This is a genomic window from Rhodococcus sp. BP22 (genome assembly GCF_014281965.1).
Classification (GTDB): Bacteria; Actinomycetota; Actinomycetes; order Mycobacteriales; family Mycobacteriaceae; genus Rhodococcoides.
In genome coordinates, this window is record NZ_JACFTB010000010.1 from 57,672 (window position 1) to 115,342 (window position 57,671).

The 57,671-nt window shown below is 62.6% G+C and carries 49 protein-coding genes (2 of these 49 cut by a window edge); 29 read left to right on the forward strand and 20 right to left on the reverse strand.

All coding sequences use genetic code 11. The features are described 5' to 3' along the window. From H2510_RS19405 to H2510_RS19420, 4 genes are all read left to right on the forward strand, one after another. Positions 1-87 carry the 3' end of a MerR family transcriptional regulator gene (locus tag H2510_RS19405; RefSeq protein ID WP_397517392.1) on the forward strand. It extends 279 nt beyond the left edge of the window, so only the last 87 of its 366 coding nucleotides appear in the window; its start codon lies off the left edge, out of view; it ends in the stop codon at positions 85-87. Between the two features lie 518 nt (positions 88-605). After that, on the forward strand, positions 606-1,922 hold the full coding sequence (locus H2510_RS19410; RefSeq protein WP_186629926.1) for an NAD(P)/FAD-dependent oxidoreductase: 1,317 nt from the start codon (positions 606-608) through the stop codon (positions 1,920-1,922). Positions 1,923-2,144: 222 nt separating this feature from the next. After that, positions 2,145-2,810: a HEAT repeat domain-containing protein gene (locus H2510_RS19415; protein ID WP_186629990.1), complete on the forward strand. Its 666-nt coding sequence runs from the start codon at positions 2,145-2,147 to the stop codon at positions 2,808-2,810. A 15-nt stretch (positions 2,811-2,825) separates the two neighbouring features. After that, the gene (locus H2510_RS19420) at positions 2,826-3,809 is read left to right on the forward strand and encodes a MerR family transcriptional regulator (protein WP_186629927.1); all 984 of its coding nucleotides are present in this window, start codon (positions 2,826-2,828) and stop codon (positions 3,807-3,809) included. A gap of 41 nt (positions 3,810-3,850) precedes the next feature. Here H2510_RS19420 and H2510_RS19425 read toward each other — a convergent pair whose 3' ends face one another. Beyond that, positions 3,851-4,930, reverse strand: coding sequence for a sulfite oxidase (locus tag H2510_RS19425; protein ID WP_186629928.1), 1,080 nt, complete (start codon positions 4,928-4,930; stop codon positions 3,851-3,853). A 626-nt stretch (positions 4,931-5,556) separates the two neighbouring features. Between H2510_RS19425 and kdpF the strand changes: the two genes are divergently transcribed. The 7 genes from kdpF to H2510_RS19460 all read left to right on the forward strand — a co-directional run bounded on the left by kdpF (position 5,557) and on the right by H2510_RS19460 (position 14,844). Then, on the forward strand, positions 5,557-5,655 hold the full coding sequence (kdpF, locus tag H2510_RS21000) for a K(+)-transporting ATPase subunit F (RefSeq protein WP_125458724.1): 99 nt from the start codon (positions 5,557-5,559) through the stop codon (positions 5,653-5,655). Between the two features lie 4 nt (positions 5,656-5,659). After that, positions 5,660-7,441, forward strand: coding sequence for a potassium-transporting ATPase subunit KdpA (gene kdpA / locus H2510_RS19435; RefSeq protein ID WP_186629929.1), 1,782 nt, complete (start codon positions 5,660-5,662; stop codon positions 7,439-7,441). Beyond that, entirely contained in the window at positions 7,438-9,534 is a 2,097-nt protein-coding gene (gene kdpB, locus H2510_RS19440; protein ID WP_186629930.1) for a potassium-transporting ATPase subunit KdpB, read from the forward strand. The genes kdpA and kdpB overlap by 4 nt, the downstream gene beginning before the upstream one ends. 1 nt (position 9,535) lies before the next feature. Further along, positions 9,536-10,174 (forward strand): potassium-transporting ATPase subunit C, encoded by a 639-nt coding sequence (locus tag H2510_RS19445; RefSeq protein ID WP_186629931.1) that lies wholly within the window; start codon positions 9,536-9,538, stop codon positions 10,172-10,174. A 34-nt stretch (positions 10,175-10,208) separates the two neighbouring features. Then, complete coding sequence (locus H2510_RS19450) at positions 10,209-12,770, forward strand: sensor histidine kinase KdpD (protein ID WP_186629932.1); 2,562 nt, start codon at positions 10,209-10,211, stop codon at positions 12,768-12,770. Next, positions 12,751-13,461 carry a response regulator gene (locus H2510_RS19455; RefSeq protein ID WP_186629933.1) on the forward strand — a complete coding sequence of 237 codons (711 nt, stop codon included), beginning with the start codon at positions 12,751-12,753 and terminating at the stop codon, positions 13,459-13,461. Before H2510_RS19450 ends, H2510_RS19455 begins: the two co-directional genes overlap by 20 nt. A gap of 81 nt (positions 13,462-13,542) precedes the next feature. Beyond that, complete coding sequence (locus H2510_RS19460; RefSeq protein ID WP_186629934.1) at positions 13,543-14,844, forward strand: lipase family protein; 1,302 nt, start codon at positions 13,543-13,545, stop codon at positions 14,842-14,844. 36 nt (positions 14,845-14,880) lie between these two features. Here the strand turns inward: H2510_RS19460 and H2510_RS19465 are convergent, their stop codons facing one another. Both H2510_RS19465 and H2510_RS19470 read right to left on the reverse strand, forming a co-directional pair. After that, positions 14,881-16,245 (reverse strand): rhodanese-like domain-containing protein, encoded by a 1,365-nt coding sequence (locus H2510_RS19465; RefSeq protein ID WP_186629935.1) that lies wholly within the window; start codon positions 16,243-16,245, stop codon positions 14,881-14,883. Positions 16,246-16,303: 58 nt separating this feature from the next. Next, a complete protein-coding gene (locus H2510_RS19470) occupies positions 16,304-17,077 on the reverse strand; it encodes a sulfite exporter TauE/SafE family protein (RefSeq protein WP_186629936.1) in 774 nt (257 codons plus the stop codon). Positions 17,078-17,482: 405 nt separating this feature from the next. On the opposite strand from H2510_RS19470, the gene H2510_RS19475 reads away from it, so the two are divergent. The 5 genes from H2510_RS19475 to H2510_RS19495 all read left to right on the forward strand — a co-directional run bounded on the left by H2510_RS19475 (position 17,483) and on the right by H2510_RS19495 (position 22,224). Next, complete coding sequence (locus tag H2510_RS19475; RefSeq protein WP_186629937.1) at positions 17,483-17,944, forward strand: NUDIX domain-containing protein; 462 nt, start codon at positions 17,483-17,485, stop codon at positions 17,942-17,944. 89 nt (positions 17,945-18,033) lie between these two features. Beyond that, a complete protein-coding gene (locus H2510_RS19480) occupies positions 18,034-19,035 on the forward strand; it encodes a hypothetical protein (RefSeq protein ID WP_315901447.1) in 1,002 nt (333 codons plus the stop codon). Positions 19,036-19,256: 221 nt separating this feature from the next. Continuing rightward, on the forward strand, positions 19,257-20,468 hold the full coding sequence (locus H2510_RS19485; RefSeq protein WP_186629938.1) for an acyl-CoA dehydrogenase family protein: 1,212 nt from the start codon (positions 19,257-19,259) through the stop codon (positions 20,466-20,468). Beyond that, complete coding sequence (locus H2510_RS19490) at positions 20,465-21,487, forward strand: phosphotransferase family protein (protein WP_186629939.1); 1,023 nt, start codon at positions 20,465-20,467, stop codon at positions 21,485-21,487. Before H2510_RS19485 ends, H2510_RS19490 begins: the two co-directional genes overlap by 4 nt. Next, a complete protein-coding gene (locus tag H2510_RS19495) occupies positions 21,487-22,224 on the forward strand; it encodes an SDR family oxidoreductase (protein WP_186629940.1) in 738 nt (245 codons plus the stop codon). Before H2510_RS19490 ends, H2510_RS19495 begins: the two co-directional genes overlap by 1 nt. A 137-nt stretch (positions 22,225-22,361) precedes the next feature. Here H2510_RS19495 and H2510_RS19500 read toward each other — a convergent pair whose 3' ends face one another. After that, a complete protein-coding gene (locus H2510_RS19500; RefSeq protein WP_186629941.1) occupies positions 22,362-23,765 on the reverse strand; it encodes a PLP-dependent aminotransferase family protein in 1,404 nt (467 codons plus the stop codon). A gap of 47 nt (positions 23,766-23,812) precedes the next feature. On the opposite strand from H2510_RS19500, the gene H2510_RS19505 reads away from it, so the two are divergent. Then, a complete protein-coding gene (locus H2510_RS19505) occupies positions 23,813-24,268 on the forward strand; it encodes a carboxymuconolactone decarboxylase family protein (RefSeq protein WP_186629942.1) in 456 nt (151 codons plus the stop codon). A 14-nt stretch (positions 24,269-24,282) separates the two neighbouring features. On the opposite strand, the gene H2510_RS19510 is transcribed toward H2510_RS19505, so the two are convergent. The 4 genes from H2510_RS19510 to H2510_RS19525 form a co-directional block, all read right to left on the reverse strand. Then, positions 24,283-25,737, reverse strand: a complete 1,455-nt coding sequence (locus tag H2510_RS19510) for a YdiU family protein (RefSeq protein WP_186629943.1) — start codon at positions 25,735-25,737, stop codon at positions 24,283-24,285. Between the two features lie 30 nt (positions 25,738-25,767). Beyond that, complete coding sequence (locus tag H2510_RS19515) at positions 25,768-26,808, reverse strand: ABC transporter ATP-binding protein (RefSeq protein WP_186629944.1); 1,041 nt, start codon at positions 26,806-26,808, stop codon at positions 25,768-25,770. Next, positions 26,805-28,319, reverse strand: a complete 1,515-nt coding sequence (locus H2510_RS19520) for an iron ABC transporter permease (RefSeq protein ID WP_186629992.1) — start codon at positions 28,317-28,319, stop codon at positions 26,805-26,807. The genes H2510_RS19515 and H2510_RS19520 overlap by 4 nt, the downstream gene beginning before the upstream one ends. 71 nt (positions 28,320-28,390) lie before the next feature. Continuing rightward, entirely contained in the window at positions 28,391-29,431 is a 1,041-nt protein-coding gene (locus H2510_RS19525) for an iron ABC transporter substrate-binding protein (RefSeq protein ID WP_186629945.1), read from the reverse strand. A gap of 318 nt (positions 29,432-29,749) precedes the next feature. Between H2510_RS19525 and pdhA the strand changes: the two genes are divergently transcribed. From pdhA to H2510_RS19540, 3 genes are read left to right on the forward strand one after another with little or no spacing between them, the layout of a single operon-like run. Beyond that, entirely contained in the window at positions 29,750-30,844 is a 1,095-nt protein-coding gene (gene pdhA / locus H2510_RS19530) for a pyruvate dehydrogenase (acetyl-transferring) E1 component subunit alpha (protein ID WP_186629946.1), read from the forward strand. Next, positions 30,841-31,875, forward strand: a complete 1,035-nt coding sequence (locus tag H2510_RS19535; RefSeq protein WP_186629947.1) for an alpha-ketoacid dehydrogenase subunit beta — start codon at positions 30,841-30,843, stop codon at positions 31,873-31,875. The genes pdhA and H2510_RS19535 overlap by 4 nt, the downstream gene beginning before the upstream one ends. 1 nt (position 31,876) lies before the next feature. Continuing rightward, the gene (locus H2510_RS19540) at positions 31,877-33,118 is read left to right on the forward strand and encodes a dihydrolipoamide acetyltransferase family protein (RefSeq protein WP_186629993.1); all 1,242 of its coding nucleotides are present in this window, start codon (positions 31,877-31,879) and stop codon (positions 33,116-33,118) included. Positions 33,119-33,127: 9 nt separating this feature from the next. Here the strand turns inward: H2510_RS19540 and H2510_RS19545 are convergent, their stop codons facing one another. After that, positions 33,128-33,949, reverse strand: coding sequence for a pentapeptide repeat-containing protein (locus H2510_RS19545; RefSeq protein ID WP_186629948.1), 822 nt, complete (start codon positions 33,947-33,949; stop codon positions 33,128-33,130). Positions 33,950-34,080: 131 nt separating this feature from the next. Between H2510_RS19545 and H2510_RS19550 the strand changes: the two genes are divergently transcribed. From H2510_RS19550 to H2510_RS19560, 3 genes are all read left to right on the forward strand, one after another. After that, positions 34,081-35,205: a TDT family transporter gene (locus tag H2510_RS19550; protein WP_186629949.1), complete on the forward strand. Its 1,125-nt coding sequence runs from the start codon at positions 34,081-34,083 to the stop codon at positions 35,203-35,205. 81 nt (positions 35,206-35,286) lie between these two features. Then, a complete protein-coding gene (locus tag H2510_RS19555) occupies positions 35,287-36,084 on the forward strand; it encodes a putative protein N(5)-glutamine methyltransferase (protein WP_186629950.1) in 798 nt (265 codons plus the stop codon). 87 nt (positions 36,085-36,171) lie between these two features. Next, positions 36,172-38,049, forward strand: coding sequence for an ABC transporter ATP-binding protein (locus tag H2510_RS19560; RefSeq protein WP_186629951.1), 1,878 nt, complete (start codon positions 36,172-36,174; stop codon positions 38,047-38,049). A 49-nt stretch (positions 38,050-38,098) separates the two neighbouring features. Here H2510_RS19560 and H2510_RS19565 read toward each other — a convergent pair whose 3' ends face one another. Beyond that, positions 38,099-39,313, reverse strand: coding sequence for a lipase family protein (locus H2510_RS19565; protein ID WP_186629952.1), 1,215 nt, complete (start codon positions 39,311-39,313; stop codon positions 38,099-38,101). 176 nt (positions 39,314-39,489) lie between these two features. After that, positions 39,490-41,748, reverse strand: a complete 2,259-nt coding sequence (locus H2510_RS19570; RefSeq protein ID WP_186629953.1) for an ATP-dependent DNA ligase — start codon at positions 41,746-41,748, stop codon at positions 39,490-39,492. A 57-nt stretch (positions 41,749-41,805) separates the two neighbouring features. On the opposite strand from H2510_RS19570, the gene H2510_RS19575 reads away from it, so the two are divergent. Beyond that, a complete protein-coding gene (locus tag H2510_RS19575) occupies positions 41,806-42,237 on the forward strand; it encodes an SRPBCC family protein (RefSeq protein WP_186629954.1) in 432 nt (143 codons plus the stop codon). Here the strand turns inward: H2510_RS19575 and H2510_RS19580 are convergent. The 5 genes from H2510_RS19580 to H2510_RS19600 all read right to left on the reverse strand — a co-directional run bounded on the left by H2510_RS19580 (position 42,234) and on the right by H2510_RS19600 (position 47,917). Continuing rightward, positions 42,234-42,659, reverse strand: a complete 426-nt coding sequence (locus H2510_RS19580) for a hypothetical protein (RefSeq protein ID WP_186629955.1) — start codon at positions 42,657-42,659, stop codon at positions 42,234-42,236. The genes H2510_RS19575 and H2510_RS19580 overlap by 4 nt on opposite strands. Beyond that, positions 42,652-43,032, reverse strand: coding sequence for a hypothetical protein (locus H2510_RS19585; protein ID WP_186629956.1), 381 nt, complete (start codon positions 43,030-43,032; stop codon positions 42,652-42,654). The genes H2510_RS19580 and H2510_RS19585 overlap by 8 nt, the downstream gene beginning before the upstream one ends. A 64-nt stretch (positions 43,033-43,096) precedes the next feature. Then, positions 43,097-44,131: an adenylate/guanylate cyclase domain-containing protein gene (locus H2510_RS19590; RefSeq protein ID WP_186629957.1), complete on the reverse strand. Its 1,035-nt coding sequence runs from the start codon at positions 44,129-44,131 to the stop codon at positions 43,097-43,099. Continuing rightward, on the reverse strand, positions 44,124-45,551 hold the full coding sequence (locus H2510_RS19595) for an HAD-IB family hydrolase (RefSeq protein ID WP_186629958.1): 1,428 nt from the start codon (positions 45,549-45,551) through the stop codon (positions 44,124-44,126). Before H2510_RS19595 ends, H2510_RS19590 begins: the two co-directional genes overlap by 8 nt. Next, positions 45,551-47,917, reverse strand: coding sequence for a glycerol-3-phosphate 1-O-acyltransferase (locus tag H2510_RS19600; protein WP_186629959.1), 2,367 nt, complete (start codon positions 47,915-47,917; stop codon positions 45,551-45,553). Before H2510_RS19600 ends, H2510_RS19595 begins: the two co-directional genes overlap by 1 nt. A gap of 215 nt (positions 47,918-48,132) precedes the next feature. On the opposite strand from H2510_RS19600, the gene H2510_RS19605 reads away from it, so the two are divergent. Continuing rightward, positions 48,133-48,858, forward strand: coding sequence for a DUF6319 family protein (locus H2510_RS19605; protein WP_186629960.1), 726 nt, complete (start codon positions 48,133-48,135; stop codon positions 48,856-48,858). A 78-nt stretch (positions 48,859-48,936) separates the two neighbouring features. After that, positions 48,937-49,593, forward strand: coding sequence for a serine protease (locus tag H2510_RS19610; protein WP_186629961.1), 657 nt, complete (start codon positions 48,937-48,939; stop codon positions 49,591-49,593). Positions 49,594-49,825: 232 nt separating this feature from the next. Here the strand turns inward: H2510_RS19610 and ilvD are convergent, their stop codons facing one another. From ilvD to H2510_RS19625, 3 genes are read right to left on the reverse strand one after another with little or no spacing between them, the layout of a single operon-like run. After that, positions 49,826-51,562 carry a dihydroxy-acid dehydratase gene (gene ilvD, locus H2510_RS19615; protein ID WP_186629962.1) on the reverse strand — a complete coding sequence of 579 codons (1,737 nt, stop codon included), beginning with the start codon at positions 51,560-51,562 and terminating at the stop codon, positions 49,826-49,828. 46 nt (positions 51,563-51,608) lie between these two features. Further along, positions 51,609-53,069 carry an MFS transporter gene (locus H2510_RS19620; RefSeq protein WP_186629963.1) on the reverse strand — a complete coding sequence of 487 codons (1,461 nt, stop codon included), beginning with the start codon at positions 53,067-53,069 and terminating at the stop codon, positions 51,609-51,611. Between the two features lie 47 nt (positions 53,070-53,116). After that, positions 53,117-53,722 carry a hypothetical protein gene (locus H2510_RS19625; RefSeq protein ID WP_186629964.1) on the reverse strand — a complete coding sequence of 202 codons (606 nt, stop codon included), beginning with the start codon at positions 53,720-53,722 and terminating at the stop codon, positions 53,117-53,119. 132 nt (positions 53,723-53,854) lie between these two features. On the opposite strand from H2510_RS19625, the gene H2510_RS19630 reads away from it, so the two are divergent. The 3 genes from H2510_RS19630 to H2510_RS19640 all read left to right on the forward strand — a co-directional run bounded on the left by H2510_RS19630 (position 53,855) and on the right by H2510_RS19640 (position 56,858). Continuing rightward, positions 53,855-54,901 (forward strand): ATP-dependent DNA ligase, encoded by a 1,047-nt coding sequence (locus H2510_RS19630; RefSeq protein ID WP_186629965.1) that lies wholly within the window; start codon positions 53,855-53,857, stop codon positions 54,899-54,901. A 1-nt stretch (position 54,902) separates the two neighbouring features. After that, complete coding sequence (locus tag H2510_RS19635; RefSeq protein ID WP_186629966.1) at positions 54,903-55,985, forward strand: DNA polymerase domain-containing protein; 1,083 nt, start codon at positions 54,903-54,905, stop codon at positions 55,983-55,985. A 177-nt stretch (positions 55,986-56,162) separates the two neighbouring features. Next, complete coding sequence (locus H2510_RS19640) at positions 56,163-56,858, forward strand: GAF and ANTAR domain-containing protein (protein WP_084345058.1); 696 nt, start codon at positions 56,163-56,165, stop codon at positions 56,856-56,858. Between the two features lie 3 nt (positions 56,859-56,861). Here H2510_RS19640 and H2510_RS19645 read toward each other — a convergent pair whose 3' ends face one another. Beyond that, positions 56,862-57,671, reverse strand: partial view of an EAL domain-containing protein gene (locus H2510_RS19645; protein WP_186629967.1) — the 3' portion only. The gene runs 450 nt beyond the window's last position; 810 of the gene's 1,260 nt are visible here — the last part of the coding sequence; the start codon falls outside the window, past its right edge; its stop codon occupies positions 56,862-56,864.

The following is a 57,671-nucleotide window of genomic DNA, read 5'->3' on the forward strand; positions in this document are numbered from 1 at the left end:
GATCAGCTTGCGGCAGCTCACCGAACCAATGCCCATCTTCAGGAAGTCATCGACGGTTCGGAAGAATCATCCGACACCGAGATGTGAGTCACTTCCACCGCTGAGCACGCAAATCCGGAGTGTGCGCGAGCCTTCTTGGTGCTTGAAGACGAAGGGCCCCGGTGCACGATCGCACCGGGGCCCTGGTGGGGAATTACTACCATCTATTTCCACTTGCCTGATGACATTTGCGGTGTTCGCCCGAAGAACAAGACAGCGTGGGCGAACTGACGATGCAACTCCTCCCTTCTTCCAATTACCAACTAGCCCTGCTTGTACTGCACCTGCATCGGCGGTGTCGCAAAAAACTCGAACCGCCGGTCTTCTCGCGGGTAGTTCGTCCTCTCCCGCGCCTTTCGATCTCTTCTTTCGTGTACGAGAACTACTGTAAATCACCGAAGCCACAATGTCTACCCCAGCCACAATAGATTTTCTCGAGTGTCCGGTCTGCCCCCAGACTCCGGTCTATCTTCGATAACTGGACCGCCGAAAACTTCTCGAGGAGAACCAGCCATGTCTATGACGCCGTCTGCGCCCAAACCGGTTCGCCTCGGCGGTCACGCTTCATGACCGCGCAGGGTCGGCCTCGAGTTTTGATAGTCGGCGGCGGCTTCGGTGGTCTTTACGCCGCACGAGCACTACGTCGCAGTGACGTCGACGTCACCGTGCTGGAGCGCGGTACGTCTCATGTCTTTCAACCCCTGCTCTATCAGTGTGCGACCGGATTGGTGTCCGAAGGATCCATTTCGAGTCCACTCCGGCACCTGCTGCGAAGGCAGAAGAATGCTCACGTCGCACTCGGCGAGGCAACCACAGTCGATCCCGGGGCGCGAGTGGTGACCGCGAGCAGATTCGACGGTTCGACTTACGAGTTCGCTTACGACTATCTCGTGGTGGCTGCAGGTATGCAGCAGTCGTATCACGGGCACGACGAGTACATCCAGCACGCACCGGGCATGAAGACGCTCGACGACGCTTTGACCGTCCGCCGCAAGTTGATTGCAGCATTCGAGATGGCGGAAGCACTGCCCACGGCAGAGGAACGGCGGCCTTGGCTGACGTTCGCAGTCGCGGGCGGAGGGCCGACGGGCGTGGAATTGGCTGGACAGATCCGCGAACTGGCAACCAGGTCGTTGGCTCACGAGTTCAGGTCCATCGACCCGGGTGAGGCGCGGGTGCTGCTACTCCATGGTGGTGATCGAGTCCTGCCCTCGTTCGACAAGAAGTTGTCCGCTGCGGCGCAGAAGACCCTCGATACCGTCGGCGTCGAAACGCACTTGGGTGTGCACGTCACCGATGTCACCGGCACCGACGTCGAAACCACGTCGAAGGCGGAGCCGAAGACGGTCACTCGTTACGACACTCGAACCGTGCTGTGGACGGCGGGCGTCGAGGCAGTTCCGTTTGCTCGGCAACTTGCGGAGGCTCTCGGTGTGGAACAGGACCGATCAGGGCGAATTGCCGTCGAGTCGGATCTGTCGGTACCGGGACATCGCAACATCTGGGTCGTCGGCGACTTGATGTCCTATCGAGATCTGGCGGGTGTCGCCGAGGTCGCCATGCAGGGTGGGCGCCACGTCGGTTTGCTCATCGCCACTGATCGGAGCGACCCGACTGCCTCACGACAGGCGTTCCGATACCGAGACTTCGGCACCGCGGCCTACATCTCCCGTGGGCACGCGCTCGTCCAGGCCGGACCGCTGCGGATGTCCGGGTTCCTCGGATGGGTGTCCTGGGGAGTCATCCATATCGCGTTTCTCTCGGGCGCCCGCAATCGCGTCGGCACGCTGATCAACTGGGCCGCAACTCTGGCGACCGGTTCTCGCCGCGAGCGGGCAATCACCTTCGGAGACCCGGAAACGGCACGCAGGCCCTACCGCTAGCGGGGCGAGAGCGAGGAGTAGTACTCCGCCTGGGCAGGGTAGTAGTCGTCGAAACTCGGCAGTGGCTCCTCGTTTCGAGAGTTGAACAGCCAGTCGGGACGACGCCTCGCAGGCATCGATGCGCATCTCGGACCAGGGTGCGCCTTTCCCGGAACTCATCCGAGTGACTTCGTCGCTTGACCCTGACACTGTGACAAGGAGTGGAGTAGTCGAGTGAAGGAGGTGGTTGTCGTGAACACAACCAACCCGGGCGAGCCGCATACTCGCCTGCTCGACGCTCTTGCCACTACCGATTCCTCGACGCGACTTCGCGCGGCCCTCTCGGCCGGAACGCTCGGTGATCCTGCCCTGGCTCAGGCTTTGCTGGCGCGGTGTGCCGTCGAACCAGACTTCTTCGTTCGGGACATGCTGACGTGGGCATTGTGCCGACTTCCGCCGGAGATCACAGTACCGAGGTTGCTAGAGGAGCTGTCCTCGGCCACGGCGCAGGCTCGTAGCCAAGCACTGCACACCCTTTCCAAGATCGGTGATCGGACAGCATGGCCGTCAGTATCGGCACTACTGCACGACGCGCACGACGAGGTTGCGCTCAGCGCATGGCGAGCCGCAGTGGTCCTCGTCCCGTCGGGCGCCGAGAGTGAGCTCGCGGCCAACTTGGCCAAGGCGCTCGGACGGGGTGACCATGACATGCAGCGAAGCCTGAGCCGCGCGTTGGCAGCGCTGGGGTCGGACGCGTCGCCGACTCTGGATGCCGCTGGAGCGAGCCGTGATCTACGCGTCCGGGCTCATGCTGCGGCGACGGAGAGACTGGTGGATGACCCCGAAAGTGGTTTCACCCTCTCAGTCGAGGTGGCAAAGCGCGTCGTGGTGACCGGTACCGGGATGTAGGAGAGAGGCGGAAAATTGTTGATCGGTGAGGTCTCGCGGCGTTCGGGAGTCAGCACTCGCATGCTGCGCCACTACGACGCCGTGGGGCTGGTGCAGCCGACGGGCCGCACGTCCGGTGGCTATCGCGAGTACTCGACCGACGATATTCGTCGCCTGTTCCAGGTCGAATCTCTCAGGACTCTAGGGATGTCGTTGAACGAAGCCAAGCGAGCGCTCGACGAACCGAACTTCGCGCCGGCAGAACTGGTGGGGGAGTTGATCGGTCATACGAAGGCGCGGATTGCCGCAGAGGAGGAGCTGCTCGCGAACCTCGAGCGCGTTGGAGCGGCCTCGCAGTGGGAGGACGTGATGGCCATCGTTTCGTTGCTCCGCGCTCTCGAATCGGAATCGGGTGCCCGCCGTCAGCAAGCGGTGCTGGCCCAGAACCAGGGAACACCACTGTCTGTCGAAGCGCTCGTCGAGGCGGCGCTGTCGGAGGGTGACCTCAATGTTGCTGGAGCGCTTCGATGGTCGCTGGCGAGAGGAGGCGGTGAGGGGTTGGCGGCGCTGGCCGTCGGACTGGCATCGGAGTCGGTCGAGGTTCGGCGCCGTGCGGCCGCCGCAATCGCGGAGATACCCACCACCGAAGCAACGATGCTGCTGAAGACTGCACTCACCGATTGTGATGTCGTCGTGCGAGACCGGGCTGCGTTGACCATCGGCATGCTGCGCGTCGCCGAGGCTGTTCCTGCCCTTCTCCGGATAGTGATCGAGGGACGGTCCGACGTCGAGGCTGCCGAGGTGCTGGGACTGTTGGCCGACGACCCGACCGTTTCCGAAGACATCATCCGAGCGATGCAGGACAAGCTCGACGCTACGGTCGATGCTTCGATCCGTTTGCGAATTACTCAGGCGCTCGCCGAGATTCCGGGCGCTGAGGCCCGTAACCTACTCGCCGAGTTGGCCCGCGACGGCGACCGGACTGTTGCCGGGACCGCGGCGGCGATCCTGAGTCTGTGAGACTTGTACAGAGGGTCAAATTCACATCACGTCTCAGTTGGTCATCGGCGATCGACGTAGATGACTCCGATGGCGTTGTTTCCGTAACCCAACCGGTTCCACCGCGGAACGTCGGGTTGTACGTTCCCGGCGGCGTCGGTCGCTCTGGCTCTCAGAGTGTGTCTACCGATTTTGTTCGAGTCCCAGGTAAAGCTCCAGTCCTGCCAGTGGTATCCACTCGAGGCTGGTTCCACCTGGGCCGGGAGCCAATCACCTTCTCCGGTCAGGCTGACATCGACGCGCGCGATGGGTCCTGTGCCCGACCATGCCTTTCCCCGGACGGTGTAGGGCCCGTGGCCGATGACCGAGCCCGGCGCCGGGTCTGTGATCCGGGCGCGTGGATGCATCAGGGTTACCGCTTCGTGAGGTCGGTCAGGCCACTCGTACATGTAGTGGCCGGTCTGAAATTCGCCGGTGTAGGGCTCGGTGATCACGTCGATCCGCTTCAGCCATTTCACCGACGCAACCGCGTACCAGTGGGGCACGATCAACCGAAAAGGTGCGCCGTGGTCGGAACCGAGCGGCTCACCGTTCATTTCATAGGCGATGAGGATTCCCGACGCCGGGTCGGTTGCAATCGAGAGTGGGAGGGACCGCATGAAGGTGAGGTCGTCCTGATCGGTGTCGGGCAGGATCGCATCGAGATGGTAAGGCCCGTGGTCGGCACCCTGGGCAAGAATTTCGACGCCCCGCGCCGATGGCTCGACCTTCGCCAATATCTCGTGAAGGAGCGCGCCAGTCCATCGTGCGGTGGAGACGGCGTAGTCACCCCATGGTTCACCGGTCGGTAGCGGCCTCATGTCCAGGCGGCCATTGCCTGCACATTCCAGAGTGACTGTGTGTTCGTGTGCCGGCATCGCGCGTAGATCGTCAAGGGTCAGGACGGTCGGATGGCCCACCGCGCCACCGATTTCCACAGTGCCGTCGTGAACGGGCAACGCGAAATTGCTTCGTACGTAGTGGAACTCGGCGGGAGTGATCTTGTCATTGAGCGCCGCTGGCGGCGCCTCGGCACTGTAGGGCGCGGGGTTGATCATCACCAACGCGGCGCGCGCCGCCTCGAGATCATGGGCTTCGGTCATGGCTCGGTCTCCTTGTGCGGTTCGAACGCGCGATCGTCTGCTCTATCGGCTGACCCTGGCCCAAGTGAACCGCGCGCTACACGGCCCGGACGGCAGTCGGAGAGTTGCGTGCGCTCTTGTCGGCGCCGCGCACGCCGCAACCGCCGAGGGGCACCGTCGTGTAGGACGGGCATCACAACCTCCCAGGGCACGCACTCGGTCCGACTGGATGGCGCGCGGATCGCGTCACCCGAAGGGACTACAGGGACTCTCCCACAATGTCCCATGTCAGAAACCTACGATCGGCCTTTTCAGCAGGTCAGGTGATCGTGTGGGCGTGGTACCGCTAGCGAGCTACGACACAGAACCGCGTGAGCTCGTCACTTTCGCGTCATGACTGTCGGTGGAGGCATAAAGGAACCGTAAGGATCTTCGGCGGGGTGGTTTTGTCGGCGTAGACATATCCATGAACGTCGGGCGATGTGCCCGTCGACCAGCGCGTATAAGCGTTGACCCCACTATGTCGAAGAGGCATGAACATCCATGGCTGATCTGGGCTATCTCGCCGTCACCGCCGTGGGATTCGGTGTATGTGCACTGATCCTGCGGTTGTTGGCGAACACTGCAACCTCGAAGGTGAAGACGAAGTGACCACCGACGGAATCATCAGCATCGTCCTGGTGGTCATCGCTGCTCTGACGGCGATCTACCTATTCGTCGCACTACTCGATCCAGAGAGGTTCTGATCATATGAATGCCGCTCTGGCTGCCGGACTTCAGATTGCCTTCGTCGTGGCTGTTCTGGCTATTGCCTATGTTCCACTCGGCGACTACATGGCGAAGATTTTCGCCACCGAACACGATACCGACGAGGAAGGTGCCGGCTCCGGCCACGCCGCAGGAGGTCGCACCGCGACTCTCCAGCGGACCCGCGGCGGCACGACCACGGCCTGGGCCGACCTCCGGGTCGAATCGTGGATCTACCGGATCTGCCGAATCGATCCCCGCTCACAGCAGACCTGGGTGGGCTACTCGCTGTCGCTGCTCGGTTTCTCTGCTGCGAGCGTCGTCTTTCTCTATACGCTGCAACGTATTCAGGGAGTGCTGCCGCTGAACGGCGGTTTGTCTGGAGTGAGCCCGTCGGTCGCATTCAACACCGCTGTCTCGTTCACCACGAACACCAACTGGCAGTCGTATACCCCCGAAACGACGCTGTCGAACCTGACCCAGCCGATGGGCCTGGCTGTACAGAACTTCGTTTCTGCCGCGGTCGGCATTTCCGTCGCCATCGCCGTCATTCGCGGATTCGTACGAGTTCGCACCGGTGGGGAGATCGGCAACTTCTGGGTCGATCTCGTTCGCGCTTCGCTTCGTATCCTGCTTCCACTGTCGTTCATCATTGCCCTGATCCTGTTGACGCAAGGCGCTATTCAATCCTTCAGCTCGGGATTCGCCTCGACCGGTCTCGACGGTGTGACAGTGAGCAATGCGTTGGCACCGGTTGCTTCACAGGAAGCGATCAAGGAACTCGGAACCAACGGTGGCGGAATCATGGCGGCCAACGCCGCGCACCCGTTCGAAAACCCGTCTCCCTTCTCCAACGTTGTCGAAATCATTGCGATCCTTCTCATCCCGGTCGCATTGACGCGCACCTTCGGAACGATGGTCGGCGATCGCAAGCAGGGTCTGACGCTGCTCGCAGTCATGGCTGCACTGTTCGCAACAATGCTCACCGTCATTGCGCTCGCTGAATCCGGTGCTCGCGGCGTTGCCGCTCAGGCCGCGGGTTCGATGATGGAGGGTAAGGAAGTTCGCTTCGGAATTCCCGGATCGACCCTGTTCGCGGTAGCGACTACCGGAACATCCACGGGTGCAGTCAACTCCGCGCACGACAGTATGTCTCCGCTCGGTGGTGGCGCCGCCATCCTGAATATGTTGTTCGGTGAGATCGCGCCCGGTGGCGTGGGTACCGGCCTGTACGGCCTGCTCGTGTTGGCGATCATCGCAGTGTTCGTCGGCGGACTTCTCGTCGGCCGCACCCCCGAGTTCCTCGGCAAGAAGATCGGTCAGCGTCAGATCACACTCGCTGCCTTGTCCGTTCTGGTCATGCCGGCCCTGGTGTTGGTGGGAACGTCCATCTCGGTGATTCTCTCGTCCACCACTGGCTACCAAGGCAATTCGGGCGACCCAGGAACCCCGAGCTCGATCCACGGGTTCAGCGAAGTGCTCTACGCCTACACCTCTGCCTCCAACAACAACGGCAGCGCATTCGGTGGCCTGACGGTGACCAGTGACTGGTTCCAGACTTCACTCGGCCTTGCCATGTTGCTCGGGCGATTCCTGCCGATCATCTTCGTTCTGGCGCTCGCCGGATCACTGGCTACATCGAAGCGAACCGCACCGAATACCGGCACGCTGCCGACCAACGGCCCGCTCTTCGGTGGACTGTTGCTCGGAACTGCCGTACTCGTTGCGGCACTTACCTTCTTCCCGGCCCTCGCTCTGGGCCCGATCGCAGAGGCATTGCAATGACCGTCACATCATCTCGACTGATAGACAACGAAGCCGACGTCGTCGACTCGCCGACACCGGTGAAGGCCGGTTACTTCAGCCCACGGCAGATGTGGACCTCGCTCCCCGCAGCCTTCGGCAAGCTCGACCCACGACACCTTGCCCGCAACCCGGTCATGTTCGTGGTACTCATCGGGTCGGTCATCACTACCGTTCTCGCAGTGAGCAACCCGTCGGTGTTCTCCTGGCTCGTCACAGCCTGGCTCTGGTTCACGCTGCTGTTCGCGAACCTGGCCGAATCCGTTGCGGAGGGTAGAGGTAAAGCACAGGCCGCGAGCCTGCGTGCCGTCAAACGCGACACCATCGCGCGCCGACGCACGTCTTCGGGAGCTATCGAAGAAGTACCGGGCACCGAATTGCGGATCGGCGACGAGGTCGTCGTCTCCGCCGGCGAGATAATCCCCGGCGACGGTGACGTCATCGAAGGCATTGCCACCGTTGACGAATCGGCGATCACCGGCGAATCCGCGCCGGTTGTGCGCGAATCGGGCGGCGACCGCTGCGCAGTGACCGGCGGAACCGGTGTGCTGTCCGACGAAATCGTCGTAAAAATCACCTCTGCTCAAGGTGAGTCGTTCGTCGACCGCATGATCGCACTCGTGGAGGGCGCATCGCGCCAGAAGACGCCGAATGAGATCGCGCTCAACATCCTGCTCGCCTCACTCACGATCATCTTTCTCCTTGCGGTAGTCGCAATCGGTCCGATGGGCGCCTACGGCGGTGAAGCACAGGATCCGATCAAGCTGATCGCCCTGCTGGTGTGCCTCATCCCCACGACCATCGGCGCGTTGCTGTCCGCTATCGGCATCGCCGGTATGGACCGCCTCGTGCAGCGCAACGTGCTGGCGATGTCCGGGCGCGCTGTCGAAGCCGCAGGCGATATCGACACACTGCTGATGGACAAGACCGGAACGATCACCTACGGCAACCGTCGCGCCACCGGGTTGCACCCAGCTCCCGGCGTCACAGCCGGAGAACTCGCAGCTGCTGCTCGGCTGTCGTCACTGGCCGACGGCACACCGGAGGGACGCAGCATCGTCGATCTCTGCACCCGCGACTACTCGTTGCCTGCGCAGGCCACCGATAGTGAAAAGACCGGCGAGTTCGTGGCGTTCACTGCACAGACGCGGATGAGCGGTATCGATCTCGACGGCGTCCAGGTCCGGAAAGGCGCAACCGATTCGGTCTTGGAGTGGGTTCGCGCCAACGGCGGACCGCTGATCAACCCGGAGGTCGACGAGACGACACACACCATCGCGTCGATGGGTGCAACTCCGCTCGTCGTCGCATCCGGCCCGATCGGTGGGCCGGTACGTGCTCTGGGCGTCATCGAACTCTCCGACGTCGTGAAGCCGCATATCGCCGAACGGTTTGCACAGCTGCGTGCCATGGGCATCAGGACCGTCATGGTCACCGGTGACAATCCGTTGACAGCCAAAGCAATTGCCGACGAAGCAGGTGTGGACGACTTCCTCGCCGAAGCGACACCCGAGGACAAACTCGCCCTCATCCGCAAGGAGCAAGAAGGCGGACGGCTCGTCGCCATGACAGGTGACGGCACCAATGACGCACCCGCACTTGCCCAGGCGGACGTCGGCGTAGCGATGAACACCGGTACGTCTGCGGCCAAAGAGGCAGGCAACATGGTCGATCTCGATTCCGACCCGACCAAGTTGATCGAGGTCGTCGAGATCGGCAAGCAGTTGCTGATCACCCGCGGTGCCTTGACTACGTTCTCCCTGGCCAACGATCTGGCGAAGTACTTCGCCATTCTGCCGGCCATGTTCAGCGTCGTGTACCCGCAGCTGGGTGCACTCAACATCATGGGTCTCGCGACTCCGGAGTCCGCGATCCTGTCGGCGGTCATCTTCAATGCACTGGTGATCATCGGGCTCATACCTCTGGCACTCAAAGGTGTTCGCTATGTTCCGTCGAGTGCGTCGAAGTTGCTCAGGCGCAACCTCCTGCTCTACGGAGTGGGCGGTGTCATTACGCCGTTCGTCGGTATTTGGCTCATCGACCTCGTTGTTCGATTCATCCCAGGGATAGGCTGACATGCGGTTCGTACAGAGGTTTTTCGGGCAGATCGCGGCAGGATTGTCGGTTCTGTTGGTATTGACGGTCATCTTGGGTATCGGTTACCCGGCGGCAGTCTGGGCAGTGAGCCGTATCGGCTCGAACTCTGCCGAGGGCTCGCCGTTGACCGACGCCAACGGTTGCGTCGTAGGTAGCAGCCTCGTCGGTGTCGACTCACAGGTCGACCCAGGGCAACCGGACCCCTTCTTCCATGCTCGCGTCACCGGGTCGGTATCGGATGAGGATGCTTTCGCTACGGGTGACCCGGCAGCAGGACTGCCGACCAACCAGGGACCGAGCAGTGAGGCTCTGGCGGCATTCGTCGAGGAGCGTCGCGAGGTGATCGCCGAACGCGAGAACGTCGACCACGCTGCTGTTCCGGTCGACGCGTTGACCGGCTCGGGATCGGGCATCGACCCCGACATCAGTCCGGCGTACGCGCAGATTCAGATCGAACGAGTCGCGACGGTCAACGGAATGAGTAAGGACACTGTCGCCTCGTTGGTAGCCGACCACACCGACGGACGTCAGTTCGGGTTCCTCGGCAGTGAGACAGTGAACGTGGCCGAGCTCAACCTTGCGCTCGGTTTGACCGCGCCGGGCTGCGGCACACGCTAAGCACCGAGCGGACAAATGCGGTAGGACGAGGAGTATGAGCAACACGGCAGGCAGGCGCGGTTCTGTTGGACCCGACCGCGGTGATCTGCGGATCTACCTCGGTGCGGCACCGGGCGTCGGGAAAACCTTCGCGATGCTCGGTGAAGCGCACCGCAGGCAGGAACGTGGCTGTGATGTGGTCGCGGGCGTGGTGGAAACCCACGGCCGCGTCCGCACTGCCGAGTTGCTCGAGGGGATCGAGCAGATCCCTCTCCGTTCGATCCAGTACCGGGGATCGACGGCACACGAACTCGACGTGGCCGCGATCATCGAACGAAACCCGAGCCTGGTACTCGTCGACGAGCTCGCCCACACGAACACGCCGGGGAGCACGCACGAGAAGCGTTGGCAGGACGTCGAGGAGCTTCTCGACGCCGGCATCGACGTCGTGTCGACGCTGAACGTGCAGCACCTGGAAAGCCTCAACGATGTGGTCGAGCAGATCACCGGGGTACCGCAGCGCGAAACCGTCCCGGACTCGGTGGTCCGCGGTGCGGAGCAGATAGAACTGGTCGACGTCGCACCGGAGGCGTTGCGGCGCAGGCTGTCCCACGGCAATATCTATGCTGCAGCGAAGGTCGATGCAGCGTTGAGCAACTACTTCCGTCAAGGAAATTTGACCGCGCTGCGTGAGCTGTCCCTGTTGTGGATAGCCGATCAGGTCGACGCGGCGTTGACGAAATACCGCAGCTCACACGACATCACCGACACGTGGGAGACGCGGGAACGTGTCGTCGTCTCGGTCACCGGCGGGCCGGAATCGGAAACCCTGCTCCGTAGGGCCAGCCGTATCGCCTCGAAGTCGAGTGCGGAACTGATGGTGCTGCACGTCATCCGTGGTGACGGTATGGCAGGTGTTTCCGCGCCACAGATGGGTAAGGTGCGCAAGCTCGCGGCCAGCCTCGGCGCCAGCATGCACAGCGTCGTCGGCGACGATGTGCCCTCCACGCTGCTCGAGTTCGCGCGGAGTGCGAACGCCACCCAGTTGGTCATCGGAACCTCGAGGCGGTCCCGCTGGGCCCGCATCATGGATGCGGGCATCGGTGCGACTGTTATTCAGCACTCGGGAAAGATCGACGTGCACATGGTCACTCACGCCGAAATCAGCCGTGGTTGGCGAATCAAGCGACTGGTACCGACGCAGCGTCGCATCCTGTCCTGGGCCGCTGCGGTCGTCGTCCCCTTCCTCTCGGCGCTGGCGATGCTGCTCGTGGATCCGTACCTCGACCTCGGCGGCGAGAGCGCTCTGTTCTTCATGGTCGTACTCGGAGTGGCGCTCCTCGGTGGTGTTGCGCCCGCAGCGTTGTCGGCGCTGATTGCAGGCTTGCTACTCAACTACTTCTTCGCGGACCCGCGACACAGCTTCACCATTGCCGAACCCGACAACTTCGTCACCACGATAGTGCTGCTCATCATGGCAGTCGCCGTGGCATTTCTCGTCGACTCCGCAGCCCGTCGAACAGTTCAGGCGCGCAGAGCATCTCAGGAAGCAGAGCTGCTGACCCTGTTCGCCGGAACCGTTCTGCGCGGTGGCGACATCAGGACGCTGCTCGAGCGGGTCCGTGAAACGTACTCACAACGTGCGGTTTCGATCATCAGAGCAGAGGGCAGCGTCGTCGAATCCGTCGGAGAGAACCCGCCGGCCGAGCCCGACGACGCCGACACGGCAATCGAGACCGCCGACGGTACCTTCACTCTTCTTCTGTCCGGATCGAAGACCGGCGCACATGACCGTCGTGTACTCAGCGCCGTCGCCAATCAAGCGATGGGGTTGATCAGACAATCCGAACTGGCACTCCAAGCGAGTAAAGCCGCCGGTCTCGCCGAAGCGGATCGCCTTCGGCGCGCTCTGCTTTCGGCCGTCAGCCATGACCTCCGGACACCCCTTGCTGCAGTCAAGGCGTCCGTGTCCAGCCTGCGCAGCACCGACGTCGAATTCTCACCGGAAGACACCGCCGAACTTCTCACTACCATCGAAGAATCGACCGACCAGCTGACCGGACTGGTAGGGAACCTACTCGATTCGTCGAGACTGGCTGCTGGGGTGATCACACCGAGTTCGACGGTGGTCTATGTCGAGGATGCGGTGTCCGCTGCCCTCGCCAGTTCAGCCGCCGCCGCCGGCAGCCGCGAGCGGGTGATCGTGGACGTCGATGATGTGGCGGTTGCTGCAGATGCGGGGTTGCTCGAGCGGGTATTGGCCAATCTGATCGACAACGCACTGCGTCACGCCCCCGGAACACCGGTGCGGGTGGGCGCAACGTATGCGGGGAGTCGAGCACTGATCACTGTGTCCGACAGCGGACCTGGAATCGCGAGAGGTACCGAAGAGGCAGTCTTCGAAGCGTTCCAGCGGCTGGGGGACAGTGACAACACCACAGGCGTCGGTCTGGGCCTGTCGGTTGTTCGTGGATTCGTCGAGGCAATGAAAGGAGCGGTCACCATCTCCGAGACCGCCGGTGGGGGAGTAACGATGACCGTAGAGTTGGCGTCAGCGGCATCGCTGACCAATAATGCTGTGGCCCATGATATTACCGATGCAGCGTCCCGTGGATGAGGTCGGCGGTAGGACACGGGTTCTCGTCGTCGACGACGAACCGCAGATCGTGCGGGCGCTGCGCATCAATCTCTCGGCGCGAGGGTACGACGTCGTGACCGCTGACACCGGGACGGGAGCTCTGCGCGCGATTGCCTCCGAGCGCCCGGACGTGGTGGTGCTCGACCTCGGGCTACCGGGACTCGGCGGGCTCGAAGTCCTCGCCGGGTTGAGAGGGTGGAGCGATGTCCCGGTGATCGTGTTGTCCGCACGGACCGACAGCAGCGACAAGATCGAGGCGCTCGATGCAGGGGCGGACGACTACGTCACCAAACCGTTCGGGATGGACGAGTTCCTGGCCCGGTTACGGGTTGCGGTGCGTAGGAGAGTTGCCGCCAGTGGACGAGTGGACCCGATCGTCACGACCTCGACGTTCACCGTGAACCTGGCGTCGAAAACCGTTACCCGGGACGGGCAGCGAGTACACCTCACCCGGACCGAGTGGGGTGTACTCGAAATGCTTGCTCGCAACAACGGAAAGCTCGTCGGGCAGAAAGAGCTGCTCAGAACGGTATGGGGTCCGGGTCATGATCACGGATCCAACTATCTTCGGATCTACATGTCCCAACTGCGGCGCAAGCTGGAGGCCGATCCCGCGCAGCCACGCCATCTGATCACCGAAACGGGAATGGGGTACCGGCTCGTCGAATGAGGTCCATTGCCAACGGCCCGAGATCGACTACTCTTCCCCCGGTTACTGTTACTGAAAGACTCGGATAACAAGGGGTGGGCAATGAGCGTCGACAGGGACAGTGGCGGAACGCCGTTCTCGGCGGAAGAATCGCCACAGCCTCGACGGGCAGTTCGGCCCGTTGACGACGCGTTTTACATCCCGCCAGCGGGTTTCGAGATGACTGAACCGGGGACGATCCTTCGGACACGTGAAGTGGACGTGGCCCTTTTCGGCCGTATTACCCAGCAGGTCGACGCCTGGCAATTGCTCTATCGCACCAATGACCTCGACGGTAGGCCACAAGCGAGCGTGACGACGGTACTGCTGCCGTGTGGAAGGAGCGTCGGCGATTCGCCGCTGCTGTCCTATCAGTGCGCGATCGATGCGGTGTCGGATTCGTGCTTTCCCTCGTACGCGCTGCAAAAGGGTGCGAAAGCGTGGGGCGCGGTCCCGCAGTTCGAATTCGTATTGATCCTCCATGCGCTCCGCCGAGGGTGGGCAGTCTCGATTCCGGATCATGAAGGTCCGCATGGACATTGGGGATCCCCCCGCGAGCCGGGGTTCTGCACGCTCGATGCGGTGCGTGCGGCCCTGAGCTTCTCGCCACTTGGACTGAGAAGCGACAGTCCGGTCGGGTTGTGGGGTTACTCCGGTGGCGGCCTGGCGTCGTCGTGGGCGGCGGAGATGGCTCCCGAATATGCGCCGGAGATCAATCTGGTCGGAGCAGCCCTCGGATCACCGGTCGGCGACCCAGCCTCCGCCTTCATCCGGCTCAATGCGACAGTGCACGCCGGCCTACCCACGCTGGTGGTCGCTGGCCTGCGCCGTACCTACCCGGACCTCGACCGCTTCATACGGCAACATGTCAGTCCCGCCGGTCTCGAGCTGCTCGACTCGGTGAACGAGCTCACCACCGTCTCGGCCGTGAGGAGACTTGCGCGGCACGACTTGGACGAGTACATCGACATGCCCCTTGCCGACTTACTTGCCAGCCCCGAACTGCTCGACATTTTTCAAGCCATCCAGCCAGGAAAAACAGCGCCGACCGTGCCGATGCTCGTCGTTCAGGCGGTGCACGATCAGATCATCGCTGTCGACGACGTCGACGGCCAAGTCGATCGCTACCTCGACCACGGAGCGCACGTCACCTACCTTCGCGACCGGCTCAGCGAGCACTTGTCGTTGCATCCGCTCTCGGCTCCGCTGACGCTCGACTGGTTGGAGGATCGATACGCCGGACGGCCGGTGCCGCCGTCTGGAGTCAGCACTGTCTGGTCGACGGCGTTCTCGCTCCGCGCAGCGTTCGGTCTCCTTGCGCTGCTGTGGTCGGCGGTGTTGGTTCTGTTCGGTCGACGACTGTGAGCCAGTAGCCCGGGTGCCGAGCCGAGGTCTTCCGGTTCAGTCAGATTTTTGCAGGCCGAGCTCTACTGCGCTGTCGTAGTCGTCGTCGATGAGGACGACGCTGCGGTCTGCTCGATCGAGCAGTGAGGCTGCGATCGAGGCACGGTACCCGGATGCGCAGTGCACCCACATCTCCCCGGCCGGGAGCTCCTCGAGGCGATGCGGCAGTTCATGGAGGGGGATGTTGACGGCACCGGGGATGTGGCCGTCCGCGTACTCGGAGTGTTGACGCGTGTCGAGCACGAGCACTTCACGCTCACCGGCAGCGCTACCGAGTCCGGCGAAGTCGGATACCTCGTACGACCTCAATTCTCCATCACCGACGAGCGAATGAATGTCTCCGACTGCAGAACCGGAGGGGCGATCGATACCGATGCGCGCAAGCTCTCGGGTTGCCTCTGCAATCTGCTCGGATGATTCGCCGATCAGCGTCAGCGGCGCGCCCCATTGGTAAAGCCATCCGAGGTAGGTGACGAAGCTCGAGGACAGCTCGAAGCCGAGAGACCCATCGAGGTGTCCAGCGGCGAACGCGGTGCGCGCACGTAGGTCGACGACCCATTCCCCGGCGTCGATACGGCGACGAACTTCATCGGGATCGACGGGTTCGGGTATGGACAGGTCGATCGGAGCCGGCCCCTGGGTATTGATGACACCCATGTGCGCGTAGTACGCGGGATACGCGGACAAACCCGCAATCAACTCCTCGACATAGCTCTGTTCGTCCTGAGTCAATGCAGGATTGGACTGCTGCTGTTGGGCAATGGTGGAGGAATCGCCGGTAGTGGGGGTCGCGGAACAGAAGCTGCCGAAACCGTGGGTGGGGTAGACCTCGACATCAGCGGGGAGTTCGGCAGCGATACGACGGACCGAGTGGAACTGCGCGTGGGTGAGTTCTTCGGTGTGCTCGGAGCCGAGTAGGTCGGTGCGGCCGGTGGATCCGTAAAGCATCGAGCCACCGGTGAAGATCGCGATCGGCTCACCGTCATGGCGCAGAACGTAGCTGACGTGGTGATGAGTGTGGCCCGGGGTGTGCATGACCTGCAGTGTCATCGCGCCCGCCTCGATGATGTCGCCGTCGAGCACGGCTCGGCGCTCGTATTCGACGGGATCGCCGTCGGGGACGACGTACTCGGCACCGGTTGTGCGGGCGAGTTCGAGTCCACCGGTCACATAGTCGTTGTGTATGTGGGTTTCGAGCACGTGCGTGATCTTGGCGTTCTTGTCCGCGGCCAAGGCCTGCACTCGGTCGATGTCTCGTTGGGGGTCGATGACGACAGCAATGCCGTCGTAGCTGATGAAGTAGCTGCGGTCGCCTAGGCTCGAGGTTTCGATGATGGCGATGTCCGGTTCGGTCGCGTTCATGTGAGTGCTCCTTCGAGATCGTTTTCGGCATGCGGACAGGGCCTCGAGCCACTGACCGTCATGAGAGAAAAAGGGTGTCGACGAGCACGTAGCCTGCGACGGCGAACACCAGGTAGGCGAACCATTGCCGGAGTTTGTCGGCATCGACACGGTTGCTGAAGCGTCCAGCTACAAGGGACCCGACAATCGCGGCGGCGGCGAAGGTGAAGGTAAGGGTCCAGTTCCCACCGAGGCCTCCGGCTTGCGCGAGAAGACCCGCGGCGGAGTTCGCCACGATGACCACCAGTGAGGTTCCGACGGCAACACTCATCTCGATTCCCAACAGCAGCACCAAGGCCGGAATGATGAGGAATCCTCCACCGACGCCGAACAGTCCGGTGAGAACACCGACACCGAATCCTGTCGGTATGGACCGCGGTGCGCATCGTCGCCAGTCGATCCCGGAATTGCCGGTCCTGCAGGCAGTTCCGAGGTCGTCGTTGGTGCGCAGCATGCGTGTCCCTGCGACGATCATGACGATCGCGAAGCCGATCATCACGGCGGTATCAGGCAGGTGCCTGCCCACGGCCGTGCCTACCAGGGTGCCGATTATGCCGGTGGCCGCGAAGATTGCAGCCAGGCGCCATTCGATGAGTCGTGCCCGAACCTTGGGGATCGCGCCGGTTGCCGACGCGACGCCGATCACCAACAGTGAGGTCGGTATCGCCTCCGACAGCGGTAGCCCGAGGGCGTAGACGAGGACCGGAACCGCCAGGATCGACCCACCGCCCCCGAGGAGACCGAGCAGGATGCCGACTGCGACGCCGAGAATCAGAGCCAGGACCAGTGTCATCAGCTGTACATTGCTGCCTGGTCGCCGAGTGTGTCGAGGGTTGCGTGGAAAGTGATGCTCATGGTGGGAATCCTTCCGGCCGTCGAACTGCGGTAATGGAGTCCGACGAAGGTAGAGCTAACGGCGGAACAGTGAGCGGAAGATTTTGTTTCCTGTCGGTGCCGCCGGTTCAGGCGCGCATGTGCACTGGCGAGATGCTGGAACTTTGCTCATGACGTCGTCGACGTGGCGACCGCAGCCGGCCCAGGTCGTCTTGCCACACTTCGGGCATTTGACGGGGTTGCACATATCCAGTCCTGTCTGTCGAGTTCCTCAAGACTGCCATATACCAAGGGGGGTATGCAAGTACCCCCAGGGGTATGTCGGACGGGATTGCGAAGCAGTTGTATCTGCCATGCTGCTCAGGTGCCCAAGAAGAGTGCAGGTCTACTGCCGTTCAGACGACGCGGCGATGTCCTCGAGGTGTTGATCGCGCACCCCGGGGGCCCGTTCTGGAGTCGGAAGGACCTCGGCGCCTGGTCGGTCGTCAAAGGTGAGTACACCGACGAGGATCCCCGCGACGCCGCGCGACGCGAGTTCACCGAAGAGACCGGCTACGAGCCACCGGAAGAGCCGTCGATCGAGTTACCCGTCATCACTCAGCGCGGCGGCAAGATCGTGACCGTCTTCGCCGTCCAAGCAGACTTCGATCCCGCCGGCGCAGTCAGCAACACCTTCGAGATGGAGTGGCCGCCCAAGTCCGGCACGATGACTACATTTCCGGAGATCGATCGGGTCGAGTGGTTTTCGATCGACGAGGCCCGTTCGAAGCTCAATGCGGCACAAGTGGTCTTACTCGACCATCTACAGGAAAACGTGGCGGGTTGACGCTTGCGCCCCAGCCAGGAAATGGCGTCGGGCAAGTTGGTCACGAGCATCGTGTGTGTCTACGCTGCGGACGCACCAAGAGGTGCTCTGTGAAAAAAGGGGGAGCGACGATGCACGGGCCTGGTTCACCCACATGTTCTCGGTACGCCGCCGTTGCCACAGTGATGGCACTGTTGCTGACGGCCGGCTGTACTGCTGGGGCCACCGAACCCGCTCCGGCGACGTCGGTCGTCTCTGCTGACAGTCCCGACGCCCCCGCAGCAGTGGTGCCGGAATCAGCAGCGGTGCCTGAACCGGTGGAACTTCCTGGTGGTGGTAGGCAGCTCTTCCCGGGTCGTCGACTGGTCGCTCTCTACGGGCATCCTGGTTCCCCCGGGCTCGGTGCCCTCGGTGAGCAGGGCCCGGATGCAGCGATCGACCGGGTTCGGCACTTGGCAGCCCAATACCAAGAATTCAGCGATGTACCGGTCGTGCCGACATTCGAGCTCATCGCCACCGTCGCTCACCAGGAGCCTGGACCGGATGGGGACTACTCCGGCGAGGCCAGTGTGGAGATGTTGCGGCCATGGGTCGAGAAAGCGCAGCAGGCAGGCGTGTATGTGCTGTTGGATCTGCAGCCCGGGCGGGCCCGCTTCGTCGATCAGGCACGAATTTATGCAGAGTTGCTCGAGTTTCCCAATGTGGGAGTCGCACTCGACCCGGAATGGAAACTCGAGCCCGGCCAGTACCCACTGCAGCGGGTGGGTAGCGTCGATGCAGTCGAAGTCGAAGAGGTGAAAGCCCTGCTCGACGGTATCGTGACTGCAGGCGATCTACCTCAGAAGCTGTTGCTACTGCACCAATTTCAACTTCAGATGGTGCGTGGCCTCGAGCGCGTCGAGCTTTCCCAACCTGGAGTTCAGGTTCTGGTGCATATGGACGGGCAAGGTGGCCCGGCAGCGAAAGAGGAAACCTGGGCTGCCGTCCGAGACGCTCTGCCCCTGGGAACACCATTGGGCTGGAAAAATTTCTACGACGAGGACACACCGATGTTCACGCCCGCCGAAACGATGCTGCGACAGCCGCAACCACTGATGATCTCGTACCAATGATGAAGTAGAGACTGGAATGGACAGATCGTCTCGGCACTCGAGAGCGAGCTTCCCGATCGGTCGGGGGACCTGATACCTCAGTCGACCACGGAAGTGACTTCACTCGTGCAGCTGGCCCAGCATTGTGGAAGAGACGTCGCATCTTGACGGACCCGGCCGAATCATGGGACCGTGCTCCTTACCGAGCGATCGCTCGGTCGGAGTTTTCGAGGAGCATATCTGTGGCTATCGATCTGACCTACTCACCCCACGTCCAGGCCCTGATCGGCAAAACGCGGACCTTCATACGGGAAGAAGTCCTCCCGATCGAAGACGAATTCCTCGGAAACTTCACCGACGCAGGTGGCGATGAGCTGCGGATTTCGATGCAACAGTCGGCGAAGAAAGCGGGCGTGTTCGCGCCCCACGCACCGGTCGAATACGGCGGCGCAGGCCTGAACATGAGCGACCGCGCACCCCTGTTCGAAGAGGGCGGATACTCGCTCTTCGGACCCGCCGCGCTCAACATCGGTGCGCCCGACGAGGGCAACGTGCACATGCTGGCGCATATTGCCTCCGGACCACAGAAAGAACAGTTCCTGGCACCGCTGGCCGCGGGCGATGTCCGATCGGCATTCGCGATGACCGAACCCGCACCGGGTGCAGGCTCGGATCCCTCGGCGTTGAGGTCCACCGGAATCAAGGTCGACGGCGGCTGGCGCGTCGACGGGCACAAATGGTTCATCACCGGCGCGGACGGCGCAGGATTTTTCATTATCATGGCCCGCACCGCAGGTAAGCCCGGTGACCGCGGAGGAGCGACGATGTTCCTCGCGCCCGCCGACACCGAAGGTATCAAGGTCGGCCGCCACATCGGCACGCTCGACCAAGCGACGATCGGTGGACACTGCGAGGTCTTCTTCGACAATGTTTTCGTCCCCGACGAGAACGTGCTCGGTGCTGTCGACGAAGGATTCAATTACGCGCAGGTGCGTCTCGGACCCGCCCGCATGACACACGTCATGCGCTGGCTCGGTGCAGCCAGACGCGGACACGACATCGCTGTCGCACAGGTCGCGCAGCGTGAAGGGTTCGGCTCGGTCCTCGGCGATCTCGGCATGATCCAGAAGATGGTCGCCGACAACGAAATCGACATTGCCGCGACGCGAGCCCTGCTGGTCCAGGCCTGCTTTGCGCTAGATCAGGGCTCGACTGCCAGCAACGAGACGTCGATCGCGAAGACATTCGCCGCCGAAGCCGTCTTCCGGATCGTCGACCGCAGTATCCAGATGTGCGGCGGCCTCGGGGTTTCCGACGACCTTCCCCTCGCGCGGCTCTCGCGTGAAATCCGTCCGTTTCGGGTGTACGACGGCCCGTCCGAGGTCCATCGCTGGGCCATCGCGAAGCGGGTTGTCGGCGCCGCGAAAAGAGCAGCACGAGAGGCGAACGCATGAGCGAGCTAGAAGGCATGGACACCCCCGCGCTGAAGAGGTTCCTGTCCGACAGTGGCGTCGAAGTCTCAGGTGAACTCCGTGTCGAGCTGATCAGCGGTGGCCGCTCCAACCTGACCTTCAAAGCCTACGACGACACCTCGGCGTGGGTGGTTCGACGCCCACCCACCAGCGGGTTGACGCCGTCGGCGCACGATATGGCCCGCGAGTGGGCTGTCACGAACGCGTTGCAGAGCACGGAGGTTCCAGTTGCGAAGACCGTGGCCTTCGACGCCGAAGGGGTTGCTCTCGGCGCGCCCATGACCATCGTCGACTTCGATCCAGGTCGGGTCATTCGGACGCGCGCCGATCTCGACGATCTGTCCGACGCCGACATTGCCGCCAACACAGCGGAATTGATCCGGGTGCTCGCGCTGCTTCATTCGGTGGACTTCGAGGCCGTAGGGCTCGGTTCGTTCGGAAAGCCGGACGGTTTCGTCGGCAGGCAGGTCAGGACGTGGGCACGGCAGTGGGAGTCGGTCAAGACGCGCGATCTCGCTGATGTCGATCGGTTGCGGGACAAGCTGCAGGCAGCGATTCCGTCCAGGTCGGCGTCGAGCATCGTGCACGGTGACTACCGGGTGGACAACGTCATTCTCACCGAAGGTGACACCAGTTCCATTGCTGCCGTGGTCGACTGGGAGATGTCCACACTGGGTGATCCGCTCACCGACGTCGCATTGATGTGCGTCTATCGCCAGCCCATTTTCGACGACGTGCTCGGCGTCAGCGCGGCATGGACCAGTGATCGTTACCCGTCTGCGGACGAGTTGGCAGAACTGTATTCGCAAGCGAGTGGAGTCGAGCTGACCGACTGGAACTTCTACATAGCGCTGGCGAACTTCAAGCTCGGGGTCATCGGCGAGGGCATCACCCATCGCGCGCTGGCGGGTTCCGATACCGGTTCGGGGGCGGCAGCGGCAGCGGAAGCGACACACGAGTTCATGGCAGCAGGCTTGCGAGCGATCGAAGGGAAGAACTGATGGCCGGAAAATCTGCTCTCGTCACCGGCGGATCGCGGGGAATCGGTCTCGGAATCGCCACCCGCTTAGCCGAATTGGGGTATTCCCTGACCATCACTGCGCGAACCAAGGGGGCGCTCGACGCCGTCGAACCGACGTTGCGCGCGGCAGGTGCACCACGCGTGGAAACAGTCGCCGCCGACCTTGCCGATCGCGAGTCCGCCGACAAGATCGTCGCAGCACACCGTGAACACTTCGAGTCCATGGATGCCCTGATCCTCAATGCCGGCGTGGGAACAGCCGGTTCGATTGCCGACTACCCGATGCGTAGATTCGACAAGACTCTCGACGTCAATCTCCGAGCCCCGTTCACGTTGCTGCAGAGTTCGATGCCGCTGCTGCGTGCCGCGGCCGAACAGAACCCGGACAAGGGCGCGAAAGTCATTGCACTCGCGTCCCTCGCCGGCGTCTATTCCGAGGCCGGACTGGGCATCTACGGTGCCACGAAGGCGGCGATGCTCTCTCTGATCGACACTCTCAACTCGGAGGAAAGCGGTAACGGCGTCACCGGTACCTCGATCGCACCCGGATACGTGGACACGGACATGAGCGACTGGACCAAGGACAAGATTCCGGCCGACAAGATGATCCAGGTCGCCGACATCGTCGAACTGGCCACGAGCATTCTGAACCTCTCCTCCCGCGCCGTGGTTCCGCGCATCGTCGTCACGCGAGCCGGAGCGGGCCTCGGCGCCTGAAGGGCTTCGGGTGCATGCGCTTTCGCTTGTGCCCAATTCCCTTGCTTCAATGGTCCTTTCATACGAAACAATCGTATGAAAGGACCATTGAAGCGATCAGAGGGCCGCGGAATCCTTCCCGATCCGACTAATCGGGCTCAACCAACGCCTACAAGGACATTCACCAACGCGTCGACTGCAGCCGGGAACGTGTGCTCCGTCGGAGCGGAGTAGCCGACGAGAATGCCGTCCACCTTCGTGCCGGCGGCGTCGGGGTGTCGGAACCGCGAGAGCCCGTCGACGGCGACTCCGGCATCGCCGGCCGCGCGGAGCACCGCCGATTCCGTGCCCGGTGGGAGCGTCACCACTACTTGCAAACCCGCGGCGATCCCCATCATTGCGACATGTGGAACTCGTTCTCCGAGAGCATGGATCAGGTGAGCGCGACGACGTCGATACCGCTTTCGCATCGCGCGCACATGGCGGTCGTACCCGCCGGTGTCGATCAGATCGGCGAGAGTGAGTTGGTCGATTACGCCCACGGTCGATTCGCGAACACCTTTGGCCTCGAGGACCGGATCCAAGAGTCGTTCAGGAACGACCATCCAGCCCAATCGAAGCGCAGGAGACAGACTTTTCGACACCGAGCCCACGTACATCACTCGGTCCGGGTCGAGGCTTTGCATTGCACCTACCGGAGTTCGGTCGAACCGGAACTCGCCGTCGTAGTCGTCTTCCACCACGAGCCCTCCGGTCGTGCGCGCCCAGTCGACGGCGGTAGTGCGCCGTCGTGGGTGCAGTGATGATCCGGTAGGGAACTGGTGACTCGGAGTCAAAATCACCACCTGCGCGTCCGTGGTCACGAGTTCGTCGGTGATGCAACCGTTTCGGTCGACCGGAAGCGCGATCGTCGGGCCGGTCTTCTCGTAGATCGCTCGATGAAACGGGAGTCCGTACGATTCGACTGCGAACGGTGGAGCCGCGACCACGTCGGCAAGGATCTCCGCGGCGTGAGAAAAGCCGGCGCACACCACAATTTTGCGTGGATCGGTGACTACCCCGCGTGTGCGGGACAAATAGTCGGCCAGTGCCCGACGCAACTCGATCCGGCCGTGCGGATCACCCGGCCCGAATGCGTGCGTCGGCGCGGCAGTTATCGCGCGACGGGCGGAGGAAAGCCAGCGCGACCTGGGAAAAGTGGTGGGATCCGGCCTGCCGGAACGGAATTCGAATTGTGGTCGAATCTCGGCTCGAACAACGGCTCTGGCTTTGTCTCGCGGTGATCCAGGGCGATGCGCGACGCGGGTGCCGGAGCCTTGTCGTGCCTCCAGCCACCCCTCCGAGACGAGTTCGGCATAGGTCTCGGCCACCGTGTTTCGCGCAATTGCGAGGTCCTCGGCCAGCGCCCGGTACGACGGAAGCTTGAATCCGGATTCGAGACGACCCGAAGTGACTGCCTCGCGCAGCGCTTCTGACAGTGCTGCCTTGCGAGAGCCGCCCGGAGCGAGATCCAGATGCAGGTCGACGGCAGATGAACGTCGATTGACCAGATTTTCGACCACGGAATTGAACCATACCTGCGGTCACCTGGCCTCGTAGTGTTCCTGGCATGACAACACGAATTGACTTCGCATCCTCCGATCCTGCAGTCCGCAAGGCATTGGTCGCACTCGATGCCGCCACCAGAGCAGGAATCGATCCATCCCTGGCCGAGCTGATCAGGATCCGAGCATCGCAGCTGAACGGGTGCGCGTACTGCCTACACATGCACACTTCCGACGCACGCAAAGCTGGGGAAAGCGAAGAGAGGCTGGCACTGGTAGCGGTGTGGCGGGATGCAAGAAATTTCTTCGACGAGAAGGAGCAGGCCGTCTTGGCGCTCACCGAATCGGTCACCTTGATCTCGCAAGGTGGTGTCCCCGACGACGTGTACGACCGCGTCGCCGAGCATTTCGACGACCACGGCATCGCTCAGTTGATCGCACAAATCTTCACCATCAACGCGTGGAATCGCATCGGCATCACAACGCACCTGGTCCCTGGTGTCGACAACAGATCTGCCTAGTCTTCGAGCACGTATCAGGTCCCGCAGAACGTCCGGAAGCTCTCCGCGAACAGTTGCGGTGCAGGTTGCGCATAGTCCGACCAGCCTTCGCGGATGTCGAACGGATGTGTCACGACGTCGAGCAGCTTTTCGAATGGCTCGAGGTCGCCGCCCGTTGCCGCGCGCAGGGCGGCGTCGACGAGATGGTTCCGCGGGATGTACAGAGGGTTGATGCGGTCCATCGCCTTGGCTGAGTGGTCATGGTCGGTCAGGACGGACCGCCAACGGTCGAGCCACAGTCGGCTGTGCTCGCGCGGGATCAGAGCGTCGAGGGGCTCGGGGTTGCCGCGCAGTTCGTCGGCGAGAGCGCGAAAGGTGCCAGTCCAGTCGGCGCCATGGGTTTCCATGAGCTGGAGCAGGTCGTCGACCGATACGCCGTCGAGTTGCTCCTCGGTCAGGCCGAGCTTGGCCACCATGCCCGTCGCGAAGTGGCGTTCGTACCGATCGAAGAAGGTATCGAGAATGCCCGTCACAACCGGAATCGCTTGTTCGGGAGTAGGTCCGATGAGTGCGAGTAGCGTTTCGCCGAATCTGGCCAAGTTCCACTGCAGCACGGTGGGTTGGTTCCCGAAGGCGTAGCGGCGACCGTGGTCGATCGAACTGAATACTGCAGACCGATCGTAGGCATCGAGGAACGCGCAGGGGCCGTAGTCGATGGTCTGGCCGGAGATCGTGGTGTTGTCGGTGTTCATCACGCCGTGTACGAATCCGGTGAGCATCCATCGCGCGACAAGTGACGCTTGTGCTTCGACGACGGCCTCGAAGAATGCCGAGTAGTCCCCGGTCAGATCCGGATAGTGCCGGGCAATGGTGTAGTCGGCGAGCAGTTGCAGCTGGCCTTCCTGTCGTACCGCGAATTCGAACGTTCCGACGCGAATGTGGCTGGCGGCGACTCGGGCGAGCACCGCGCCGGGTTCGGGGCCTTCGCGCATCACGTCGCGGCCGGTGGCGGTGACCGACAGTGCTCGCGTGGTGGGGACGCCGAGGGAATTCATCGCCTCGCTGATCAAGTATTCGCGCAGCATCGGTCCCGTTGCGGCCAGGCCGTCGCCGCCGCGTGAGAAAGGCGTACGGCCAGACCCTTTGAGGTGCAGATCGACCTGACCCTGGGCGCTGCTGAGTTCACCGAGCAGTAGTGCGCGCCCGTCGCCGAGCATGGGGACGTATCCACCGAATTGATGCCCGGCGTAGGCCATCGCCACTGGGGTCGAACCCTCGGGAGCTGCTGATCCGGACAGGATGGCCACCCCGTCCTCACCGCGCAGCGCGTCGACGTCGAGTTTCAACGACGCCGCCAACTCCTCGTTGAGGACGAGCAGTCTCGGCTCGGGCGCGGAGGCGCCTTCCCACGGGACCGCAAGGGCCTCCAACTGGTCGGCAAAGGTGCTGGTGAGGCCTGGAATTGCGTGGAGCTTCGGGTGTACGGCCATAACCGAGGGTAACTGGGCGTGGACTCCTTTTCAGGCGGGGTAGGTCACGGCCTGGCCGACGACACGGACGCACACGTGGTCCCCGGGGATGAGGGTGGTGGCACCGAAGCGCCGGACCGTCACCCGTTCGGTGTCTATTCCTGTTGCGGTATCCAGGCGGATGCCGAGCAGCATTTCCGATCCGAGGTATTCGACGTCGATCACTCTTCCGGATACGCCCGTGCCGTCCGGGACGAGTTCTATCTGCTCCGGGCGCACCATGATGCGCGCGTCGCCATGAACGCCGTTCGATGTCACTGCGATGTCGCCGAGGGAGCAGCGGGCCGTGCCTTCGGTGACGAACGCTGCCAACACGACGGCGTCGCCGATGAATTGCGCGGTGGGGACGTCGATGGGCGTGGAATATATTTCGCTGGGGGTTCCGATCTGCGCGAGGCGGCCGGCGCTCATCACTGCCACGCGGTCAGCGAACGAAAGCGCCTCGGGCTGATCGTGAGTTACGAGAATCGTGGTGATTCCGGCCTTCTCCAGGACGCCGGCGACAATGCGACGTGTATGCGCCCGCAAACCGGCGTCGAGTGCGGAGAACGGTTCGTCGAGCAGCATCAGTTCCGGTTCGCGGGCCAGTGCCCGAGCTAGCGCCACGCGTTGCTGCTGCCCGCCCGAGAGTTGGTCGGGTCGACGGGTAGCGAAAGATGCGTCCAGCGAGACCATTTCGAGCAGTTCGGTGATTCTGGCTGTGGTCCGACCCCGCCGGGGCAACCCGAATCCGACGTTGGCACCGACAGTGATGTGCGGGAACAATGCCCCGTCCTGGGCGACGTAGCCTATCGACCGTCGGTGCGCGGGCGTCCACTTTCCCCCTGCAACGACACGTCCGGCGAGTGCGATGGTTCCGGCGTCCGGTCTTTCGAATCCGGCAATCAGACGAAGTAACGTCGTTTTGCCGCAACCCGATGGACCGACGATCGCGGTGGTGGATCCACTCTCGACGGTGAACCCGATCTGGTCCAAGACGGTCGTAGGTCCGAACCTTTTGTCGAGGCCGTGCACTTCGAGTGTGTAGGTCATAGTCCGGCTACCTTCTTCGACTGAGTGAAGAGTACGTATGTCATGGGTAGCGACAGCACGATCATCATGAATGCGTACGGCGCCGCCCCGGCGTAGTCGATCTCGCTGCTCAGCGACCAGAACTGTGTGGCCAGGGTACGAGTACCGGTCGGTGCCAGCAGCAGAGTCGCGGTCAACTCGTTGACGATTCCCAAGAACACCAATGCTCCACCGGCCGCCGTTGCTGGGGCAGCGAGCGGCAACGTCACTCGGATGAAGGCTGACAGCGGTGAGATACCAAGCGACTGTGCGGACTCCTCCAGACCGATGGGCGCTTGTGCGAGTCCGGCTCTCAGGTTCACCAGCGCGCGGGGCAGAAAGAGCAGTGCGTACGCCGCGATAACGACGGTGACCGTTTGATAGAGCGGCTGCAGGTAGCGGATGGACACGGTGATGAATGCCAGTGCCACCACGATTCCTGGTAGCGAACTCGAGATGTACGTGCAGGCTTCGAGGATGCGACTGAGTCGCCCGCGTCGGCGGATCGAAATCCAGGCGATCGGGAAGGCGAGAACACAGGTCACAACCGCGCCGGCAACACCGAAGCCGACAGTCTGGACTACCGCGGAGCCGAGGAAATCGAGCTCCCAGACCGCGGCTCCGCCGATGACGAGCCAACGGAGGACGCTGACCACTGGGACACCGACGGACAGAACGATGAGCGCCGCGAGGAACGATAACGCGGCCATCGAGTTCTTCCAACCGAGTTCGGCGGGGACCGCCCGACGCGCAGCGCCAGCGCCGATGCGGGCGTACCGCGCGTTGCCCCGGATGACCGATTCGATCACCAGCAGCGTGAGACAGAGCATCACCAGGACACTGGCGAGCATCGTTGCTGCCGACCCGTTGAACGTCGACTGGTACTGATCGAAGATCGCGGTGGTGAAGGTGTCGAACCGGATGAAGACGAATGCCCCGTACTCGGCGAGCAGGTGCAGGGATACCAACAGTGCCCCGCCCGCGATGGCCAGCCGCAACTGTGGCACCACGACCTGGAAGAACACTGCCCACGGTCCGGCTCCGAGAGCGCGCGCCGACTCCTCTACCGCCGGGTCCAGCCGACGTAGCGTCGCGGACACGGGTATGTAGACGAGCGGAAAGTACGACATCGTCGCGATGAGAACGCCGCCATGCAATCCGCCGAGGGAGGGGACCGTACTCACCCACGAATAACTGTTCACGAACGCCGGTACGGCAAGTGGCGCTGCCAGCAGCACAGCCCAGACCTTGGCTCCGAACACTCGGGTGCGTTCGACGAGCCAGGCTGCCAGGACGCCGACGACGATACAGATCGGGACGGTGATGACGACGAGCAAGACCGTGTTGGTGAGTAGTTCCCCAACCCTGGGTCGGAACAACAACGACGACGCGGTATCCCAGCCCGTGTCGATACTTTCGACGATCACGTACCCGAGCGGGATGATCGATGCGGCCGCCACGATAAGCGCGAAAGCAGCCAAGGGCACCGAGATGCGACGTCGGGATCTCTCGCGACGCAACGTGTTCGGCTCCCTCGACCGCCTCCGGCCGATCAATTCGAGATTCAGAGCAGACCCGTTTCGGTCATCAGTTCGGAAACCTGTGGGCTGTTGAGCTTCGCGGGGTCGACCTGTGGTGCCTGCAGGTCAGCCAGCGGAACGAGCTCCGGGTTTGCCGCGACGTCGCTGCCGACCGGGTACTCGAACGACGTTCCGGTCTGCAGGACGTCCTGACCCTGTTTGCCGGTGATGAACTTCAGGAACTGTTGTCCCGCGTCCTGTTTCGAACTTGACTCCAGAACGCCGCCGCCGGAGACGCTCACAAATGCGCCTGGGTCCTCGTTTTTGAAGTAGTGGAGTGCGACGTTGTTGCTGTTCTCACCGGTTTTGGCCTGATCCCCGAACCAGTAGTAGTGGTAGATGACACCGCCCGGGATTTCACCGGCATTGACGGCCTTCATCACCGTGCTGTTGCCCTTGTAGGTGCGGACGTTGTCCTTCATCCCCGCCAGCCATTGCCGGGTGGCGTCTTCACCTTTCAGCTCCAGCAGTGCGCTGACGATTGCCTGGAAATCGGCGCCCGATGGTGAGGCGGCCCAGCGGTCCTTCCATGCGGGATCCTGCAGATCGAGCAGAGACTTCGGCAGCTGATCCTGCTTCAGCATGTCCTTGTTGTAAGCGAAAACGGTGGAACGGGCCGCGATGCCGGTCCACTTACCGCTCGACGGGTTGTATTCGCTCGGCACCTGATCGAGGACATCCTGGTTCACATCGGCGAATAGCCCGGCGTTCTCCACCAGTGTCATAGCGGGGGAGTTCTCGGTGAGGAACACATCTGCGGGTGACCGGTCACCCTCGGCTACGAGTTGGTTGCCGAGTTCGGAATCGCTGCCGTTACGCAGTTCCACCTCGATGCCGGACTCCGCTGTGAAGGCGTCCACCCATTCCTGCGTCAGCGACTCGTGCTGTGCGTTGTACACGGTGATCTTCTTGGCCGCGCCAGAGTCCGCTTCGTTGTCCGATCCGGAATTCGAGCACCCCGACATGGTCAACACAGCGGCAGCGGCGAGTGCAACCGCAGACGTCAGTCCGTTTCGTCTTTTCATCGAATGTCCTTTGTCGGCGCAGCGGGACCTTCCCAGCCGTCTATAAAAAATGATGCCATACACAGGGTTGCCAAACCTAACGGTTAGGGGCGATGGACGCTGGATCCGCGATGTGGTGCGTGTCATCCGAGCGCGGTGACGCGGAGTAGCCCACGCTCCCTGGTCAGAGCCTGCTGATCGCACATCGAGCGCAACATCAGCACTCCCGTCCAGGCCGTAATCGTGCATCCTGCTCAATTGGGAAACCAACTATTGCGCTAGCTGATGATTCAGAGTTGTGTCGTAGGTAACAGTGAAGTGGTTATTGGAGGCGGGGTCATGTTCGTGAACAGCAGTGCCGACACGCTCATCCAGATCGTCACACCGGAGGGCAAGCGGACACCCAAGTCGGAGTACAGCGACGCGATCGCGGACGTCACGATCGACACCGTGCGTGAGCTGTACGAGGATCTCGTCGTGGTTCGCCGCATCGATGCCGAGGCGACAGCGTTGCAGCGTCAGGGCGAGCTCGGACTGTGGGCGCCGCTACTCGGTCAGGAGGCCGCGCAAGTGGGTTCGGCTCGCGCTCTGCACTCCGAGGACTTCGTGTTCGCCAGCTACCGTGAACACGGCGTCGCGTATTGCCGGGGCGTCGACCCGACGGAGATGCTCCGATTCTGGCGTGGTTCGACACAGTCGGGCTGGAATCCCTACGACTACAACATGACAACGCCGGCCATCATCGTCGGATCTCAGGGACTGCATGCCACTGGCTACGGGCTGGGGATGAAGTTCGACGGCGCGGAAGGCGCTGTCATCACCTACTTCGGCGACGGTGCCACCAGTCAGGGCGACATCTCCGAGGCACTTGGATTCGCTGCCAGTTTCAGCGCACCGGTGGTGTTCTTCTGCCAGAACAACCAGTGGGCGATCTCGGCGCCCGTGTCGGTCCAAACCCACATCACCATTGCCGAACGAGGGCGTGGATTCGGGGTCCCGGCCCTGCGTGTGGACGGTAACGATGTCCTGGCAGTTCTGGCAGCTACCCGTATCGCGCTGGCAAGGGCACGCGAAGGAAGCGGCCCGACGCTGATCGAGGCTCTCACCTATCGCATGGGCCCGCACACCACATCCGATGACCCGACGCGGTATCGCTCCGCTGCAGTCGACGACGAGTGGAAGCGTAAAGATCCGATCGAACGGATCCGGTTGCTGCTCGAGCGCGCAGGCGGCCTGGACGAGGAATTCGAAACTCGAGTCCGGGACCGCGCTGACACGACGGCCGCTCAGCTGCGAGCGGGATGTCTCGGCACGATCGAGCCATCGCCGATGTCTCTTTTCGACCATGTCTATGCCGAACCGCATTCCCTGATAAACGAAGAGCGCGAACATTATTCCGCCTACCTTGCCGGATTCGAAGGAGCACGGTCATGACCGCAACACTCGCCGCGCCCAGGACGCTCCCGATCGCGCCGAAGACGCTTCCGCTCGGAAAGGCGCTGAACGCCGGGTTGCGCCGAGCCATGGACGAAGATCCGAAGGTGATCCTCCTCGGTGAGGACATCGGCAAACTGGGTGGTGTCTTCAGGATCACCGAGGGACTGCAGAAGGACTTCGGGCCGAACCGTGTGATCGACACGCCGCTGGCCGAGTCCGGAATCATCGGCATGGCAGTAGGTTTGGCGATTCGCGGTTACCGCCCGGTCTGCGAGATTCAGTTCGATGGATTCATCTATCCGGCGTTCGACCAGATCGTCTCGCAGGTGGCCAAGCTGCACTATCGAACCAGCGGCAACGTCAAGATGCCTATCACCATCCGCGTCCCCTACGGAGGTGGTATCGGTGCCGTCGAGCATCACTCGGAGTCTCCCGAGGGCTACTTCGCGCAGACCGCAGGGCTTCGTGTGGTCAGCTGCAGCAACGCAGCGGACGCCAATACGATGATTCGGCAGGCCATCGCGTCGGACGACCCGGTGCTCTTCTTCGAACCCAAGCGTCGCTATTGGCAGAAGGGCGAGGTCGACGTCACGGCATCACTCGACGATGCCTATCCGCTGCACAAGGCGCGCGTCGTGCGCGCAGGCACCGACGCGACGGTCGTCGCGTACGGACCTCTGGTAACCACCGCGCTTCAGGCAGCGGATATTGCTGCAGAGGAGGGACATTCGATCGAGGTTATCGACTTGCGCTCCCTCTCCCCACTCGACATGGACACGGTCAACGCCTCGGTACGCAAAACCGGCCGACTCGTCGTGACGCACGAGGCCGCTACCTTCCTCGGTATCGGTGCGGAAGTTGCTGCGCGCGTGCAGGAGCAGTGTTTCTTCAGCCTCGAAGCTCCGGTACTGCGAGTCTGTGGATTCAGCACTCCATATCCGCCGGCGAAGCTGGAGGAGCACTTCCTGCCGAATGCCGACCGAATCCTCGACGCCGTGGACCGCGCACTCGGTTTCGGACAGAACTGACATGGCGACCGTCAAGAGCTTCCTGCTTCCAGATCTCGGTGAGGGCCTCACCGAAGCCGATCTGATCACCTGGTTGGTGAAGGTCGGCGACACTATCGAACTCAATCAGGTCATCGCCGAGGTGGAAACCGCGAAGGCGTGTGTCGAACTGCCTTCCCCCTACGCGGGCATCGTCACCGCTCTCCGTGCGGAGGAGGGAACCACCGTCGAGGTCGGCACCCCGCTGATCGATATCTCCGACGTAGCGGAGGTCGATCCGGCACCGATAGAACCTGCCCAACAGGAAGAGCCTGTTCCTGTCCTCGTCGGGTACGGAGTTGCAGGTGTTGCGCCCAGCAGACGAGCGAACCGCAGACAAGCCATTGCTAGCGTGGACGATCCGACCACGGCCAAGCCGTTGGCGTCACCGCCTGTTCGGCACGTCGCGCAGCAAGAAGGCGTCGATCTGGCCGAGGTGCCCGCCACCGGAGCGCATGGCGACGTCACTCGTGCAGACATTGCTGCCTATCTCGACCGGGTTCCCGAGAAGGTCGATGTTGGGAGGGATGAGACTCGCACTCCGATCGCAGGCGTCCGAAAGCACACGGCCGCAGCGATGGTCGCCAGTGCCTTCACTGCTCCACATGTCACCGAGTTCATCACCGTCGATGTCACGCCGACCGTCGAACTACTGGACTCGCTGCGGACCACCGATCATTTTCGCGAGGTGCGCCTGACGCCGTTGGCGATGGTCGCCAAAGCCTTGTTGGTTGCGCTGCGGGGCAATCCGAGCTTGAACTCCGAGTGGGACGAGGACCGGCAGGAAGTTGTCACCAAGCACTACGTCAATCTGGGTATCGCCGCTGCCACGCCGCGGGGCCTGATGGTGCCCAACATCAAGAACGCGCATGTGCTCGGCCTGAAGGATCTTGCGTATGCACTGGCCGCGTTGACCGGGACGGCAAAGGAAGGCAAGACCGGGCCCGGTGATCTCGCCGACGGAACGATCACGATCACCAATGTCGGTGTCTTCGGGGTGGATTCGGGGACTCCTATTCTCAACCCCGGTGAGGCCGCGATCCTGTGCTTCGGAGCAATCCGGCGTCAACCGTGGGAATTCGAGGGGGAGATCGCGTTACGATCGGTGACCACGTTGAGCTTGTCGTTCGATCACCGCCTCGTCGACGGCGAACAAGGGTCGAGATTTCTCGCCGACATCGCCTCGATGCTGTCCGACCCCAGGAACTTGATCGCGTTGAGTTGAGAGCGCGTGCTAGGTTTTGGGCCAGTGCGGCGGACGCTCGAGCGCGTCGGGAATCCTGGTTTCGGCATCGCCTTTGGCGGCATTGATCTGAAACTGTGTGAGGAACAAGCTCTTTCGAAGGTCCGCGCCGGAGAGATCGGTGTCGCGTAGGTCCGCACCGATCATGTCGGCGAATCGCAGATCGGACCTTCGCATGTCTGCTGCGACAAGGTAGGCACCGCGGAAGCTGGCACCGGTCAGGTCGATGCCCGTCAGCCTCTTGCCGACGAGGTCCGCCCCTCGATAGTTCCTCTTCTTGCCCTTCGCCTGTGTCCGAACCAGATTGCTGGCCGCCAGCAATACCTCGTTCACTTGTCCTCGATGTCGATCGACGTCGAGCTGTGTGAGCTCATCGGCGGACCCACCGGCCAGTGCCTCGGTGGCATGGAGAGCGCTCTGCAGTCGAGTACGAACGGGCTCTGTCGCTGGAAGGCCGACTGCCTCGGTCAAGTACCAGAGCAGTTCGTGCAGCGCACGTACGACCGGAAAGACCTCGAACATCCGACCTGCAAGAGCGGTGTCCTCGCGCCAGCTTCGGCCGTTGAACGTGTGCTGTGAAACTTTTTGCCCAGCGCCGAAGCAGTCGTACACGGTGCACCCACGGAACCCTGAGCTTCGGAGCTTCGTGTGAATTCCGCAGCGAAAGTCCTCTTGCAAATTGCGGCAGGGCTCGCCTGCATCCTTGTTCACGGCGAAGTCGGAGGATCGGGCGAACGGTAACGCGACGCAGCAGAGACCGAAGCAGCTCGAACAGTCGGCGAGCAGGTTGGGCCGTGGGGCGGGCGGAGTCACCCGTCAACTGTCGTCCGATCCTGATGTGTCGGTCAAGTTACCTCCGCTGAGCTGGCGTAACAAATTGTAATTGTGGTCGCACAAGTGCAAGACCTCTACCGGCCGCGCACTCGAGCAGCCACCGTGGAGGCATGACCACACCAGCCACCCTGATATCAGCGCGGCCACGGCTGTTCGACAACCTCGATCGCCCGGGACAGGTGCTCGAGCACCTCGGCCCCAACTGGTTCGCATCGATCATGGGCACCGGCATCGTCGCCAATGCAGCTGCGACGCTCCCAGTGCAGGTCACCGGCCTCCACACATTCGCGCTGATCGTGTGGGCAATCGCGTCGGCGGCGTTGATTGCACTGGTCGCTGCTTTCGCGGCGCACTGGATCCTGCACGGCGGCAATGCCCGTCGATACGCGCGACACCCGGTTGCGTCACTGTTCTACGGCGCCCCACCGATGGCGTTTCTGACGGTCGGTGCCGGAACGCTCCTCGTCGGCAAAGATGTCCTGGGGCACAGCGCGGCATTGTCGATCGACGTGGTTCTGTGGACGGCAGGCACGCTGATGGGCCTGGCGACAACCGTGTGGATTCCATGGCGGATGATCGCTGCGCGCGCCCACGCGGCGCCACTGCCGGCCTGGCTGATGCCCGTCGTCCCACCCATGGTGTCAGCCTCCACCGGAGTATTTCTGTTGCAGCACATGGAAGGTCGTCCGCGATTGGTTCTTCTTGTCGCCTGCTACGCGATGTTCGCGCTGAGTCTGACCGTGGGTATGTTCACCATGGCGCTGATCGGGCGGCACTTGCTTCGCGGTGGCACTCCGCCACTTCAGGCCATGCCCACCGTGTGGATCTGCCTGGGTTTGATCGGCCAGTCCATCACCGCAGCGAACCTGCTCGGCGCCGTCTCGGCAAGAGTATTTTCCGGTGACGATGCAGCCATCGCGTCGGGGCTGCATGTCTTCGGGATCGTGTACGGAATCGTGATGGCGGTATTCGGCGCGCTCGTGTTCGCGACGGCCATGGCATTGACCGTCAGGGCGGCGTCGCAGGGACTAACGTTCTCGCTGACCTGGTGGAGCTTCACCTTCCCAGTCGGCACCTGCGTTACGGGTGCAGCAGCTCTCGGAACAGCAACGAACAGTACCGGGCTACATCTGCTTGCTGTCGCGTTGTTCGTGCTCCTCGTCACCGCATGGGCGGTCGTGGCGACCAATACGGTGCGCGGATCGGTGTCCGGACGAATTTTTCTCCCTGCATGAGAGTGGGACCTGCGTTAAAGTCGGATCGGAAGTCACACAGTCGTCAGGGCGCTGGACACGGTCGTCCCGGAAGGCTCCTCGATGATTCGACAGGACTCGATCCATCCGTTGTTGCTACTCGACGTCGTCCGCATCCTCCGTTCCGCCGGATGCGTGTATGCCGAGGACGAGGCACAGTTGCTGACCGCCGTCTTCGACGGCGCCGAACTCGAAAATATGGTGTCGCGACGCGCGTCGGGCATCCCGCTGGAGCAGTTGCTCGGGTGGGCGGAGTTCTGTGGCATACGCATTGCGGTCGGCCCCGGTGTTTTCGTACCTCGCCGACGGACCGAATTGTTGGTGGAGCAGGCCGCATCCCTACCGATCGAGACCGTGGTCGATATTTGTTGCGGTTCGGGCGCGGTTGGAGCTGCTCTCGCGTCCGAGCTTCCCGGAATCGAATTGCATTGCGCCGACGTCGATCCGGTTGCTCTGGAGTGCGCCCGAATCAATGTCGAGTTCCTCGGTGGCCAGGTGCACCAGGGTGACTTGTATTCGGCACTACCGCTGAACCTGCGCGGCAACGTCGATGTCGTGGTAGCGAATGCGCCCTACGTTCCGACGGATGAGATCGGCTCGATGCCGTCGGAAGCGCGCGATCATGAACCGATGGTGGCCCTCGACGGCGGCGTCGACGGTCTCGCGGTGCAGCGTCGGATTGCAGCGGACGCACCGCGCTGGCTCGTACCCGGTGGCCATCTGCTGATCGAAACCAGCGCACTGCAGGCACCCGAGACTGCGAGCCTCGTTCGAGATGCAGGCTTCGATACACGCGTGGTTCGCTCGGACGAGCTCGACGCAACGGTCGTGCTCGGAACGATTCCGACGTGCCGTCGCTAGAGCTGCTGCCGTCTCGGCATCGGCCGGGCTGATTGTCACCACCGAACCGCTCGAACTCGAATTTCATCGAGGTTCTACGGTCAAGACATGAGCATGGAAGTCACGGCGCGGAACCAGATGTATCGGACGATGAATGCCTCCTCCCAACAGACGAAGTTCTCGGCTGATACCGCACGCAGAATTTTGACATTCGCGCAGCCACACCGCCGCAAGCTGATCGGTTTCGTCCTGCTCAGTGTGGTGCTGGCGGCGTTGGCGGTCGCAACGCCCGTCCTGGCCGGTCGAGTCGTCAACGCAATCGTCGACGGCGACGCGTTCGAGGTTGTCCTGCGCCTGGCATTGCTGATCGGGCTCATCGCCATCGTCGACGCGGCTATCGGGCTTTTCAGTCGGTGGTTGTCCTCGAACATCGGCGAGGGTCTCATCCTCGACCTACGTACCGCGGTGTTCGACCACGTGCAGCGGATGCCGATAGCGTTCTTCACCCGCACCAGGACGGGCGCCCTCGTCAGTCGACTCAACAACGACGTCATCGGCGCGCAGAGGGCGTTCAGCGACACCCTGTCCGGAGTGGTGAGCAACCTGGTCACCCTGGTGCTGACTTTGGTCGTGATGATCGGGATCTCCTGGCAGATCACTCTGATGGCCTTGATTCTGTTGCCGGTCTTCGTGATACCCGCACGGCGGATGGGCCGACGCCTGGCGCGTCTGCAACGTGAGGCGGCCGATCACAACTCGGCGATGAGCACACAGATGACCGAGCGGTTCTCCGCACCGGGAGCGACGTTGGTGAAGTTGTTCGGCCAGCCCGACATCGAATCCAGCGAGTTCGCGGTACGTGCTTCCCGTGTCCGCGACATCGGCGTCCGCAGCGCGATGGTGCAGACGGTCTTCATCACGGCGTTGACGCTCGTCTCGGCACTTGCGCTCGCCGTCGTTTATGGGCTCGGCGGTTTCTACGCGCTCCGTGGTCAGCTCGACCCGGGCTCTGTGGTGGCACTGTCGCTGCTGCTCACCCGGTTGTATTCACCGCTGACGCAGCTCGCCAGCGCCCGCGTCGAGATCATGAGTGCACTCGTCAGCTTCGAGCGAGTCTTCGAAGTCCTCGATCTGGTTCCGTTGATCCAGGACAAGCCCGACGCGACACACGTTCCCGACGGGCCGGTGTCGGTGGAACTCGACGACGTCCGATTCGCCTACCCGTCGGCCGACAAGGTGTCGCTGGCCTCGCTCGAAGAAGTGTCAACGCTCGATTCACGCGGCGGCGAGGAAGTTCTGCACGGCGTGTCGTTCCGCGCGGAGCCCGGCCAGATGGTGGCACTCGTCGGCACCTCGGGTGCAGGTAAGTCGACGATCGCCCAGCTGATCGCACGGCTCTACGACGTCGACAGTGGCGCAGTGCGCCTCGCCGGTGTAGACGTGCGCGACTTGACCGCCGAGTCGATTCGCGGTGCAGTCGGGATGGTGACCCAGGACGGGCATCTGTTCCACGAGACCATCCGAGCGAATATCGTGTTGCCGCGACCGGACGCGACGGACGAGGAAGTGTGGGATGCGCTGAACCGGGCCAGGTTGAGCGATCTCGTCGCTTCGCTGCCCGACGGGCTGGACACTGTCGTCGGCGAGCGTGGGTACCGGTTGTCCGGCGGTGAGAGGCAGCGACTGACGATCGCACGTCTACTCGTCGCGCGCCCGCGAGTGGTGATTCTGGACGAGGCAACTGCGTCGTTGGACTCGACGTCGGAGGTCGCCGTCCAGGCTGCGCTGAGCGAAGCCCTGGAAGGGAAGACCTCCGTGGTGATCGCCCACCGACTGTCGACCATCCGTGCCGCCGACGTCATTTTGGTCGTCGAAGCAGGCCGGATCGTCCAGCGCGGTACCCATGAGGAACTCCTCGCAGCGGGGGGACGCTACGAGGAGCTGCATCGGACCCAGTTTTCGGTGGAAGCGCAGCCTGCGGAGTGACCCGGGTGGGTGGAAGCGCAGCCTGCGGAGTGACCTGCGGAGCCAGGGTTCAGCAGTTGCTGGGTGCAGGGACTCCGTCGAAGCGGGCATTGATCCAGTCCAGTGCCTGCGGCAATCCGAGGACCGCTGCGGTGAGGTGGTCGTTGCTTTCCACCTGGACCTCTTGGACCTGGACGCCGGCTGCGCAGTAGCGGCCGAGAGTGTTGGTGATCGAGGAGACTGGAATGAGGGCGTCGGTCGGGCTGTGCCACTCGAAGTACGGAGCTTTCGGCACTCCGGGATACATTTCGACGCTGTTCTCGTTGACGGCGGCGACCATTTCCGGGCTGTTGATCAGGTCGGTGGTGTCGGCGACCTGGGTCGCGCTCTTTCCTGCGCCCACACGAAGGATGTCGTTGGTGCATCCGTTCTGCATTTCACGGGCCATTTGCTGTCCGAGCGGGTTGAGCTGGGCTGTGATGGGAATGCGGTTGGGGTACTCGCGTTCGAGACCGAGGGCTGCTGCGAAAGCGAGGCCGAAGACTGGATGGGGATTGAATCCGAGTTCGCGAGCCATCCGTTCGAGGTTCATCGGAGCTCCGCCTGCTGCGCTGCCGACGATGTTCAGTTCCGGAGCGTAGGCAGCCTGCAAGGCCGCAGCCCACGCCGTCGCCATTCCGCCGCCCGAGTATCCCGCGAGGGCCACCGGGCTCTGCGCTACTTGGAGCGGATCGAAGCGCTGGGCGGCCCGAATGCTGTCGAGGACGATCTGTCCGCCCAACTTCGCGGCGCCGTACGCACTGTTCGGTCCGAGGTGATCGGCGATGTTGACGGTCCAGCCGCGCTGCAGCGCCGCGTTGAGTGCCGGGGCTTCGCGAATGACGAGGTTGGGGTCGTTGGACCACAGCGCCTGTGAAGGAGCGCATTCCAAACCGAGTGCATTGATGATGTGTTGGTAGGAAAGCAAGGGGCCATTGGGCGCTTTGTTCCTAGGGGCGATGACGGTGGTGACCGCCGCGATCGGCGCACCGGTCGAATTCGTCGAACGGAATCGCAGCTGCCAGACGTCCACGTCGAAAAATCCGGCCGGCGGAGCCATCGGTCGACTCGAGATGATGTCGCCCGGGTTCTTCGCCTCCAGGTCCGGCGTTGGACCGTAGAACGCGTCCGAGATCGGCGTCGGTTGTAGCGGACCGGCCGCAGCCGGGACCGCTGCCATCATGGCGGAACACGCGACCAGGGCTGCGGTCACTCCGGCGGCCCCCATCAATGCAATAGCGCGCATAGCGTCGTAACCCTTTCGAAAATTTTGGACTCGAACTGAGACTGGCTCATTTCGCAACCACCCGAGGGGTATATGTAAAAAAATATCCCACCCGTTACTTTCCGCCCCTCCAGGGCGCAGTGGAGAAAGTGCGCCGAAAAAGTGTTGAAGCCCCATAAAGGGTGTTCCTTACGAGGCTATGGGTTGTTCTCTATGACGACCTCCGATGGCCGTTTGTCTTCACGAATTCCACGCCAGCTCGGATGACGGAGATGCATGGAATCGGTCCATTCATAGAATCGAACCTCGGCCACTAGAGTCGGCGTGGTCCAGACCGCGTCTTTCCGGTCAGCGGTGGGAAGTTGCTCGGAGAATGGTGATACGTCGGTCTCGAGCGGAGCCAGCAGCTCACTCAGCTGCTCGAGTGCGCGGTCGCTGAAACCGGTTCCGACGCGACCCAGATATTGGAGTCCCTCTGGCCCGGGAGCACCGACCAACAGCGACCCGGGACCACCTGCTCGACGGCCGCGGCCGCGTCGCCAACCCCCGATTACCACCTCCTGGGTCCGCCAATTCTTGGTTTTGATCCATGTCTTGGCGCGCTTACCCGGCTGATAGATCGAGTCGGTTCGTTTGGCGACGACGCCCTCCCAGCCGCGTCGGACGCTCTCGTCGAGGGCTTCTTCGGCCGTGCCGGTCAGTTGCTCCGACACGAGCACCGACTCGAGCCCGGTCGTCAGCAATTCGAGTAGGCGTCGCCTATCGGAGTACTTCTTTTTCACCAGCGATGTGCCATCGAGATACAGCAGATCGAAGGCGATAAAGCGCACTTCTCGGCCCGAGCTGTTCTGTAGTAATTCGAAGCTTGTAATTCCGTCGGCATCGAATACCACGGCTTCACCGTCGAGAATGACATCGTGGTCTGCCAGTTCGTCGGCCATCGTAGAAAGTGAGGGAAAGCGCGCGGTGAGATCGTTACCGGTGCGCGATACAAGCTTCATTTCTCCGTGGGCACACCGTGCGATCACGCGGAATCCATCCCACTTTCCCTCGAACGTCCAATCCCCGTCGGCAAGGTCGGTGATGTCACCCGCCGTGGCGAGCATCGGCGCGATGTCAGCCTTGATCGGAGCCGCGTCCTTCATCAGATGCATGAGCCATTGATCGCCCTTGGTGCGGATCAGCGCATAGCGACCCTTCGCCTTGTCGCCGTGCAGGACAACGATCACCTCGTTCTCGCGCCACTTCTCCAGCTCGTAGGTTCCGCTGTCCCAAATGGACACCTCGCCGCCCCCGTACTCGCCCTTGGGGATGCTGCCCTCGAACGATGCGTATTCCAGCGGGTGGTCCTCGGTGCGTACGGCGAGGCGGTTCTTCCCTGGGTCGTCGGGGATGTTCTTCGGAACCGCCCACGAGACCAGGACGCCGTCGTGTTCGAGCCGGAAGTCGTAGTGCAGCCGTCGAGCATGGTGTTCTTGAATGACGAACGTATCGCCGTTCCCGGTCTCCTCGGTGCTCTCCGGTATCGGTTCCGGGGTCTTGGCGGCACTGCGCTTGTTCCGATAAGTGGTCAGCTTGTCCGGCTCGGAGTATTCGATCGGTGGATCCAGCTCGGCGAGCAGGTCACCGTCGCGGCGGTAACGATCGAGGACTTCCTCGAAACGTAACTGCCTCAGTCCTGGCGACTCGAGTTCCTCCCACGATCGTGGGGCGGCGACGGTAGGTTCAGCCCGTCCTCGGAGCGAGTACGGCGCAACGGTCGTCTTCTTCCCGTTGTTCTGCGACCAATCCACGAATACCCGGCCGCTGCGTTTTGCCTTCGCCATCGTCGCCGTCACTCGATCGGGCGATCGATCCTCCAAGAGCGTCGCGACGCGCTTGGCCACCGTCGAGGCACCAGAAGACGTCAGCGGCTTCCCCAACGGCACATAGAGATGAATCCCCTTGCTCCCGCTGGTGACGGGAAACGCCCGGAATCCGATCTCGGCGATCATGTCGCGAATCTCGCATGCGACCTCGGCGCAGCGGTCCAGATCGACGTCGTCACCCGGGTCGAGATCGAACACCATCCTCGTGGCGGGGCCTGGTGAGTTCCCGTCGAATCGCCATTGCGGAACATGCGCTTCGATCGCGCCCTGCTGGCCGAGCCAAGCGAGATCGGCAGCGCTGGAGAACAGCGGGTATGTCACGACGCGATCGGAGTGACTGATCTCGCGCCTGTCGAGCCAGTCCGGAGCGGAGGAAGCAAGATTCTTCTCGAAGAACGAGGGCTGCTCGACGCCGTTCGGCCAGCGCTTCCTGGTGACCGGTCGGCCGATGATGTGCGGGAGCATGGCCGGGGCGATGCTCGTGTAGTACTCGATGACCTCGCTTTTGGTGGTGCCCGTACTCGGAAACAGCACCTTGTCGAGATTGGTCACCGAGACCTTCCGACCTGCGATGTCGAGCGTCGCCATGCGCTCAGGCTAACGGTCGCCAGCGGAGCCGCGAGGCACTTGTGCCAAGCTCGAAGCATGGCAACGATCAGCGTCTCGGTAGAGATGCCCGAGGATCCGCAGGGCGCATGGGACAAAGCGTCGGCGCTCGACAGGTTCGACGAGTGGATGACAATTCACGGTGGCTGGTGCTCCCCGCCCCCAAAGGTGCTCAGCAAAGGCACCGAAGTGGAGTCCCTCGTCAAGGTCAAGGGCTTCAAGAACACGATCCGATGGACGTTCACCGAGTTCGACGAACCCAAGCTGATCGAGATGTCGGGAACCGGCAAAGGCGGCATCAAGATCTCGCTGACCATCCACGTCCGCAAGCATCGGAGCGGATCGAAACTGACGCTCGACGCCTACTTCGGTGGGGGAGTGCTCTTCGGCCCGGTCGGCAGTGTCGTCGCGCGTGCTTTGGGCTCGGATGTCACCAAGTCGGTGGCGAACCTCGCAGCTCTACCCGCCTAGACCCCAGCGTTGCGGGTGCGACGCAGCCACCACAGGCCGGCAATCGGGAGAAGCACCGGGATGAATACGTATCCCTGCCCGAAGTGCGACCACACTGTCGCGTCGGGGAAATCGTCGGGCTGAAGGTAGCTGAGGGCGCCGACGGCCAGTACTCCGACCAGCTCGATGATGCAGGAGATCATTACCACGCGTCGCGAGGTCTCGGTTGCTCGCGCGAGTCCGACGGTCGCGATGATGTAGACCACCGCTGCCACCGCCGACAAGATGTACGCGAACGGGGCTTCGTCGAAGCGTGTTGTCAGCTGGACCAGAGATCTCGATGTCGCGGCGACCGCGAAGACGGCATAGACCGCAATGAGGAAGCGGCCGAAACCGGTACGAGTTGCCTGTTTGAGGCTGTCGTCTTGGGAGGTATCAGGCATATCCGGCCCATATCTGGCTCAGGCGCAGCACCATGGCTGCGAGGGTGAGGACGGCGACGAGCAGAACTGCTGTGCCGCCGCGAGAACGATCGCCCAGCGACCACCACGTGCCGATCGGAAGCAGCAGCAGCAAGCCGATCAGATACGCGCCGAAGGTGAGCCGATGGATTTCGCGATCACTGGTGAACATCGCGACAAATCCGATGATGGCCTGCGCAAGCACCACTACCTCGGTTGCTGAAATGGTCCAGAAGAGCGCGCGATCTGCTCGGTTCTTCAACAGCACCGGGCTGTTGGAGACAAGTTTGACGAGAACCCAAACGCCCACGACCAGTGACATCGCATACAACAGGCCGCTGACGGCGCCGATCATCTTTGTTCCTCTTGGTTACTGGCGAGTGGTGCGGACAGACCCCAGGGTATCGGTCCGTCGACGGCTACCGTTCCTTCGGCTGATCGTCCGTGCTTCTGCGCAGTGCGTGCGGCTTGAGCTTGTGGAAACCGCGCACCCGCAGGGATCTGATGGCTTTGAGGCGGAACTCCGAGTCACCGTCGAGCATCTCGGTCATCGCGGTGTCCACCAGAATGGTTCCCGGACGTGCCGAACTGGTCAGTCTGGCAGCTATGTTGACGACGGAGCCGTACAGGTCGCCGTACCGGGCGAGCACCGATCCCCACGCCAAACCGATACGGAGTTCCGGCATGTCCTCGCGAGCGTCGAACGCGTGCCGCAGATCGAGTGCGATGTGTGCCGCATCCTCGGCGCTCTGCGCACTGAACATGACCTCGTCGCCGACATTCTTGATGACGGATCCGCGGCCACGGGCAACGATGTCCGTTGCGATGGACTCGAACTCCTCGAGCAGCGTCGTCAATTCGTCGATACCGAGGCGACGGGTCAGGCTGGTGTAGCCCACCATGTCCGCAAATCCGACGGCGAGGATGCGGCCGGCGGTTTCCTCGGTCGGGCCGGTGACGGACCGGCCTGCAGTGGCAGCCAGGTGTCGACGCCAGGTATAGGACTGCAGCGCTTCGAGGGTGGGAACCGTTTGCGCTGCAATGGATCTCGCGTCGCGTCGGATCACGTCCAGATCGGCGGGGTCCTCGCTGTCGGAATGAGAGGTGATTTGGTCGAGAATATGGGAATTGACCACGGCCACTTGCCATTCGGCGAGCCTGGACATCGACTGCCCGAGAGTGCGCGCGATGGCGACCTCCATCTCCGGCTTGATCACTTTCTGTTCGGTGAGGCTCGTGATCAGGTGCAACGCATCGAGATCGGCATCGGTGTACACGACCGCGGAGGGGTCGGTGTGGACGGGAAAACCCATCGCGATCCACAACTGCACTACCCGCTCGAGCGGAAGGCCCGACTTTTCGGCGATATCGGATCGCGTGTACTTCCGCTCGCCACCGAGAAGAGTCTTCTCGATCTCGGTCTGTACAAGCGAACTGATCTGATTTTCAGTCATATCCCAGCGTTCTGTCGAAATACGATCGAACCTCGTCGATGTAGGAGTCGAGCTTGTCCGGTTCCCAGTCTATGGTCGGAATCGGTTCGCCGACGGTCACCTTGACGGTACCGGAATGCGCCGTGAAGTCCTTCTTCCACATCACGTCGCCGGCATTGTGGATGACGATGGGAACGATGGGGACCTTGGCCTGCATCGCCAGATGAAAGCCGCCCTTCTTGAAGCGTCCCAACCTGGAGGTGGGCATTCGAGTGCCTTCGGGTGCGATCGCGACCGAGATACCCGAATGCAATTTCTCGATGGCGGGGAGCAGCGCTTCACGCGCCTTGGACGGATCGCCTCGATCGATGTAGGCGACGTCGAAAATCATTCCGAGCAGGGCAAACCTGGGATCGCGCTCGAGTTCACGCTTGGCGACAGCGGTGATGTCCCGGCGCAGAATCGAGGTGACGATCAGTGAATCGGCCGCGCTTTGATGATTGAACATGAACACTGCCGGCCGCGCCGACCAGGCGTTCTCGGTGCCGGTGACGTCGAGCTTGATGCCGGCGAGCGTCAAGGCGATGTCCGGTGCGACGGTGGAGGTGATGTTGGCACCGGTCCGCCGACTGCGAGTGAGGATGCCGAGCCCGATGCCGATGCCGGCGCTGGCGATCACTGCCCCCATCGCAGCGGTACTGCGAACTGCCGAAGTGAGATCGGTTCCACGTCTAGGGCTTTCGAGGTGCAATATCGGCCACCCCGCCTTCTTTGCGTAACGGTCGAGCTCGGCGTCAGGATTCAATGCGACCGGATGTCCGGCCTCGAGCAACATCGGGACGTCCTCGCCGCCGTTCGAGTAGACGAAGCACTCGGCGAGGTCGAGGTTCTCGCGCTCGGCGTAGTCGGTGACAGCTTTGGCTTTTCTCGGTCCCCACAACGAATTGCCGACTAGTTCACCGGTCAGAACCCCGTCGGTCACGACGGGCGTCGTGCACAACAACTCGTCGAACATCATGTCTTCTCGTACCGGGATCGCCTGGTACGGAGTTGCCGACGTCGCGATGATCAGCCGATGGCCTGCATGCCGGTGCGCTTCGACGAGAATGCGAGCCTGCGGGTAGATCATCGGTGCAATCTCGTTGCGGAACAACGTGTATGCCTGCGTCATCAGGTCTTCTTCGCGTCGACCTTCCAGGCCCTTGACAGCCTTGCCCATCAAATTGTCGACGGGGGAGTTCCGCATTCGCATTTCGACGACTGCACTAGAGATTTCCCATAGTTCGCGCACTGTCACATCGAGCGTCTTCAGTCGTTCCAGAAACACTGCTTTCGCAGAGAAGCCGTTGATCAAGGTGCCGTCGAGATCGAAGAACGCTGCAGTGCCCGGCCCCGCAGGCGCCTTGGCGATAGCTGTCAACTGATCGGCCAGCGAAGTCATCAGGCCTCATCTCCCAGCTCGTCGCCGCCCGTTTTATCGCTGGCCTCTTCGCAGTTCGGTGTGTCATTGCACGGTGAGCCATCCGGCGAATTGATCGGGTCGACCTTGTTCAGCTGTCGACGAGCCATGTCGCGAATCAGCCTGGATTTACGTGCCCATTCGTTGATCTCCCGGGCGAAGTCGCGTCGGCACTGGGCGACATTTTCCCCAAGGGGATCGATGAGGTTGCGGTTCTCGGCCAATTGCAGAGCGGTGTCGAACAATTCACCGGAAATGGACTCACTGTGGTCGAGTTGCTGTCGTAGTCGACGTGTCTGAGCAGCACCCAAGCATTGGGCGACGAAGACAGTTTTGTCGAACTCCGCATCCACCGGCAGCAGCATCAACTGATCGGCAACGACCTGATACGCCTCCATGATCGGCTGCAGAACGCGGTGCGCGAGGTGCAAGTCCTGTGATTGGAGTTGTTGCACTGCGTAATCGGGGTCGGATAGGTTGGCCCGCCAGTTCGGATCGATGAGGTCGACTTCGGTCTCGAGGCGCTCACCGAACTCTTTCTTGTCACCGAAGAAGAATTCGAATTTCAGCAGGTCTCTCAGTGCGAGTGCGGACGCCCACATGGACTCCGGCGTCGACGGCGTCGTCTGCCCCTGATCCGGCAAGGTGACGAGCTCGCCGATTGCGCGCATGACGAAGTAGTGAATTGCGTTGTTGCGGAAGAACGCTGCGACCAGATGCTTGTCCTGGGCAAGGTAGAACACCGGCTCGGGGCCGTCGTCGAATCTTCTGACGACACCCGCCGCGACCTGCGCGACGACAGCTGCACGCACCACATCGACGTCACTGATATCGACGTTTCCTGCCGTGGGCAACCCGCGTCGGTGGATGTACGACGCGAGGGGGGCGATAATGGCCCACATCTCGTGCACGTTCAAAGCCCGGTCTTCGATTCCGAGCAGAGCCATCGTCACCAGTGCCGCCGGGGTGACCGGCGTCGAATTGTTGATTGCGTGTGCGACGTTGATGGCGATCCGCTGGACCGCGACGCGCTTGTCCTCGCTGGCATCGACGATGGATCGGACAGAGATCGGCTCGCCGAACGTCAGGTACACGTTTCCGCGTAGTTTGCCCTGCGCGCGAATATATCCGAGCATCATTCGGATTCCTTCGGCCTGCTTCTTCGCTCCATGCGATTCCGCGGCCATGGCACCGACCTCGTGCAAGCGGTCGTAGGTAATCGAGGTCGGAACCAGATATACATCCTCGGCGTCGCTGTTCTCGAGTGCGTCGACGAGGTAGGTGAGCAACCCGAACCGCGGCGGCCGCAATTTGCCCGTCCGGCTTCGTCCGCCTTCGATGTACCACTCCAGGTTGAATCGCTTGCTCAGCAGAAAGCTCATGTACTGACGCAGCGTCCACTTGTAGATTTCGTCGGAGAACTTACGTTGGATGAGCACTACGCCACTACGTTTGGCGATCGGGCCCAGCGGCCAGAATCCGACGTTGATTCCGCCCATCACGTGATTGAGCGGGAGTCCCTCGGCGAGCAGCGCGGGTCGGAGGACAAGAGGATCGAGATAGGAACGATGGTTCGGGAGGAAGACCAGAGGATAGTTCTTGTTGAGCTCGCGGACTTTCTGCAACTTCGTTCGATCGACGTCCACGCGATATGCCCGCGAGAAGTACGCGCCGAGCGTCCCCCACATCTCCACCGCACGCCGTGTCTCGGTGGCAACCATTTCGTCCAGAATTCCGTGGACACGCCGCTCGACGTCGGTAAGGTTTTCGCCGACCCTGTCGGCGAGTTCTTTCATCCCGTCGTGGAACTTCTTCTGCTCGGTCATGTCCTCGACGACGAAGCGCGGGATCTTGTACTCGGAACCGATCACGTCGCGTTCGGCGCGATCCAGCGTGAGGCTGGCCTGCCTGCGAATGAAGGAGGACAGCGAGGTTCCGCCTACCCGATCGAACCTCGCCTGCAGCTCGCTGAGCGTGGCGGGTTCACCCACCAGGACGGCCGAATGATCGGGGTCGTCAGCTGTGACCCATCGCTGCCACGCCTTGGTGGGCATGGAGTTTCCGCGCGGTGCGAATATCCGGTAGAGGATTCCTCTACGTTTCTTTTCCGTCAGCGTCACTCTCAGCGGCACTAGAAGCGGGTCTTCGGTGATGCCGCGGACGGTGTCCGCGACTTGGTGCGATGCTTCTCCCGACAGTACGACCGACGGTGTACGTTGGGCGCCTTCCTGAGTCGTCGCATCGATCCACTGATTCAACGCTTGCACCTCGAGTGTCGAGGCAGCGTCCAAGAGGTAGACCTGCTGTACGTCGTGTGACTTCTGTATCCGCGATTCGACGTGGTCCACCGTAAAACTCCTGTTCCGCACCTCGTTACAGGTACGAAGGTCAGGCTACGCGGAAGCGCTGGTCGATCAGGGGGTTTCCGATCTCGCGACCCCTACTCCGACTCAACTCGAACCCGAGCAGTGCGCAAGAATTGCCGACGACTTCCCGGCTCAGTGCAGTACTGCCCGAGTTTGTGGGACAGTATTCGCAAACACTTTCGAGAGAGGCTGCTTGGATGCCACCGCGTAGACGATCGCCGAAGACCGACGTACTCACGCCCGAAGACCTGGAGAGTCTCGCTGCCGCAGTCGCCGCGGGGCGGCGCGCCACGGTTTACCTGATCGAGGCAACGCCGAGCCTCGGACTCCCCGAAGGCACCTCTGCCAAGGTCGTGTCCGTCGACGGCAACACCGTCACCATCTCGCCGAAGGGCGTAAATGACGAGCTTCCGTTCGAGGCCGAGGAACTGCGGATGACGCGCAACCCGGCGTCAGGGGTCACCAACGCGACACCGGCGGCCACCAAGCCTGCCCCGGCGAAGGTCGAGATAGCCGAGTGGACCGAACCTGTCGCGCCGCCCAAACCGGTCAAGGCTGCTGCTGTGAAGCCGGCGACGACACCGGTGCCGCCGCGACCCGCCGCGGCTCCGAAGCCACCTGCAGCGCGCAAGGGCAAGAAGGGCCCCGACAGCGTCAGCGTCACCATCCATGCAGGCCCGGACAACGACTGGTCGGTGACGGTCACGCACGGCGCGCGTCGCCCGGGCAAGGCGCAGCCGGTTTCGCCGGAGTCGGTCTCGCGTGCCGTCCGCGAACTCGGCGACGACTCGGTACGCGAGGCCGTCGAGGCCGTTATTTCGCATGCGCGCGAGGAAGCAGCACAACGCGTGGCGGAACTGAGCCTGCAGCTCGAGGCGGCACGATCCACGCTCGCCGCGCTGGAGCAGAAGGATACGGAGTGAGAACAAATTTCCCCACGCACTCGTCCATATGTGCTTCTTATTGCTAGTGTCTGCGGACACCGCTGGAGAGGGAATACATTGTTGAAGAAGTTCATGCTGGTTGTCGTCGCGGCCACCGCCGTTGCAGCCAGTATCGGGGTAGGGACCGCATCTGCTGCAGCTCCGGCGGTTCTGGGAGGGGGCTCCGGAATCATCGTGGGCAACAGTGCCGAGTGCACGCTCACCACGATCGGTAACGACGCAGCAGGTCGCCTGGTCGGTATTACCGCTGGTCACTGCGGTGGCGCGGGCGCAACAATCGAGGCCGAGGCCAACACCGACGCCGGAGTCGTAGGACACATCGCATTCTCCAACCCGGAATACGACTACGCCGTCATCGAGTTCGATCGCGCGAGGGTCGTTCCGGTCAACCGCATCGGCAACGTCACCATCACCAGAGTCGGCCCACCGACGTCGTTCCCCAACATCGTGTGCAAAGAAGGCCGTACCACCGGCAACACTTGCGGTATTGCGTACGGAGACGTTCTGCAGTCCCAGGAGACCTGGTCGCAGCTGTGCGTCGTCGAGGGTGATTCCGGAAGCCCGGTCGTCGTCGGTACAACGCTGGTCGGAATGGTCAACGCCTACCTTGGTGTCGCCTGCTTCGGACCTGAGGTCGGCACCAACATCGATGCGATTCTTCGTCACATCAACGCAGGAAATGCAGTAGGAACCGGGTTCAGCCCGATTCCCTGACGCACCCTTTAAGCCCGAGTGGGCCATCGCGACAGTCTCGACTGTTGCGATGGCCCACTCGTGTTTGTCGGCTTCCCCCGCTGACCCGCCACCCCGATCGCTTCAATGGCACATTCATACGATTGGTTAGCTCGAGGTGGCCATTCAAGCGGTCGGGCGGCCGCGATCGGGTGGGCCGCCGCAACCGACCGCCGCACCGCCGGCCGACGAACCCGCCGGCCGGCGCGACAAGCTAGATCAGCACGGCACCCTGGGATGCCGAGCCGACGAGTTTGGCGTACTTCGCGAGCACACCGCGCGTGTACCGCGGAGGTAGCGGCGCCCAACCCTCCTTGCGCTTTTCGAGTTCTTCTTCGTCTACGAGCAGGTCCAGTGTGCCTTTTCCGACGTCGAGGCGGATCTGGTCGCCGTCGCGTACGAGGGCCACTGGGCCACCGTCGACGGCTTCGGGTGCGACGTGGCCGACGCAGAGGCCTGTGGTGCCTCCGGAGAAGCGGCCGTCGGTGAGCAGCAGGACGTCTTTGCCGAGGCCTGCGCCCTTGATGGCGCCGGTGATGGCGAGCATTTCGCGCATACCTGGGCCGCCCTTGGGGCCTTCGTAGCGGATGACGACGACGTCACCTGCGGCGATGGTGCCGTCTTCGAGTGCGTCCATTGCGGCGCGTTCACGTTCGAAAACCCTTGCAGTTCCGGTGAATACGTCGGAATCGAATCCGGCGGATTTGACGACGGCGCCCCCGGGAGCGAGGGAGCCCTTGAGGATGGTGATGCCGCCGGTCGGATGGATGGGCTTGTCGAGTGCGCGCAGCACCTTACCGTCGGGGTCCGGGGGCGCGATGTGAGCGAGGTTCTCCGCCACGGTCTTTCCGGTGACCGTGAGGCAGTCGCCGTGCATGAGCCCCGCGTCGAGCAGCGCTTTCATGACCACTGGTACGCCACCGATGGCGTCGACGTCGGTCATGACGTGCTTGCCGAACGGCTTGACGTCGGCGAGGTGTGGAACTTTGGCGCCGACTCGGACGAAGTCGTCGAGGGTTAGTTCGACTTCTGCTTCGTGGGCGATGGCCAGGAGGTGCAGCACTGCGTTGGTCGATCCGCCGAAGGCCATGACGACAGCGATCGCGTTCTCGAATGCTTCCTTGGTCATGATGTCGCGTGAGGTGATTCCGCGGCGAAGGAGTTCGACGACGGCTTCACCACTTGCGTGGGCGAATCCGTCGCGTCGACGGTCCGGCGCGGGCGGGGATGCGCTGCCCGGCAGGGACATGCCCATGGCTTCTGCGGCACTGGCCATCGTGTTGGCGGTGTACATGCCGCCGCAGGCACCTTCGCCGGGGCAGATTGCGCGTTCGATGGTGTCGACGTCGGCGCGCGACATCAGTCCGCGTGAGCAGGCACCGACGGCTTCGAACGCGTCGATGATGGTGACCTGGTGCTCGCTGCCGTCGGACAGCGTTGCGAAGCCGGGCAGCGTGGAACCGGCGTAGAGGAAGACGCTGGCAAGGTTCAGTCTTGCGGCCGCCATCAGCATGCCGGGCAGTGATTTGTCGCAACCGGCGAGAAGTACCGATCCATCGAGTCGTTCCGCGCTGACGACGGTCTCGACGCTGTCGGCGATCACCTCGCGGGATACCAGCGAGAAGTGCATGCCTTCATGCCCCATGGAGATGCCGTCGGACACCGAGATGGTGCCGAATTCGAGCGGAAAGCCGCCGGCGGCGTGGACGCCGACCTTCACGGCTTTGGCGAGGCGCTCGAGCGAGAGGTTGCACGGGGTGATCTCGTTCCACGACGATGCGACGCCGATCTGAGATTTACCCCAGTCCTTGTCACCCATCCCGACGGCTCGAAGCATCCCGCGCGCAGCGGTCTTCTCCAAACCGTCCGTGACGTCTCGGCTACGGGGCTTGACGTCCGGTGGCTGTTTGTCCGGTGATTGCTTGTCCGAGAAGTCCTGCGGGGTCGTCATGACACTCCTGACCTGTTCTTGGATAGGGCTGTATCCGAGGGCAAGTTTAAACCTCTCCTCGAACCTGCTGTCGGGGAGTCACCGCCGGGGACGACACGTCGCAGTGCGGGAGGCAGTCGACGGATTCGGGATCGGCGCGATGCTCGCCCCTGATCATCGCCGCCGCGACGATCGCCCCGAGGACGAGCAGGCCGGCGCAGATGATCATTGCCGTGTGAAAACCGGCGGAGAATACGGCGGGGTTGTCGTAGTCCACGCCCGAGATACCGGCGAGCCCGGGCAGTGCGGCGACGGCCAACAGTTGGCTGGTTCGCGCGAGGGCATTGTTGACGCCGGAGGCGGTACCGGCCCGATCTGAGGAGACAGCGCCGAGTACAGCGCCGGTCAGTGGTGCGACGAGCAACGACAGTCCGAGACCGAACACCAGGACGGCGGGGAAGACTTGAAGGAGATAGGTCGAGCCCGGTTCGATGCGCAGCATCAGTAGCAGGCCGACCGCTGCGACGAGCGGCCCGATCGTCATCGGCATCCGCGGACCGATGCGCTGGGCCATGCGGCCGGTGCGAGAAGAGAGGGTCAGCATGAGAATGGTGATCGGCAGTGTGGCGACACCGGCTGCGATCGGCGAGTAGTTCAACGCCAGTTGTAATTGAAGTATCAGCAGGAAGAACACTCCACCCAGCGCCGCGTAGACCGCCAACGTGACGAGGTTGGCCGCGAGAAAGAGTCTGGAAGCGAACAGTGACGGCGGAACCAGTGGGTTCTTGGTTCGCAGCTCGATGACGACGAAGACTGCGAGTGCCACGACGCCGAGGCCGACGAAGATCCACAGCGATTCGATGAACCCGAAGGTGAGTAGGCCGAGCGCGAGCGCGACGACTGCGGCGCCGGGGAGGTCGAGCCGACCGTGTGCATTCGGGTCGCTGCTCTCCGGCACGTGCTTGCGCGCGACCCATACGACGACGATGGCCAGCGGAATGTTGAGCATGAACACCGAACGCCACCCGGCAATTTCGACGAGCCACCCACCGAGCAGCGGGCCGACCGCCGATGCGACGCCGCCGAGCCCGGACCACAGACCGATTGCGGCGCCGCGATCGTCGGGGTGAATCGAGGCCGAGATGAGAGCAAGACTGCCCGGAGTCAGTAGCGCGGCGCCGACTCCCTGGACGAGCCGGGCAGCGATGAGCACCTCGATGTTCGGGGCGAGTCCGCACAGGATCGACGCGAGCGCGAACCAGACGGTGCCCCAGATGAACACCTTTCGACGGCCGAGCCGATCGCCCAGTGCGCCGCCCAACAGAATGAGCGACGCGAGAGTCAGCGTGTATCCACTGATCGTCCATTGCAGCCCGGAGACACCGGAATCGAGATCTCGAGCGATGTCCGGCAGGGCGACGTTGACGACGGTGCCGTCGAGCATCGCCAGTGAGGAACCGAGGACGGTGGCGGCGACGATCCAACGTCCCCGCGAGGACGCCAGTGGAACCGACGCTTCAGCGCTCACGTGCGAAGTCTGGCACTGATCGCTGCTCGAGACACGTGCAATTCGAGCTACAGATCCTCGACGCAGACGATGAAGTTGCGCTCGTCGTAGGCGTAGCCACTGGTGGCCGGATCCGCGCAGTCGTTCACCTCGGTAGTGCCGTTCATGATTTCGACGACTCGGACCGTTTCTGTGCCGGGCGTCGCGCAGTCGGCTCGCACGGGGTCGTCACCGGAGACCTCCATGCATCCACCGATCACCCAGTCGACATCGAGGCACAGTGCTCCTTGCTCGACGCCTCGTAAGGTTTCGTAGTAGTACTGGTCGGCGTCGCTGATGCACTCGTCCCCGGAAACCGCTTTCGCGATCACCTTGTAGTTGGACGAGGGGCTGCCGCATTCCGCGTTGTCGATGTCGGCATCGTCGACTGTGCCACCGAGTTCGACGCACTCGCCGATCTCTACGTCGATGTCGATGTCGATGTTTTCCTGAGCGGGAGGGGGCCTCGATGTCGTTGTTGTCGTGGGATTCGGACCGGCGTCGGCGGCCGGAATCGCCCGAGGAGTGATTTCGGAGCTACAGCTCGCAACGATGAACGTTGCACACGCCAAGGCGGCCGACACCGCGAAGAAACGGCGGGCGACGCCACGAAGTGGACGGCATGAGGTGGTCATTTTCTAAGATCCTGAATTCTTTGGAGTGAACATCGAACGCGGTCCGGTAAAAGTATCCGACGACCCGGCGAAGGGACACTCTGCCGATCTTTTTCCACGTGGTTGTCGGTGGTATGAGGCAAGATCGACCAGGTGGACCTACCTCTCGCGTGGCCTCTCCAGCCGATGCTCGCCAAGGCGGCCAAGGCAGTACCCCAGCAGCCTGCCGATGGGGACGCCGAATGGTCGTACGAGCCGAAGTGGGACGGCTTCCGCTCCATCGTCTTCCGCGACGGGGACGAGGTCGTACTCGGCTCCCGCGGTGGCAAGAATCTTGCGAGATATTTCCCCGAGTTGGTCGACGCAGTGCGCCGTGAACTGCCCGATCGGATTGTCGTCGACGGCGAGATCGTGGTGCCACGTGAGATCGACGGTCGGACGCGACTCGACTGGGATGCGCTGTCGGAGAGAATTCACCCGGCCGAGAGTCGAGTGAAGATGCTGGCGGACAAGACGCCGTCGATGTTCGTGGGCTTCGACCTTTTGGCGCTCGGCTCGACGGATATGACGGGCGAGCCGTTTCGCAGCCGTCGCGCACACCTTCTCGAGTCCGTCGTGGGTGGCACTCGATGCCAGGTCACCAGTGCCACCGACGATGCGGCCACCGCCGAGGATTGGTTCGAACGATTCGAGGGTGCAGGCCTCGACGGTGTCGTCGCCAAGAAGCTCGACGGCCTGTATCTGCCGAACAAACGAGAGATGATCAAGGTCAAGCACGCGCGCACGGCAGACTGCGCTCTCATCGGATACCGAGTTCACAAGTCGGGTAAGGGAATTGGTTCTCTACTGCTCGGTCTGTACGACGGCGACCAGCTTCGGATGATCGGCGGTGCGTCGGCGTTCACCGACAAGCGACGGGTGGAATTGCTCGACGAGCTCGCGCCGCTGCGCGTAGGAGAGGATGTCGTCTCCGACGCCCAGGCGAACAGATGGACGTCGAACAAGGATCGGAGCTGGGTGCCGCTTCGAATAGAACGCGTCGTCGAAGTTGCCTACGACCAGATGGAGGGTGAGCGGCTTCGGCATGCGGCGAGATTCCTTCGGTGGCGACCGGACCGTGACCCCATGTCGTGCACGTACGAGCAGTTGGAGGTCCCGGTGCGGTACGACGTGGCCGATGTCATCGCAGGGGGTAACTGAGATGGCCGCTAAGACGCCGCCGGCGTTCGTGGACGCGGGCGGACGTGAAGTGCGTGTGTCGAGCCCTGACCGCGTCATCTACGAGGCAACCGACCGGACTCCGGCGATCACCAAGTTGGCTCTCTGCGAGTACTTCGCTGCGGTCGGTGAGCCGCTTCTACGGGCTGTCGGCGCACGGCCGATTGCCATGGAACGGTGGCCCGACGGCTTTCGTGAGGGCATGCGGCTTGCGCTCGGGCCGCAGGACAAGGAGGGTGACGGCTTCTATCAGAAGCGGCTACCCAAAGGCGCGCCCGAATGGATCGAGACAGTGAAGGTCACGTTCCCGAGCGGCCGTACGGCAGACGAACTGTGTCCGAGTGAATCCGCTGCGCTGGTGTGGGCCGCGCAGATGGGTACTCTGACATTCCATCCGTGGCCGGTTCGAAAGCCGGACCTGGACCACCCCGACGAGCTTCGGCTCGACTTGGATCTGCAACCTGGTACGAGCTTCGCCGATGCACAGCGGGTGGCGGAGGTGACCCGCGAGTTGTTGGCAGAGCTCGGCCTTCGTGGGTACCCCAAGACGAGTGGTAGCCGGGGGATCCATATCTACGTCCGCATTCGACCGGAGTACACGTTCGAGCAGGTGCGGCATGCGGCTATAGGGCTCGGACGCGAGCTGGAACGGCGTGACGAGGGTGTGACGACCAAGTGGTGGAAAGAGGAACGCGGCGAGCGAATCTTCCTCGACTACAACCAGAACAATCGAGACCGGACCATCGCGAGCGCGTGGAGTCCTCGGGCGCGGCCGGGAGCGCCGGTGAGTACGCCTTTGACGTGGTCGCAGCTGGCCGCTGTCACCGATCCTCGCGATTACAACATCACGACCGTCCTCGGACACCTGGAGGACGGTGACCCGTGGGAGGACATGGATTCCGAGGCGTACTCGCTCGAGCCTCTTCTGGAGCTGTGGGAGACCCTGCCGGGTGGTGAGCTCAATTTTCCGCCCGACTACCCCAAGATGCCCGGTGAACCGCCACGGGTGCAGCCGTCGAAGAAAGTTGCCGAACATTGGGACGAGCAAGGCAACCGCGTCGAATAAGTGCGGGTTATGGGACCGCTCGGGCTGCGTTTACAGTTCGCCGAATCAGCTCATCGCTGGTAACACGCGGTGGGATGGGCGCTAAGATTCTATTTTTGGCCGGTCGAAAGTCGATCGGTGTTCGCGGAGGTGATTCCCATCAGTGAGCAGGTTCTCGGTACAGAGTTACCGACGCGGATGCCGTTCGATTTGGATCTGAGCCATCGACTGGCCGCGGTAGCGCGGGATTTGCGTCGGCAGCACAACGATCCGGACAAGACCCTCGCTGCGATCACCGAATCCGCAGTGGTGAACGTGCCCGCTGCCGAATACGCCAGCATCACCACGGTGCTGCAGGGCAAGTTCGTGTACAGCGCAGCCTTGTCCGGTGACGTCGCGGCCGCGTGTGACTCCCTTCAGGAGCAGTTGGGCGAAGGCCCATGCCTGGAGTCGGCCATCGAACAGCGCACTATTCGGATCGACGATATGGATGCCGATACTCGATGGCCGCGTTTCGCCGACGCGGCTTCCGCGCTCGGTGTCAAATCCATGATCTGTTTTCAGCTCTACGTGGAGGGGTACAACTTCGGGGCGCTCAACCTCCACTCGTCGCGGGTGCATGCGTTCGGTGTGGACGCGGAGTCGATCGGTTCTTTGTTCGCCGCGCACGCAGCAATAGCATTTTCCACTGCCCGTGAGGAACAGCAGATTCGTGCCGCCTTGACCAGCCGCGACATCATCGGGCAGGCGAAAGGCATGCTCATGGAGAGGTACAAGCTGAGCGCGCAAGAGGCGTTCGCGTTGCTGTCGAAACTGTCGCAGGAGACGAACACGAAGCTTGCCGATATCGCCAACCGTGTGGTTGCCGATGCCGAGACGAACGCCAAGGCTTAGTTGCTAGAGCCCGGTTCGTTCCACGGGTAGGCGTGAAAGCAGGCTGCGCGCACAGTCGACGGTCAGTTGCGGGTCGTGACTGAGTACGTAGGAAAACCTGCGTTCCATGTCCGCGCCGGTGTCGCCGAAATCTTTTGCGGCTAGAACCGCCGAGAAATGCGGTGACAGAACCACCACGACCCACTCCTCGCATACCGGATCGCCTTGCTCCAGATCGGCCCCGCGCACCTTCGGTGCAGGTTCGGGGCCCATACCGAGGGCGAGCGCGCCGACCAATGCTGCCTGAGTTGCCATCACCTCCCACCGACGTGCGGTGATCGAGGTGAAGTGTTCACGCTTCTCGAACGAGCCGAGGATCACTGCGGTCTGCAGGGATTGGCTCGCAATGGATTCGAGCCCCTTGCTCATCTCGACGAGCAAACGTTTGGTCGACGGCTTGCTGTCTCGACCCGCTGCGGCAAGTTGATACGGCGAGGACCGTGGCATCGATCCGCGTTCCGGTGAGGTGCGAAAGTTCAACGGAGACAGCTTTTTCGACGGCTCTACCGGTGACCGATTCTGTTCGGTGAAATAGCTGCCCTGCCCGACGCGTGCACCCAGTGCGAGTGCGATGTGTACCGCTTCCTCGTTGTCGATGCCCTCGGCCATGACGATGGCGCCGGTTCGTTCGGTGTACGCGGCGACAGCATTGACGACGCGGGCGGTGAACAGACTCGGTTTCCGGGTGATCAGGGAGCGGTCCAGCTTGACCACATCGGGTTCGAGGAGGGGCAGCAGGGCCAGGGACTCCGGTCGGACGCCGACGTGATCGAC

Coding starts and splice junctions, on each gene's coding strand:
- H2510_RS19570 (WP_186629953.1), bottom strand. CDS start 41,748: ATGGCGACGCTCGACATCGCAGGTCGGAAGGTCTCGGTGACCAATCTC.
- H2510_RS19465 (WP_186629935.1), bottom strand. CDS start 16,245: ATGAACGCGACCGAACCGGACATCGCCATCATCGAAACCTCGAGCCTA.
- H2510_RS19515 (WP_186629944.1), bottom strand. CDS start 26,808: ATGACCTACACACTCGAAGTGCACGGCCTCGACAAAAGGTTCGGACCT.
- H2510_RS19565 (WP_186629952.1), bottom strand. CDS start 39,313: ATGCGCGCTATTGCATTGATGGGGGCCGCCGGAGTGACCGCAGCCCTG.
- pdhA (WP_186629946.1), top strand. CDS start 29,750: ATGTTCGTGAACAGCAGTGCCGACACGCTCATCCAGATCGTCACACCG.
- H2510_RS19460 (WP_186629934.1), top strand. CDS start 13,543: ATGAGCGTCGACAGGGACAGTGGCGGAACGCCGTTCTCGGCGGAAGAA.
- H2510_RS19470 (WP_186629936.1), bottom strand. CDS start 17,077: ATGACACTGGTCCTGGCTCTGATTCTCGGCGTCGCAGTCGGCATCCTG.
- H2510_RS19535 (WP_186629947.1), top strand. CDS start 30,841: ATGACCGCAACACTCGCCGCGCCCAGGACGCTCCCGATCGCGCCGAAG.
- H2510_RS19505 (WP_186629942.1), top strand. CDS start 23,813: ATGACAACACGAATTGACTTCGCATCCTCCGATCCTGCAGTCCGCAAG.
- H2510_RS19490 (WP_186629939.1), top strand. CDS start 20,465: ATGAGCGAGCTAGAAGGCATGGACACCCCCGCGCTGAAGAGGTTCCTG.
- H2510_RS19555 (WP_186629950.1), top strand. CDS start 35,287: ATGATTCGACAGGACTCGATCCATCCGTTGTTGCTACTCGACGTCGTC.
- H2510_RS19425 (WP_186629928.1), bottom strand. CDS start 4,930: ATGACCGAAGCCCATGATCTCGAGGCGGCGCGCGCCGCGTTGGTGATG.
- H2510_RS19540 (WP_186629993.1), top strand. CDS start 31,877: ATGGCGACCGTCAAGAGCTTCCTGCTTCCAGATCTCGGTGAGGGCCTC.
- H2510_RS19640 (WP_084345058.1), top strand. CDS start 56,163: ATGCCGTTCGATTTGGATCTGAGCCATCGACTGGCCGCGGTAGCGCGG.
- H2510_RS19635 (WP_186629966.1), top strand. CDS start 54,903: ATGGCCGCTAAGACGCCGCCGGCGTTCGTGGACGCGGGCGGACGTGAA.
- H2510_RS19580 (WP_186629955.1), bottom strand. CDS start 42,659: ATGCCTGATACCTCCCAAGACGACAGCCTCAAACAGGCAACTCGTACC.
- H2510_RS19445 (WP_186629931.1), top strand. CDS start 9,536: ATGCGGTTCGTACAGAGGTTTTTCGGGCAGATCGCGGCAGGATTGTCG.
- kdpB (WP_186629930.1), top strand. CDS start 7,438: ATGACCGTCACATCATCTCGACTGATAGACAACGAAGCCGACGTCGTC.
- H2510_RS19525 (WP_186629945.1), bottom strand. CDS start 29,431: ATGAAAAGACGAAACGGACTGACGTCTGCGGTTGCACTCGCCGCTGCC.
- H2510_RS19455 (WP_186629933.1), top strand. CDS start 12,751: ATGCAGCGTCCCGTGGATGAGGTCGGCGGTAGGACACGGGTTCTCGTC.
- H2510_RS19625 (WP_186629964.1), bottom strand. CDS start 53,722: ATGACCACCTCATGCCGTCCACTTCGTGGCGTCGCCCGCCGTTTCTTC.
- H2510_RS19575 (WP_186629954.1), top strand. CDS start 41,806: ATGGCAACGATCAGCGTCTCGGTAGAGATGCCCGAGGATCCGCAGGGC.
- H2510_RS19595 (WP_186629958.1), bottom strand. CDS start 45,551: ATGACTTCGCTGGCCGATCAGTTGACAGCTATCGCCAAGGCGCCTGCG.
- H2510_RS19585 (WP_186629956.1), bottom strand. CDS start 43,032: ATGATCGGCGCCGTCAGCGGCCTGTTGTATGCGATGTCACTGGTCGTG.
- H2510_RS19550 (WP_186629949.1), top strand. CDS start 34,081: ATGACCACACCAGCCACCCTGATATCAGCGCGGCCACGGCTGTTCGAC.
- kdpA (WP_186629929.1), top strand. CDS start 5,660: ATGAATGCCGCTCTGGCTGCCGGACTTCAGATTGCCTTCGTCGTGGCT.
- H2510_RS19590 (WP_186629957.1), bottom strand. CDS start 44,131: ATGACTGAAAATCAGATCAGTTCGCTTGTACAGACCGAGATCGAGAAG.
- H2510_RS19410 (WP_186629926.1), top strand. CDS start 606: ATGACCGCGCAGGGTCGGCCTCGAGTTTTGATAGTCGGCGGCGGCTTC.
- H2510_RS19510 (WP_186629943.1), bottom strand. CDS start 25,737: ATGGCCGTACACCCGAAGCTCCACGCAATTCCAGGCCTCACCAGCACC.
- H2510_RS19450 (WP_186629932.1), top strand. CDS start 10,209: ATGAGCAACACGGCAGGCAGGCGCGGTTCTGTTGGACCCGACCGCGGT.
- H2510_RS19560 (WP_186629951.1), top strand. CDS start 36,172: ATGAGCATGGAAGTCACGGCGCGGAACCAGATGTATCGGACGATGAAT.
- ilvD (WP_186629962.1), bottom strand. CDS start 51,562: ATGACGACCCCGCAGGACTTCTCGGACAAGCAATCACCGGACAAACAG.
- H2510_RS19495 (WP_186629940.1), top strand. CDS start 21,487: ATGGCCGGAAAATCTGCTCTCGTCACCGGCGGATCGCGGGGAATCGGT.
- H2510_RS19605 (WP_186629960.1), top strand. CDS start 48,133: ATGCCACCGCGTAGACGATCGCCGAAGACCGACGTACTCACGCCCGAA.